This is a genomic window from Avibacterium volantium, assembly GCF_900635775.1.
GTDB classification, from domain to species: domain Bacteria; phylum Pseudomonadota; class Gammaproteobacteria; order Enterobacterales; family Pasteurellaceae; genus Avibacterium; species Avibacterium volantium.
Window position 1 is genome coordinate 692,783 of record NZ_LR134167.1, and the last position, 56,417, is coordinate 749,199.

The 56,417-nt window shown below is 39.8% G+C and carries 61 protein-coding genes and 3 pseudogenes (2 of these 64 running past the window's edge); 33 read left to right on the forward strand and 31 right to left on the reverse strand.

The window, feature by feature from the left end; all coding sequences use genetic code 11:
- The 14 genes from ELZ61_RS03415 to ELZ61_RS03475 form a co-directional block, all read right to left on the reverse strand.
- Positions 1-252: the 5' portion of a hypothetical protein gene (locus ELZ61_RS03415; protein ID WP_126371445.1), read on the reverse strand. Its footprint begins 132 nt before the window's first position; only the first 252 of its 384 coding nucleotides appear in the window; its start codon is at positions 250-252; its stop codon lies beyond the left edge, outside the window.
- Position 253: 1 nt separating this feature from the next.
- A complete protein-coding gene (gene nlpD / locus ELZ61_RS03420) occupies positions 254-1,471 on the reverse strand; it encodes a murein hydrolase activator NlpD (protein ID WP_126371447.1) in 1,218 nt (405 codons plus the stop codon).
- A 13-nt stretch (positions 1,472-1,484) separates the two neighbouring features.
- Positions 1,485-1,673 carry a hypothetical protein gene (locus ELZ61_RS03425; protein ID WP_103854175.1) on the reverse strand — a complete coding sequence of 63 codons (189 nt, stop codon included), beginning with the start codon at positions 1,671-1,673 and terminating at the stop codon, positions 1,485-1,487.
- A gap of 14 nt (positions 1,674-1,687) precedes the next feature.
- A complete protein-coding gene (locus ELZ61_RS03430) occupies positions 1,688-2,263 on the reverse strand; it encodes a YqaA family protein (RefSeq protein ID WP_126371449.1) in 576 nt (191 codons plus the stop codon).
- A gap of 33 nt (positions 2,264-2,296) precedes the next feature.
- Positions 2,297-3,037 carry a 5'/3'-nucleotidase SurE gene (gene surE / locus ELZ61_RS03435; RefSeq protein ID WP_035685409.1) on the reverse strand — a complete coding sequence of 247 codons (741 nt, stop codon included), beginning with the start codon at positions 3,035-3,037 and terminating at the stop codon, positions 2,297-2,299.
- 8 nt (positions 3,038-3,045) lie between these two features.
- Positions 3,046-4,053, reverse strand: a complete 1,008-nt coding sequence (truD, locus tag ELZ61_RS03440; protein ID WP_126371451.1) for a tRNA pseudouridine(13) synthase TruD — start codon at positions 4,051-4,053, stop codon at positions 3,046-3,048.
- Positions 4,054-4,069: 16 nt separating this feature from the next.
- Positions 4,070-4,546, reverse strand: coding sequence for a 2-C-methyl-D-erythritol 2,4-cyclodiphosphate synthase (gene ispF / locus ELZ61_RS03445; RefSeq protein ID WP_126371454.1), 477 nt, complete (start codon positions 4,544-4,546; stop codon positions 4,070-4,072).
- A 287-nt stretch (positions 4,547-4,833) separates the two neighbouring features.
- A complete protein-coding gene (locus ELZ61_RS10835; protein WP_164550714.1) occupies positions 4,834-5,055 on the reverse strand; it encodes a hypothetical protein in 222 nt (73 codons plus the stop codon).
- A 193-nt stretch (positions 5,056-5,248) separates the two neighbouring features.
- Positions 5,249-6,307, reverse strand: coding sequence for an ureidoglycolate dehydrogenase (allD, locus tag ELZ61_RS03450; protein ID WP_126371456.1), 1,059 nt, complete (start codon positions 6,305-6,307; stop codon positions 5,249-5,251).
- Positions 6,308-6,416: 109 nt separating this feature from the next.
- Positions 6,417-7,322, reverse strand: a complete 906-nt coding sequence (locus ELZ61_RS03455) for a carbamate kinase (protein WP_126371458.1) — start codon at positions 7,320-7,322, stop codon at positions 6,417-6,419.
- Complete coding sequence (locus tag ELZ61_RS03460; protein WP_126371460.1) at positions 7,322-8,122, reverse strand: oxamate carbamoyltransferase subunit AllH family protein; 801 nt, start codon at positions 8,120-8,122, stop codon at positions 7,322-7,324. The genes ELZ61_RS03455 and ELZ61_RS03460 overlap by 1 nt, the downstream gene beginning before the upstream one ends.
- A 43-nt stretch (positions 8,123-8,165) precedes the next feature.
- Positions 8,166-9,419, reverse strand: coding sequence for a YlbE family protein (locus tag ELZ61_RS03465; RefSeq protein ID WP_126371462.1), 1,254 nt, complete (start codon positions 9,417-9,419; stop codon positions 8,166-8,168).
- 14 nt (positions 9,420-9,433) lie between these two features.
- Entirely contained in the window at positions 9,434-11,104 is a 1,671-nt protein-coding gene (gene fdrA, locus ELZ61_RS03470) for an acyl-CoA synthetase FdrA (protein ID WP_126371464.1), read from the reverse strand.
- A 10-nt stretch (positions 11,105-11,114) separates the two neighbouring features.
- Positions 11,115-12,341: an MFS transporter gene (locus tag ELZ61_RS03475; protein WP_126371466.1), complete on the reverse strand. Its 1,227-nt coding sequence runs from the start codon at positions 12,339-12,341 to the stop codon at positions 11,115-11,117.
- Between the two features lie 329 nt (positions 12,342-12,670).
- Between ELZ61_RS03475 and ELZ61_RS03480 the strand changes: the two genes are divergently transcribed.
- The 9 genes from ELZ61_RS03480 to ELZ61_RS03520 all read left to right on the forward strand — a co-directional run bounded on the left by ELZ61_RS03480 (position 12,671) and on the right by ELZ61_RS03520 (position 21,499).
- On the forward strand, positions 12,671-13,510 hold the full coding sequence (locus ELZ61_RS03480; protein WP_164550715.1) for a TRAP transporter substrate-binding protein: 840 nt from the start codon (positions 12,671-12,673) through the stop codon (positions 13,508-13,510).
- Between the two features lie 102 nt (positions 13,511-13,612).
- A complete protein-coding gene (locus ELZ61_RS10845) occupies positions 13,613-13,939 on the forward strand; it encodes a TRAP transporter small permease (protein ID WP_164550716.1) in 327 nt (108 codons plus the stop codon).
- Entirely contained in the window at positions 13,940-15,193 is a 1,254-nt protein-coding gene (locus ELZ61_RS03490; protein WP_126371472.1) for a TRAP transporter large permease, read from the forward strand.
- Between the two features lie 174 nt (positions 15,194-15,367).
- Positions 15,368-16,324 (forward strand): LysR family transcriptional regulator, encoded by a 957-nt coding sequence (locus tag ELZ61_RS03495; protein WP_126371474.1) that lies wholly within the window; start codon positions 15,368-15,370, stop codon positions 16,322-16,324.
- A gap of 79 nt (positions 16,325-16,403) precedes the next feature.
- Positions 16,404-17,054: an IS1595 family transposase gene (locus tag ELZ61_RS03500; RefSeq protein ID WP_126371477.1), complete on the forward strand. Its 651-nt coding sequence runs from the start codon at positions 16,404-16,406 to the stop codon at positions 17,052-17,054.
- A gap of 91 nt (positions 17,055-17,145) precedes the next feature.
- Positions 17,146-18,156 carry a YeiH family putative sulfate export transporter gene (locus ELZ61_RS03505; RefSeq protein WP_126371479.1) on the forward strand — a complete coding sequence of 337 codons (1,011 nt, stop codon included), beginning with the start codon at positions 17,146-17,148 and terminating at the stop codon, positions 18,154-18,156.
- Positions 18,157-18,306: 150 nt separating this feature from the next.
- A complete protein-coding gene (mprA, locus tag ELZ61_RS03510) occupies positions 18,307-18,804 on the forward strand; it encodes a transcriptional repressor MprA (RefSeq protein WP_164550717.1) in 498 nt (165 codons plus the stop codon).
- 12 nt (positions 18,805-18,816) lie between these two features.
- On the forward strand, positions 18,817-19,983 hold the full coding sequence (locus tag ELZ61_RS03515) for an EmrA/EmrK family multidrug efflux transporter periplasmic adaptor subunit (RefSeq protein ID WP_126371483.1): 1,167 nt from the start codon (positions 18,817-18,819) through the stop codon (positions 19,981-19,983).
- Position 19,984: 1 nt separating this feature from the next.
- The gene (locus ELZ61_RS03520; protein WP_126371485.1) at positions 19,985-21,499 is read left to right on the forward strand and encodes a DHA2 family efflux MFS transporter permease subunit; all 1,515 of its coding nucleotides are present in this window, start codon (positions 19,985-19,987) and stop codon (positions 21,497-21,499) included.
- A 74-nt stretch (positions 21,500-21,573) separates the two neighbouring features.
- Here the strand turns inward: ELZ61_RS03520 and crp are convergent, their stop codons facing one another.
- From crp to coaBC, 5 genes are read right to left on the reverse strand one after another with little or no spacing between them, the layout of a single operon-like run.
- The gene (gene crp / locus ELZ61_RS03525; protein WP_241969749.1) at positions 21,574-22,185 is read right to left on the reverse strand and encodes a cAMP-activated global transcriptional regulator CRP; all 612 of its coding nucleotides are present in this window, start codon (positions 22,183-22,185) and stop codon (positions 21,574-21,576) included.
- 51 nt (positions 22,186-22,236) lie between these two features.
- A complete protein-coding gene (locus ELZ61_RS03530; RefSeq protein WP_103853888.1) occupies positions 22,237-22,461 on the reverse strand; it encodes a YheU family protein in 225 nt (74 codons plus the stop codon).
- A gap of 21 nt (positions 22,462-22,482) precedes the next feature.
- On the reverse strand, positions 22,483-23,181 hold the full coding sequence (gene slmA, locus ELZ61_RS03535) for a nucleoid occlusion factor SlmA (protein WP_126371487.1): 699 nt from the start codon (positions 23,179-23,181) through the stop codon (positions 22,483-22,485).
- Positions 23,182-23,188: 7 nt separating this feature from the next.
- Complete coding sequence (dut, locus tag ELZ61_RS03540; protein WP_126371489.1) at positions 23,189-23,644, reverse strand: dUTP diphosphatase; 456 nt, start codon at positions 23,642-23,644, stop codon at positions 23,189-23,191.
- A gap of 19 nt (positions 23,645-23,663) precedes the next feature.
- Positions 23,664-24,875 (reverse strand): bifunctional phosphopantothenoylcysteine decarboxylase/phosphopantothenate--cysteine ligase CoaBC, encoded by a 1,212-nt coding sequence (gene coaBC, locus ELZ61_RS03545; RefSeq protein WP_126371491.1) that lies wholly within the window; start codon positions 24,873-24,875, stop codon positions 23,664-23,666.
- Between the two features lie 175 nt (positions 24,876-25,050).
- Between coaBC and radC the strand changes: the two genes are divergently transcribed.
- The 4 genes from radC (at position 25,051) to mutM (ending at position 27,318) form a co-directional block, all read left to right on the forward strand.
- The gene (gene radC / locus ELZ61_RS03550) at positions 25,051-25,707 is read left to right on the forward strand and encodes a RadC family protein (RefSeq protein ID WP_126371493.1); all 657 of its coding nucleotides are present in this window, start codon (positions 25,051-25,053) and stop codon (positions 25,705-25,707) included.
- A 226-nt stretch (positions 25,708-25,933) separates the two neighbouring features.
- Positions 25,934-26,170, forward strand: a complete 237-nt coding sequence (gene rpmB, locus ELZ61_RS03555) for a 50S ribosomal protein L28 (protein ID WP_011608297.1) — start codon at positions 25,934-25,936, stop codon at positions 26,168-26,170.
- A gap of 11 nt (positions 26,171-26,181) precedes the next feature.
- Positions 26,182-26,352 (forward strand): 50S ribosomal protein L33, encoded by a 171-nt coding sequence (gene rpmG / locus ELZ61_RS03560; protein WP_005542835.1) that lies wholly within the window; start codon positions 26,182-26,184, stop codon positions 26,350-26,352.
- Positions 26,353-26,502: 150 nt separating this feature from the next.
- A complete protein-coding gene (gene mutM / locus ELZ61_RS03565) occupies positions 26,503-27,318 on the forward strand; it encodes a bifunctional DNA-formamidopyrimidine glycosylase/DNA-(apurinic or apyrimidinic site) lyase (RefSeq protein WP_126371495.1) in 816 nt (271 codons plus the stop codon).
- 77 nt (positions 27,319-27,395) lie between these two features.
- Here mutM and folA read toward each other — a convergent pair whose 3' ends face one another.
- Genes folA through ELZ61_RS03580 form a run of 3 tightly spaced genes read right to left on the reverse strand, consistent with a single transcriptional unit; the run spans position 27,396 to position 29,175 of the window.
- Complete coding sequence (gene folA / locus ELZ61_RS03570) at positions 27,396-27,893, reverse strand: type 3 dihydrofolate reductase (RefSeq protein ID WP_126371496.1); 498 nt, start codon at positions 27,891-27,893, stop codon at positions 27,396-27,398.
- 32 nt (positions 27,894-27,925) lie between these two features.
- Complete coding sequence (locus ELZ61_RS03575) at positions 27,926-28,390, reverse strand: threonine/serine exporter family protein (protein WP_103853895.1); 465 nt, start codon at positions 28,388-28,390, stop codon at positions 27,926-27,928.
- The gene (locus tag ELZ61_RS03580) at positions 28,387-29,175 is read right to left on the reverse strand and encodes a threonine/serine exporter family protein (RefSeq protein WP_126371498.1); all 789 of its coding nucleotides are present in this window, start codon (positions 29,173-29,175) and stop codon (positions 28,387-28,389) included. The genes ELZ61_RS03575 and ELZ61_RS03580 overlap by 4 nt, the downstream gene beginning before the upstream one ends.
- A 158-nt stretch (positions 29,176-29,333) precedes the next feature.
- Between ELZ61_RS03580 and proB the strand changes: the two genes are divergently transcribed.
- Entirely contained in the window at positions 29,334-30,437 is a 1,104-nt protein-coding gene (gene proB, locus ELZ61_RS03585; RefSeq protein WP_126371500.1) for a glutamate 5-kinase, read from the forward strand.
- 57 nt (positions 30,438-30,494) lie between these two features.
- On the opposite strand, the gene ELZ61_RS03590 is transcribed toward proB, so the two are convergent.
- The 4 genes from ELZ61_RS03590 to galT all read right to left on the reverse strand — a co-directional run bounded on the left by ELZ61_RS03590 (position 30,495) and on the right by galT (position 34,996).
- Positions 30,495-31,541: an Abi family protein gene (locus tag ELZ61_RS03590; RefSeq protein ID WP_126371502.1), complete on the reverse strand. Its 1,047-nt coding sequence runs from the start codon at positions 31,539-31,541 to the stop codon at positions 30,495-30,497.
- A 167-nt stretch (positions 31,542-31,708) separates the two neighbouring features.
- Entirely contained in the window at positions 31,709-32,737 is a 1,029-nt protein-coding gene (gene galM / locus ELZ61_RS03595; RefSeq protein WP_126371504.1) for a galactose-1-epimerase, read from the reverse strand.
- Positions 32,731-33,888: a galactokinase gene (gene galK / locus ELZ61_RS03600; RefSeq protein ID WP_126371505.1), complete on the reverse strand. Its 1,158-nt coding sequence runs from the start codon at positions 33,886-33,888 to the stop codon at positions 32,731-32,733. Before galK ends, galM begins: the two co-directional genes overlap by 7 nt.
- Positions 33,889-33,952: 64 nt before the next feature.
- Positions 33,953-34,996 carry a galactose-1-phosphate uridylyltransferase gene (galT, locus tag ELZ61_RS03605; RefSeq protein WP_126371507.1) on the reverse strand — a complete coding sequence of 348 codons (1,044 nt, stop codon included), beginning with the start codon at positions 34,994-34,996 and terminating at the stop codon, positions 33,953-33,955.
- Positions 34,997-35,216: 220 nt separating this feature from the next.
- Between galT and ELZ61_RS03610 the strand changes: the two are divergent.
- The 4 genes and pseudogenes from ELZ61_RS03610 (at position 35,217) to mglC (ending at position 40,020) form a co-directional block, all read left to right on the forward strand.
- Positions 35,217-36,219 (forward strand): annotated as a pseudogene (locus tag ELZ61_RS03610) (substrate-binding domain-containing protein).
- Between the two features lie 204 nt (positions 36,220-36,423).
- Positions 36,424-37,416, forward strand: coding sequence for a galactose/glucose ABC transporter substrate-binding protein MglB (mglB, locus tag ELZ61_RS03615; RefSeq protein ID WP_126371509.1), 993 nt, complete (start codon positions 36,424-36,426; stop codon positions 37,414-37,416).
- Between the two features lie 49 nt (positions 37,417-37,465).
- Positions 37,466-38,991: pseudogene (mglA, locus tag ELZ61_RS03620) on the forward strand (galactose/methyl galactoside ABC transporter ATP-binding protein MglA).
- 18 nt (positions 38,992-39,009) lie between these two features.
- A complete protein-coding gene (gene mglC, locus ELZ61_RS03625) occupies positions 39,010-40,020 on the forward strand; it encodes a galactose/methyl galactoside ABC transporter permease MglC (protein WP_126371511.1) in 1,011 nt (336 codons plus the stop codon).
- Between the two features lie 148 nt (positions 40,021-40,168).
- On the opposite strand, the gene ELZ61_RS03630 is transcribed toward mglC, so the two are convergent.
- Entirely contained in the window at positions 40,169-40,408 is a 240-nt protein-coding gene (locus ELZ61_RS03630; protein WP_241969721.1) for a hypothetical protein, read from the reverse strand.
- Between the two features lie 334 nt (positions 40,409-40,742).
- Complete coding sequence (locus ELZ61_RS03635; RefSeq protein WP_126371513.1) at positions 40,743-41,396, reverse strand: IS1595 family transposase; 654 nt, start codon at positions 41,394-41,396, stop codon at positions 40,743-40,745.
- Between the two features lie 402 nt (positions 41,397-41,798).
- On the opposite strand from ELZ61_RS03635, the gene ELZ61_RS03640 reads away from it, so the two are divergent.
- The gene (locus tag ELZ61_RS03640) at positions 41,799-43,001 is read left to right on the forward strand and encodes an aspartate aminotransferase family protein (protein WP_126371516.1); all 1,203 of its coding nucleotides are present in this window, start codon (positions 41,799-41,801) and stop codon (positions 42,999-43,001) included.
- Between the two features lie 80 nt (positions 43,002-43,081).
- Here ELZ61_RS03640 and ELZ61_RS03645 read toward each other — a convergent pair whose 3' ends face one another.
- Positions 43,082-43,801: a FadR/GntR family transcriptional regulator gene (locus tag ELZ61_RS03645; RefSeq protein WP_126371518.1), complete on the reverse strand. Its 720-nt coding sequence runs from the start codon at positions 43,799-43,801 to the stop codon at positions 43,082-43,084.
- A 109-nt stretch (positions 43,802-43,910) separates the two neighbouring features.
- Between ELZ61_RS03645 and ELZ61_RS03650 the strand changes: the two genes are divergently transcribed.
- The 6 genes from ELZ61_RS03650 (at position 43,911) to ELZ61_RS03675 (ending at position 49,608) form a co-directional block, all read left to right on the forward strand.
- Entirely contained in the window at positions 43,911-44,855 is a 945-nt protein-coding gene (locus ELZ61_RS03650) for a 2-dehydro-3-deoxygalactonokinase (protein WP_126371520.1), read from the forward strand.
- The gene (locus ELZ61_RS03655) at positions 44,852-45,475 is read left to right on the forward strand and encodes a 2-dehydro-3-deoxy-6-phosphogalactonate aldolase (RefSeq protein ID WP_126371522.1); all 624 of its coding nucleotides are present in this window, start codon (positions 44,852-44,854) and stop codon (positions 45,473-45,475) included. Before ELZ61_RS03650 ends, ELZ61_RS03655 begins: the two co-directional genes overlap by 4 nt.
- A gap of 9 nt (positions 45,476-45,484) precedes the next feature.
- Positions 45,485-46,633 (forward strand): galactonate dehydratase, encoded by a 1,149-nt coding sequence (dgoD, locus tag ELZ61_RS03660; RefSeq protein WP_126371523.1) that lies wholly within the window; start codon positions 45,485-45,487, stop codon positions 46,631-46,633.
- Positions 46,634-46,672: 39 nt separating this feature from the next.
- Complete coding sequence (locus tag ELZ61_RS03665) at positions 46,673-47,680, forward strand: TRAP transporter substrate-binding protein (RefSeq protein WP_126371525.1); 1,008 nt, start codon at positions 46,673-46,675, stop codon at positions 47,678-47,680.
- 63 nt (positions 47,681-47,743) lie between these two features.
- The gene (locus ELZ61_RS03670; protein WP_126371527.1) at positions 47,744-48,271 is read left to right on the forward strand and encodes a TRAP transporter small permease subunit; all 528 of its coding nucleotides are present in this window, start codon (positions 47,744-47,746) and stop codon (positions 48,269-48,271) included.
- An 8-nt stretch (positions 48,272-48,279) separates the two neighbouring features.
- Positions 48,280-49,608, forward strand: coding sequence for a TRAP transporter large permease (locus tag ELZ61_RS03675; protein WP_126371529.1), 1,329 nt, complete (start codon positions 48,280-48,282; stop codon positions 49,606-49,608).
- A 78-nt stretch (positions 49,609-49,686) separates the two neighbouring features.
- Here the strand turns inward: ELZ61_RS03675 and ELZ61_RS03680 are convergent.
- A pseudogene (locus tag ELZ61_RS03680) lies at positions 49,687-50,214 on the reverse strand (IS1595 family transposase).
- A 177-nt stretch (positions 50,215-50,391) separates the two neighbouring features.
- Between ELZ61_RS03680 and sodA the strand changes: the two are divergent.
- Positions 50,392-51,018: a superoxide dismutase [Mn] gene (gene sodA, locus ELZ61_RS03685; RefSeq protein ID WP_103853942.1), complete on the forward strand. Its 627-nt coding sequence runs from the start codon at positions 50,392-50,394 to the stop codon at positions 51,016-51,018.
- Between the two features lie 144 nt (positions 51,019-51,162).
- Here sodA and suhB read toward each other — a convergent pair whose 3' ends face one another.
- A complete protein-coding gene (gene suhB, locus ELZ61_RS03690) occupies positions 51,163-51,969 on the reverse strand; it encodes an inositol-1-monophosphatase (RefSeq protein WP_126371531.1) in 807 nt (268 codons plus the stop codon).
- A gap of 172 nt (positions 51,970-52,141) precedes the next feature.
- Between suhB and trmJ the strand changes: the two genes are divergently transcribed.
- The 7 genes from trmJ to hscA all read left to right on the forward strand — a co-directional run.
- Positions 52,142-52,876, forward strand: coding sequence for a tRNA (cytosine(32)/uridine(32)-2'-O)-methyltransferase TrmJ (gene trmJ, locus ELZ61_RS03695; protein WP_126371533.1), 735 nt, complete (start codon positions 52,142-52,144; stop codon positions 52,874-52,876).
- Positions 52,877-52,934: 58 nt separating this feature from the next.
- Positions 52,935-53,405: a Fe-S cluster assembly transcriptional regulator IscR gene (iscR, locus tag ELZ61_RS03700; protein WP_103853939.1), complete on the forward strand. Its 471-nt coding sequence runs from the start codon at positions 52,935-52,937 to the stop codon at positions 53,403-53,405.
- Positions 53,406-53,524: 119 nt separating this feature from the next.
- On the forward strand, positions 53,525-54,739 hold the full coding sequence (locus ELZ61_RS03705; protein WP_126371535.1) for an IscS subfamily cysteine desulfurase: 1,215 nt from the start codon (positions 53,525-53,527) through the stop codon (positions 54,737-54,739).
- Positions 54,740-54,760: 21 nt separating this feature from the next.
- Entirely contained in the window at positions 54,761-55,144 is a 384-nt protein-coding gene (gene iscU, locus ELZ61_RS03710) for a Fe-S cluster assembly scaffold IscU (protein ID WP_035686196.1), read from the forward strand.
- 62 nt (positions 55,145-55,206) lie between these two features.
- Complete coding sequence (gene iscA, locus ELZ61_RS03715; protein ID WP_035686194.1) at positions 55,207-55,530, forward strand: iron-sulfur cluster assembly protein IscA; 324 nt, start codon at positions 55,207-55,209, stop codon at positions 55,528-55,530.
- Between the two features lie 11 nt (positions 55,531-55,541).
- Positions 55,542-56,060, forward strand: coding sequence for a Fe-S protein assembly co-chaperone HscB (gene hscB, locus ELZ61_RS03720; RefSeq protein WP_126371537.1), 519 nt, complete (start codon positions 55,542-55,544; stop codon positions 56,058-56,060).
- Positions 56,061-56,071: 11 nt separating this feature from the next.
- Positions 56,072-56,417 carry the start of a Fe-S protein assembly chaperone HscA gene (hscA, locus tag ELZ61_RS03725; protein ID WP_126371539.1) on the forward strand. 1,520 nt of this gene lie beyond the right edge of the window, so only the first 346 of its 1,866 coding nucleotides appear in the window; the start codon lies at positions 56,072-56,074; the stop codon falls past the right edge of the window.

Sequence of the window (56,417 nt, forward strand, 5' to 3'; positions counted from 1 at the left end):
TTCGGCTTTGCCTTGTTCTTGGGCAAGAATGACATATACCGCAAGGGTTGGGTTTTCAGGATCGGTTAAACGAATATCGGCAATAGAAAAAGGTTGTACGCATTGCTGTTTGAGTTCTGACCAAGTGTAGCCCGCAGAAGGAATGCAGCCTTTTTCATCGCTGTCTGCGCCCACTAAAGGCATCGGCGAAGGGGAAGTACAGCCCATTATCAGGGCTGTACTAAGTAAAGATAATGTTATACGTTTTTTCATCTTAGCGTCTTGGTAAATAGTTTACAGGATCAACGGATTTACCTTTGTAACGAATTTCAAAGTGAAGTTTTACGCTATTTGTGCCAGAGCTGCCCATTTTTGCAATTTGCTGACCTGCGCGTACTTCTTGCTGATCTTTCACTAAAATGCTTTCGTTATGCGCATAGGCACTGAGGAAATCATCATTATGTTTGATGATGATAAGATTCCCATAACCGCGCAACGCGTTTCCAGCATAAACGACACGCCCCGCAGCGGCGGCATTAACCGCTTGCCCACGCGAACCGCTGATGTCGATCCCTTTGTTGCCACCATCTGAAGTGGAGAAACCTTGCACGATTTTACCGCTAGTTGGCCATTGCCACGCCACATTTGATACAGCTGGCGCTTGAGTTTGCACGGGTTTTGCCACAACTGGTGCAGTTCGGGTTACCGCTACAGGTGCTTGCGCAGTGGCTTGTGCTGGTGTGCCAGTATTTGATTTGACTGGGCCAATAATTGAGCCATCAGAGCCATATTGTGTGCCGTTAGGGCCTGGTGTATAGGTTACCGCAGGCTCAACAGGTTTAGCTGGTTTTTCAGCAGGTTTTGCTGTGCTAGTGGTATTCACTGGTGTTGGCGCTGGTGCGGTTTCGTTAGACACTTTCAAAGTTTGCCCTACGCTTAAGGTATAAGGCTCAGACATATTATTCATTGCTGCAAGCTCTTTGACATCAATGCCACAAATATAAGCGATTAAGAACATCGTATCGCCTTTGCGTACTTTATAGGTATTCCCTTTATAAAAGCCTTTGTCGATTTTGCTGTAATCTGGCGCATTGGTTTCAGGATTACGCGGAATCTCAAAATTTTGCGAAACCTGCTGTGCTTTGGCTTGTGTGTTAGTCACAGTTTTTTTAGTTTGTTGAACCACTTGGTTTGCTTGTTGTTGCACCTGAGTTGTTTGTCGTTGCACTTGGGCAACCTGCGGTGCTTGCACTTGTGGCGTTTGTACCTGCGGCGCTTGATAAGCCGGTTGTGTTGCTGGTGCAGTCATTGTCGCTGGCATACTTTGTTGCTGAATTTGTGGTTCCCAAGTATTGCCTGCGTTGCTATCTACGGGCTGCATTGTGCCTGGTGGTAATGCGCCATCAGCACTTTCTACAGGCGCTGGTGCGCTTGATGAACAAGCGGATAGCACTGCCACGCTAATAGGTAAAAGTAAAAATGATTTTTTCATTGTAGTTCCTCTATTAATTCATTGATTCTGGCATAGGTTGTTTTTCAATAATCGGTTGCCATTGGGCATCTTCCGTTGCTCCAGTGCCAAGCACAGGCTGCATCATTCCCGGTGGAAGGGCATTTTCATCTTGCTGTTGTGGTTCTGATGAACAAGCCCCTAACAGAGAAAAGCAAGCAAATAAGATTAAAAATTTCTGCATTTTTGACCGCACTTTTATTTAAAAATGAAATAAATGATCACAGCAAGAAGCACCACAGCCCAGCCAATCCACTCAATGGATTGACGTAGCCGATGGGCAAATTTCTGCCCGCCCCAAGCGGATAATTTCGCCACCAAGATAAACCTTGCCAGCCGTGAAACGAGGGAAATGAGCAAAAAAGGCACAAATGCCATATGCATTACACCCGCACAGATAGTAAAAAGTTTATAGGGCAACGGCGTAAAGCCCGCAAGAAACATCACCATAACGCCCCAACGTTGAAACCAACTGAGCAGGGTGTCAAATTGTGCTTGATAACCAAGGCTAACGAGATAATGCTGAATACTATCAAAGGCATAATAGCCCAGTGCGTAGCCCACAATCCCGCCAATTGGGGAAGCGACGCCAGCATAAACGCCAAAACGCACAGCACGTTTGGGCTGAGAAATCGCCATTGGGATCAGCATTACATCGGTCGGAACGGGGAAAAAAATGGATTCAATAAAGCTAGTAAAAATCAGCCAACCCGTTGCATAGCGGTGGGTTGACCATTGCATCACTTTATCGTACAGCGTACCAAAAATTTTCAATCGACTATCCTCAAGCTGTTGTAAAACATTGCATTATTCACTTTTTAACCAATCTTGTAAAGATTGAAGTGAGTGATAAGCGGTCATATCTGCTTGGATTGGCGTAATGGAAACATAGCCATTTTTCACCGCGTGAAAATCCGTGCCTTCTTGCTCATATTCCGCCAAGCCTGCAGGGCCAATCCAATAGATTGTGTCGCCACGAGGATCTTGTTGTTTAATCACTTCCGCAGCCGCAGCACGATAGCCTAAATGGCAAACTTTGATGCCTTTAATTTCTTCATAAGGCAAATCTGGCACGTTAATATTAATGATTTCGCGGCTTTTCAGTAACTGATTATGCAATTTCGGCACAAGTTCACACACAATGCGTGCAGCGGTTTCATAATGCTGACGCCCATCAAGGGATACCGCAATGGCAGGCAAGCCAAGATGACGGCCTTCAAAGGCGGCGGCAACCGTTCCTGAATAAAGCACATCATCGCCTAAATTTACCCCAGCGTTAATGCCAGATACCACTAAATCAATTTGCCCTGAAAGAAAACCATTTAACGCCAAATGCACGCAATCTGCAGGCGTACCATTAATGCAGTAATCTCCATTGTCTAATTTCATTGGGCGTAACGGCTCGACTAAGGTGAGCGAGCTGGACGCTGCGCTGCGATTACGATCGGGCGCGACCACGGTAACTTGGGCAATTTTACGCAATTCTTTGGCAAGCGCTTTAATGCCTTCGGCGTGAATGCCATCATCATTAGAGAGTAAAATATTCATTGCATTTCCTATTCAATAATCTGTACTAATTCGCGAACGAGCGCTGTGGCATAACTGCCAGCAGGCAGATAAAACGCCAGTTTTAGCCCTTCGGGTAAAAATTCCCAGTGCAAATGCTGTGCTTGCATTAAGAGCGGGCGGCGGCTTGGTTTCATTCGTTCTTTTTGCATTAAATTTAAAATATCTTGATGTTGCTGCACGATCGCCATTTCACGCGGATTGGCAGACTGAATGCTTTCCCCAACTAAAGGTGCGGTGAGCAAAATATCTTGATTTTCTAACCGCTCTTTTAAGGCATTTAAATCTTCATTTTCATCAATTTGAAACCAACTGTGCGAACCGTTGAGCTGCACAATGTCGCCCAGTAAAATTTGCTGTGTAAGCTCTGTTTGAATGCGATCAGACACCACCAAATTAAATATTTCACTGCGCGCGGCGGAAAGATAAAAACTGCGCTTTTTGCGATCTTTCACCTTAATTTCGCCTTGCGCCCAACGCATCGCTTGAGTGAGATTATGCCCATCACGGCCAAAACGTTGCTCAGTAAAATAATTAGGAAAACCGAAATTTTTCAGATTTTCCAACCGCACTTTGAGATCCTCTGTTTCTTTGGCATCACGCAATAAAATCTCAAAATGATTGCCGTCTAGGCTGCCTGTACGAATTTTGCGGTTATGCCGTGTTACATTGAGGATTTCCACGCCCTCTAGCTGAAACTGGCTGAAATCAGGGGTGGGCTGGCCTGCCATATGTAAGCAGAACCACTGTTCAGTAACCGCCTTGCGATCTTTTAATCCAGCATAACTCATATTACGCGCTGGAACGCCCGCAAACTCCGCTAATTTTTCGCCGACAAATAGCGTGTTAGCATCGGTTTTTCGCACATAAAGGGCAACAAATTCCCCGTCGCCCACCATTTCATAGCCTAATTCTTCTTTGACAATAAAATCCGAGCATTCTGCTTTTAAACGTGCTTGCTGTATGGGGTGGGATTGTAAAAAAGCTAATTCTTGCATTATGTTTTCTTGCATTTTAGGCCTTCACCAAAAGCGCTACCGCTTCACAAGCGATCCCTTCGCCGCGCCCAGTAAAACCCAGCTTTTCGCTCGTGGTGGCTTTCACGTTCACTTGATCCACATCACAAGCTAAAACCTGAGCAATGGCAGCCCGCATCGCATCAATGTGCGGACGCATTTTCGGTGCTTGGGCAATGATCGTAATGTCCACGTTACCAACGTTGTATCCTTTTTGCTGCACTTGGCGATAAGCCTCTTGCAGCAAGCCCTTGCTGTCCGCCCCTTTATATTGCTGATCGGTGTCTGGGAATAATTTACCAATATCCCCCAACGCCACCGCACCTAACAAGGCATCAGTTAGCGCGTGCAACGCCACATCGCCATCACTGTGCGCTAGCAAACCTTTCTCATAAGGCACTGCCACCCCGCCAATCACAATCGGCCCTTCACCGCCAAAGGCGTGTACATCAAACCCATGCCCAATTCGTATCATATTCTTTCCTATTATTAATAAAATGTTATTAATGAAATGGTCGAAAATTATAGCACCAATGCGGGTATTCAAAAATGAATAATTAAAGTGATCCGCCCCCCAAATCCTAGACACCTAGGAAGTTAAACTCTGAATCGCTTTGAGCACACTCTTTTCATCCACGAACATTTCACGCCACGCTGCTAATTGATAAAGGCAGCCTTGGTCACTATGAATAAATGGAGTAGCACCCGAAACGCGCTTTGACAACGCTTTCTTCAGTAATAAGGAAAGGGGAAACTGCGTTCTTAATTCTCGGACGGTGGCACATTTTTCCGCTTGAGTTTGAGCCTCCTGAGCTCCAAAGGCTTTTTTAAATAGGCATTCTCCGCACGAAGATACTCAAGCTCTTGTAATAAAAGGCTTTTTTCATCGGTTTTGATAGGGAGTTTGGGTGTTTTCATCGTATTTTTCTTCCGATTTGGCTGACGAACGAGTCCATTAATACCGTATTTTTTAAAACGTTGCAACCAACTCACAATTTGGCTATGGTTGGGTATGCCTCAATATTCCGCGGCTTGACGCACGCTCATTCCTTGCTCAGAGACAAAGGAAATAGCTTGTAGCTTGAATTCTGTTGAGTAATGTTTTCCCATAAAAATCTGCTCCTTAATTTGTGGATGATGTCCAACTTTTGGGGAGCAGATCAATTTTTGTTTATTTTTATTTTGCAAAATTTGTTTTATGATCATAGCGATCAAAATGAATTGCCTCACTTTGTAAATAATCAATAATGTCTTTCGGAATTTGAATACCTTTTTCCTGACTTTGTTTACGTTTAATAACGGAAAGCTCACCGGGATATAGCACTTTATCTGTTTTACTATTAGGCTTTATTGAATGAAGCTCATTGAGCATTATGCTGATGCTTTGTTTAAATCGCTCAAGCCCAATAAATTTATTTGGATCGATGACAATAAATGCCATACCTAAATCTCGACCTTGTGAGAGATCTGTGTACATTGAAGAAACGTGTTTACCAAATGGTAAACCAAGTAATACGCCAGATAGAACATCGACTAACATCATAAGACCATAACCTTTGGGGCCAGCAATAGGTAATAAACCACTGACTTTATAAGGATCTGTTGTAGGATTACCATCGCTATCAACTGCCCAACTATCTGGAATTGAAATATTTTTACTTCTGGCATCAAGAATTTTTCCCCAAGCTTGGACGGTTGTTGCCATATCGAAAACCACGGTATCATCATTGTAAGGTAAACCAAATCCAATAGGGTTCGTTCCAAAATAGTTTTCTGTACCACCGAATGGGATAACCATTGGATCTGATTGACACATCGCAATTCCTATCAATCCAGCTTTTGCAATTTTCTCTAAATAATATCCCATTGTCCCAACATGGCTCGTTTTTGAGATGCCTACCATTGCGATACCTGCACTTTTACCCATATGAATGATATCTGGTATAGCTTGATTTACAACGAAGTGACCGAAACCATTGTCACCATGAATAATGGCTGTACTCGGGCTTGTTTTTTCTATATGAATTTTGGGGAGAAGCGTTACTCCTTTTTTCGTTATCCTTTCTGCGTAATATTCAACTCTCATTACTCCATGAGAATGGATGCCAGACTCATCAGAATAAAGTAGATGATTTGCTGTTTCTATCGCTTGTTCTTTCGGCAATCCGGCAGCGGTAAGTTTTTTCCAAATTAAATCATGGAGTTGATTACTTGATAAAGTAATTAATTGAGTCATAAGCCCCTCCTTATGTCATTAAATTGTGATATCGTTTTATATGGTGATGTTATATTTATTCTAAATAAGAATAACAATCATCCCTGAATTTTTAAGAAAATTACGTTTCTTAATTGGTAATTCGCGTACCTGCTTTACCAGACAGTGCTTCAGAGGCTAGTTGTAAATCTGCAATGAGACCAATTCGTCCTTTTTCCGAGTTAACGAACTCAATCACAGCATCTACCTTAGGCTGCATAGAGCCTTTCGCGAAGGTATATGTTGCTAATTTATTTGTATCTATCTCATCTAATTTTATTTGCTCTGGTGTTCCCCAATTAAGATATATACCATCTCCATCAGTTAAAATGACTAAATAACTAGCTTGAATTTGAGTTGCTAACAGTGCTGCTGTTGCATCTTTATCAATAACACAATCAATATTACTAAATGTACCCTCAATTTGTGTGACTGGGATTCCGCCTCCACCTCCACAAATAACAATATTGCCATTATCAAGTGCGGTCTTAATTGCGGCACTTTCTCTTACTTTGATTGGTTTTGGTGAAGCAACGACACGACGAAAATGTTGACCATCAGGTTTTATCGACCAGCCATATTTTTCCGCAAAGATTTTTGCTTCAGATTCTGAATATATCGCACCAATAAATTTAGTAGGATCGCTAAAAGCAGGATCATTAGCATCAACTTCAACATGTGTAAGTATAGAGACAATAGGTTTATTCGTCACTTTACGTAACTCTTGTACCAGCATCGTTGCGATCATCCCTTGAGTCTCAGAAACAAGGCAGCTTAAAGGATAAGCTGGAACTTCTTTATAATTATCATTCTGTTGAGCAAGTAAACCAACTTGTGGACCATTACCATGTACAATCGCAATTTGGTATTTTTCAGTTAGTTTACTTATTGCGTTAGCTGCAATTTGGATATTTTCTAATTGATTCTCATAAGACATTAATTGTCCACGTTTCAATAAAGCATTACCACCAAGGGCGATGACGATAGTCGATTTCATTATATTTTCTCCTGTTGTAATGTAAGAAGGGTCGTTTTCATACCTAATAAAGTATCAAACCCAGAGCTATGACCATAATTCAGAAAGTTTGCTAAGGCGAAAGGAAAATTTGTTCTTGGCATAGTCAATTTATATAAAAAACGGTAAAAAGGATAAGAGATAGCCCCTTGTAAAGCAGATAGAATAAAATTCGCACTAAGATATGTTGTGTTCTGTAATAAAAATTGAGGTTTTAAATAAGAATCTAGTATAGGAAAATAGCGTTCTTTTTGCCCTTTCAAATATAAGATTGCTAACATCCCAATGAGAGAATCATCGAAACTAGGAGTGAGTCCACGCCCAAAGCCAATTGAATTGATAAGTTCGAGTGTTGTAGCTTTATTTGGTTTTATCAAAAAATTGGTAATGAGTCCAAGTCTTTTTTTCTGTTCCAATGGATAATCAGAAAAATTTCGATCAAAATTTTGTAGATAAAATTGATGATTACTTGGAATATTACGAACATGAAGTGTTGTATTAAGTATTCTACCTGAGAATACTAGATGGACATCATTATTTAAAATTAATTGATTTTTTTTGCATAGAATAGTCTGTGTAGGTATTAATGTTTTATATAGATACTGAAAATCAGTATGTGATACAACAATTCCAAAAGGCGTTATATAGCGTACAGAAGGATGAATAGAAAATAATTGTCCTTGTGCGTTCACAAAATTAATCGCTTTACGATGAAGACTCAATACTGAGTAATCACCGAAAGCTGAAAAATGATGCGCATAAAAACGAGAGATTATTTTCATTTTATTAAAAGGGCGGAGAGATATCCGCCCCTCTCCTTGCTATTTATTCTATTTCTTCGGCTAATGCTTCTAATGCGGCTTCAAAACAAGCTAGAGGCGCACGAACGGTACCGGCTCCAACCTGTCCAATGCCCGGATCTTTATGTGCTATTCCTGTATTAATTAGAGGGGTAATGCCCGTTTCTACGACTCGACGGATATCTAACCCAACACAAGCCCCTTTAAAATCCCAAGTTGGAATAAGCAGCATTTCATTATTATCTAAATAAATTTCGCTCATTTCTTCTGAAACATCGAGAGCAGCATCAAAACCTCCGGCTCCAACAAAGCGTGTTACACCCGGTGCTGCGATCATTGCTGCACCACCAATCCCAAAGGTTTCAGTAATTGCACTATCTCCAATATCTGGATTAGCATCATTTTGCGTAAATCCGGTGAAGAACAAACCTTGGGGCGTATTAACTGGTGCGGTGAACCAACGATTGCCTAATCCACTGACACGTATTCCAAAATCTTTACCATTACGAGTAAGAGCAGTAACAACAGAACCTTTACCTACGGTCGCAGCGGCATCCATTACCGCTTTACAATATGCCATTGCAAGATTAAGAAAGAATTGATCCGTTGCACTTAAAAATTCCATCACTTTGGTTAATTCAGATACATCGCGTTTTTGTTTAAAAATAAGTGGTGCAAGTGTTTTTGAAAGTAATGCTGAGGCGGCAATATTACGTTGATGAAATTCATCACCCATTGTAATCGCCTGTGCCATTAATGCAGTGAGATCTAAGCCTTCGGGTAAACTTTGTAAAGCCTCATTAAGCACTGGGGCTAAATGATCTCTCATCCACTGTAAACGCGTTTGAACATCAAGACCATAAGCCCCAAAACGCATCACTTTCCCTATTCCTTCATTCAAATTACAGTAAGAATAATTTCCATGGGTTTTATTTTTTAGCACTGATACTGGCATATTCGCAGAAGTGATTCCTCCCATTGGACCAACTGCATTAACATTATGACAAGGCATAAAGCGTACTTGTCCTGAAGCCAATAATTCTCTGGCTTGCTCTTCTGTTTCTGCCCATTTTTCATAGAATGCAGCACCAATACAAGCACCTTGCATTGGCCCTGTCATTTCATCCCAAGTTATTGGAGGCCCCGCATGTAATAAGAGTTTTCCTTCATTAAATTCTGGAATAACCTCTTTTGCTAGCTTTACCCCTAACCAAAATGGTCTAGCAGATTTAATTTTAGTGATAACTTCTTGATTTGCTTGATTAATATCGTATTTCATAGTGATTTTCCTCTTTAGGACAATTTATTAAGTAACTGGATCATTTTTGCATTGCCACCCGCAATAGGCGCCCAACGATAATGGATCGCTGTCGCTTGGCAATGTAGTAAATCTTCCGCAAAATTCGTTAATCCAATATTAATAACTTTTGGTTCTGCTAAGAGATTGTTTTGCGAAAAGCCTTGGTGTGTAGTTAATGAAAGCTGTCCTGCAATCAAAGCCATATCTACCGCCTCTTGTACACTATTGGCAACAATAATGTCTTCTGCCTCTAATGCTTGAATTTGTGCTTGACGATTTTGTGGATCTTGATCAGTACCAGTAACTGTTGCTATGACGACAAATGGCTCTGTTTTTTGTTGGCGTAAGGATGTAACAGCTTCAATCACCGCTTTAGCTGGGTCAGCACAGCTACCATAACCAAGCACCACATCAACAAGTAATATGCCAAATGAGTCATCTTTTAAGGCTAAAATTTGATCTGTGCGTGTAGAAGGATCAATCATTGGGTGAGGACGTCCTACGGTGTAGAAATCATCACCTAAGTCAATAATTGTGTGATTTTGCGCATTAAACATTAGCCCTTTATCGTGGGATGTTTCCAGTTTTTCATCTAATGCGTCAGCAAGTAGCATCGCTGCTTCTGCTGCCAATGTTCCTCCTGTATAAAGCCCACGGATAGAGGTAAATGTTAATGCTTTGCCTGATTGTTTAAATAAGGAAAAAACTTTTTGAAAATGCACCGCACTTTTTGCTGCTTCATCAAGGGTATAAGCTAAGTGAACTCCTCCACTTAAACGTTTCTGTTCAGGCTTATCTCCTAAGAAAATAGCAACAACAGGTTTTGTAAGAGATTGCATTTTTTCTATTATACGCAGACGTACATTTGGTGCAGGTGGTTTAGAGACGAAAGTAATGACTTGTGTATTTTCATCATTTTCTAATAAATCTAACGCCATTTCTGCACTAATACCTCCGACTTTTTCAGACAAATCTCGTCCTCCTAACCCAATAGCGTGTGTAATACCAGAACCAGCTAGTGCAATTTGAGAGCATAATTCTTGGATACCTGTACCTGAAGCACCAACGATACCAATATTGCCTTTTGGCATTTTATTGGCAAATGCAAGAGGAATTCCGGCAATATAAGAGGTTCCACAATCTGGCCCCATAACAATCAGATTTTTACGTTTAGCTTTCTGTTTCAATGCAATTTCGTCTTCAATAGACACATTGTCAGAAAACATCATGACATTCAAACCTTTATCAAGCGCTTGATTTGCTACTCCTGAAGCGTATTCTCCAGCAATAGAAATAAGAGCAATATTAGCATCAGGTAATGCTTTTTCTGCACGCGCCCAACTACGCACAGTGGGTAATTTTTTACCACGTGAAGCATTTGCTATATTGGCAAGCTCATTGTCTAAAGCATCTGAAACTTCAGCTAATATCACCTCAGAATTTGCGGTATTCTCCGTTTCAATAGCAATACAAATATCATTTGGTGTTGCTTCATTAAATAGGTCGTGCCATAGACCTGTTGTTTTAAACAAATCTTTATTTGCTGGTGTTCCCATCATTACGGAAACTTGTTTTACTGATTCCATTGCAGATAATGTTTTTGAAATAATCATCAAACTTACAGAATCTTGGAAACAATTTGATTTAATTGCTGCTGTAATCATATGGTTATCCTCAATTTTTAGTAGAATGCTTTTCTTTGATAGAAATAAAAGCTATCAAGCCAATAGTAAGTAAGACGGCAGATAGATAGAAACTAGAAGCTAAGCTACCTGTACTATCACTAATAGTGCCTGCTAAAGTAGGGGCAACAACGGATGAACTCATACCAACGAAGTTGTACACACCAAAAGCAGATGAATATTGTTCTGGCTTAACATTGTCTGCGACAGCGGCTACGAGAATGGGATCTAAGGCTAATTTACCAACCAAACCATAGAGACAAATAGCGGCAATCACCATATTCGTTGTAGGCAAATAAGCAATGCAAGAAATACTAATAATTGCAGCAATGAGAAGGGGGGCCGCAATAATTTTACGCTTACCTAAATGATCGGAGAGTTTTGCCCAGAGTAATGCCCCGGGAATAGATACCCAAGCGACAAGTGATGAAATGGAACCAATTTCACTGCCATCAATACCACGTTCAGCTTGTAAATAATAAGGTAGCCAAGTAAGAATGACGAAGAAACCAAAGAGCGAGCAGAACACTGTGACATAAATTTTAAGTAAATCTTTATTATGAATAAGCTCTTTAATGCTTGCTTTTGGTGCTTCAATATTTTCAGCTTCTTTCTTTTCTTTAACCTTTTCTTTTACAAAAAAGAGAATCAATAATCCTACGATGACGGTAGGCACTGCCATAACATAAAATGGCATACGCCAGTTGTAACCGAGATCATAGACCAACCAGCTTGCGATGATAAAACCAGCAGCAGTACCTACAGCCATACCAGAATTGATAATTGCGGCACCAAATGAGCGTCTTTCCTCTGGAATTTGTTCGCTAGATAAACCAAACTGTGGACCATAATATGTACCTTGACCGGCTCCTGTTATTCCACGGGCAAATAGCATCATTGTTAAATTTTTTGCCCAACCACTGACTGCGGTAAAGATACCGAATAAAATGAAGCCCGGTACCAATACTTTTTTCTTACCTATTTTATCTCCCAAGATACCAGATGGTACTTGAAAAGCCGCATAGACAAAAAAGAATGCTGAGCTGATTAATCCTAACTGCGTATTTGAGAGAGAAAATTCTTTTTGAATATCACCCATTACAGGATTAAGGATGGTGCGATCAGCATACATAAAGATCCAGCCTAACCAGAACATAAATACAGTAATCCACCAAGCGGGAATGTGGAATTTATTATTTTTAGGGATATGATTATTCATAGATAACTCCTATATAAAAGAAAAATTTCATACGGCTTAATTTAAAGAAATTACAATCTGACTTTCTATATGAAAAAAATGTTTTTAGTCTATTTTTTAAAAAAATTAAACAATCAAATATTGATCTTTAAATCTATTTAATTTATTTATTTAAATTAATTATAAAAATCTTGCGCTAGATAAAAAGTGATATATTAGTGCTACGTTTTTTCTCTTTTGGCAATGGTGATAGTATGAGAATTATAGTTAGGTGTTTCTTATTCTTCTTATTATCTATAGTAGGCGTATCTCATACATATGCAGCAATGCGTATTAGATTTCATCATGATATGAGTTCAACTAGCCCTGTTCATTATGGTGTAGAAAAATTTAAAGAGAAACTTGATGAACTGAGTAATCATAAAATTCAAGTTAATATTTATCCGAATAATGTCTTAGGTGATGACATTTATTCCACAGAGTTATTACAATTGGGTGTTATTCACGCGGCAGTTATTCCAACTTCAAAATTAGCAAATTTTCATCCTCCATTAAAAAAACTCGATTATCCATTTATTTTTAAAGATAAACTGGATGCATACCAAAAACTAGATGGCGAAATGGGGAATAAACTTATTCAGGATTTGAATAAGAAAGGTATGATTGGTTTAGGCTTTTGGGAAGCTGGCTTTAAGCAAATTACTTGCAATAATGTATTTCAACGTCTGACACCAGATAATCCTTATCCTTTAAATGGTATTTCAGTTAGAATAATGTCTAGTCCAATTCTTTTTAGTCAATATAAAGCAGCTAAAGCCCTCCCTTTAGTGATACCGTTTAGTGAACTATATGTTGCACTTGAACACGGTATCGTAAAATGCCAAGAAAACCCTATAACGACTATTGCAACAACGAAAATTTATGAAGTACAAAATGAGCTTTTACTCAGTAATCATGCTTATCTAGGCTATGTATTTATTGTATCTAAATCTTGGTATGATACGCTTTCTTTAGAAGATAAGTTGCAATTAAGAAAAGCTGAACAATACGCTCGTAATTTACAAAGACAGCAAGTTAGCAACTTAGAAGAGAGTTATTTAAAGGAAATTTTAACAAATAAACATATTAGAGTTGTTTCTCCTGATTACATTTCTACATTAAGAAAAAACTTTTTATTATCAACTTATTGAATGTAAGGGGTGGCTATGTTTGTGAGGTATATTGAAAGAATTTGTATAGGGCTACTGATAGTATTGTTTCTGTTGTTATTATTAGAAATAATCTTAAGATCAATGTTTAGTCTCTCAATTAAGTGGTCCTATGAAGTGGCTAGAGTAATAATGATTTGGGATGTTTTTTTAGGTGCTTTATTACTAAATATTAAAAATGATCACATTTCCATTTTATTATTTGATAATAAAAAGTTTGCTTTTGTAAAGCTTATAGTAGAACGTATTGTTTATCTTTTTATATCCGTGTTCTCTATTTATTTTCTCTTAATCATTATCCCTTTCAACCAAGTTTCTCCTACAACAGGATTACCACAATGGATAAATTATCTTATAATTCCATTGGTATTTATAATATCTTTGTTGATTAGATATAAGGAGGGTGAATAAATGAGTTTTTTACTGCTTTTTTTATGTCTTTTTTTATTAATTTTATTAGGTATTCCTCTTTATATAAGTATTTTATTCTCTTGTATAGGTTATATTCTATTGCGTGGTGATATTGCTGTGGGGCTCATTATACAGCAATTATATAGTGGTATTGATAAATATTCTTTATTAGCCATCCCACTTTATATTTTGGCTGGGAATTTAATTTGTTGTTCAAAAATTGGTGAACGCATTGTTTCATTTTTGAAAGTGTTATTATCACCATTTTATGGTGGAGCAGGCATCGTTACTGTTCTAAGCGCTTTATTCTTTTCTCTTATTAGTGGTTCTGCGCCAGCAACTGTATTAACAGTAGGAAAGTTAATGCGCGAATCTATGTATTCATCGGGCTACTCAAAAAACTTTACATTAGGACTGATAATTAGTACTGGCTCTCTAGGTATTGTTATTCCACCTAGCATTTTTCTTATTGTTTATGGGGTGGTAACCAATACCTCTATCAAAGAGCTTTTTATTTATGGAGCTTATACGGGATTTATTTTTGGATCAGTATTCCTTATTAGTACTATTTTTTATGCGTGGTTCAATAATATAAAAAGTGACAGAGAAATTTCAGCAAATAAGTTTTATAAAGAGCTAAAAAATGGCTTTCTTGCATTATTACTGCCATTTATTGTCATTTTAGGCATTTCTACAGGTATTACTAGTCCAACGGAAGCAGGTATTGCAATCCTTGTTTATGGGCTATTCTTAGGTTTTTTTGTATATAAAGATCTTACTATAAAACGACTATCTAAAATAGTATTGGATTCAGTAAAAACGACAAGTCAAATAATGATTATTATGACGTCTGCTAGTTTACTGGGTTGGCTATTAGCGGAAAGTAATTATCTTGATGTTGTGCATGAGTTCTTTCTGGGATTTGAAAGTAATGTGATACCGCTCATTTTAATTAATATTTTATTCCTATCACTTGGTATGATTATTGACATTACTTCCCTTGCTGTAATTTTAAGTAGTGTTATTATGGTGATTAGTGTCGCAACAAATATTCCTCTTATTGCAATTGGTGCGATAATGGCAATTAATGGGGCAATTGGGATGTACACGCCACCATTTGGTTTAAGTTTATTTGTGGCGAAAGAAATTGGCGCCTTGAACTATGAACAAACAGTTAAACTCTTATTCCCTTTTTACGCAATATCTTTATTTGCATTGATTTTAGTCAATATTTTAGTCATCAATATGGTATAACTTTATTTGTAGATATTGCTACTTGGTAGTGATATTGAGTGAAAGGTAATTTAAAAAATTTTACATACTCAAGTGACAACTAACTGTATGATGTATTGTATTAATTCTTTATTGCTAGAATGGATACTCTAATCATCAATTAAGTATCAATATCTTAGATAACAAGGAGTAGTTATGTCAAAATTTGATATTAATGCCATTGAGACTTTTCTCACTTTAGCTGAAAATGGATCTTTCAGTGTTACTGCAAAAAAGTTACATAAAACAACCGCCACAATAACTTATCGTGTAAAAACCTTAGAGTCTCACTTGAACGTTGCATTATTTCATCGTAATACAAGGCAGGTTAGGCTCACGAAAGAGGGAGAACACCTAAAGCAACGTTTAGAAATGATGCTAGATGATATGAATAACTTAAAAACCGAATTAGTACAAATTCATCAAAATATTGAGTTATCATTTGACATTTCTATCAATAATCTAATGTATGATAAATATACGGTATCCGCTTTGCTTGGTTTTTTATCTAAAAATTACCCCAAAACGCATTTTAGAGTTCGGAGAGAAGTTTATAATGGTGTATGGAGTAGATTACTTTCTGAAAAATCTGATTTCGCAATTGGTGCCCCCGGTTGGACGCCTATTAGCAATCGCTTAGATCATTATCCAATGGGAGAACTTATTTGGGTCTTTGTTGCTTCGCCTAAACATCCAATCCGCCACTATCACGGACTTTTATCCAATGATATCTTAAGGCAGTTCACTGCAATTAATGTCGCAGATACGAGTATCCATATCAGAAAACGAAAAGGTTGGTTATTGAAAGGGCAACATGAAATTGTTGTCCCTAACCTTGCAACAAAACTAGCTATGCATATTGATGGTATTGGTGTTGGCTTTCTCCCTTATTTTCTTGCTAAACCTTATCTAGATTCGGGACAGCTTATCGCACGACAAGTTGTTCACCCAAGAGCGAATTCTCCTTTTTGTTTTAGTTGGTTGAGAAAGGAAAAAGGGCATATTACTCAAACGCTGGCGACAATGATCAAAGAGAAACATCCTATTATGTGGAACTTCACCCATCATCTGGATTTATCTAAAGTGAGCAATTATGATAAGCCTCCTAGCTAACTTATTGAAATATGAAGTTTCTTTGAATAGAAAAATATTTGGGGCTGTAGTAGATTAGCAACAATGCTATACTACAAAAATGAAGATAACGTATTGTAAATTAAAGAAATCTATACAGAAAAAACTGCTTGAGTTTTTTGTCGCAGAAGTTACTGCAAGAACAGCAGCAAATTTGCTAGATATTCAACCGAATACAGCCGCTTTGTTCTACCATAAAATCAGGCTTGTGATTGGCTATCATTTATCCCTTGAAGTTAACGAGATTTTTGAGGGGGAAATTGAACTAGACGAAAGCTATTTTGGTGGTCATCGAAAGGGAAAACGAGGACGAGGAGCGGCTGGAAAAGTTGCTGTTTTTGGGTTACTAAAACGACAAGGAAAGGTATTTACTGTTGTGGTTGAAAACACCAAGAGTGAAACATTACTCCCTGTTAAAAGAAAAATCAAGCCTGATAGCTGGGTTTATACGGACACTTATCGCAGTTATGATGCTCTTGATGTGAGTGAATTTCACCACGAACGAATCAATCATTCCGAGCTATTTGCGGTGAAACAAAATCATATTAATGGCATTGAAAATTTTTGGAATCAGGCGAAGCGGATACTGCGAAAATATAATGGAATTAACCGAAAAAACTTTCCTTTATTCTTGAAGGAATGTGAATTTCGGTTTAACTTTGGGACACCAAAAGAGCAGTTAAAAATATTGCGAAAATGGTGTGAAATTTAGGGCTAATCTACTACAGCCCCAAATTAAAAGTTTTATTTCTTTTAAAAATTGGTTATGGTATAGCCACTTTGTTCTAACATTGTCAGAGATTATGAAACACCTCCCCCTTATCCCCGGTTTATTATTAACTGTTTTAATTAGTGTGCTGGCGAGCTGGGTTGCGCAAACTCAGTTGGCGGTGCAGTGGCATATTAGCGCCTTGACCTTAGCCATTGTGTTGGGGATTTTGGGTGGTAATACCTTTTATCCTTATATTGAGCCACAAATGAAAGCTGGCGTGTTGTTTGCGAAAGGAATTTTACTGCGTTGCGGTATTGTGTTGTTTGGCTTTCGTTTAACCTTTCAGGATATTAGCCAAGTGGGATTAAGTGCGCTGTTTGCCGATGCCACCGTGCTGATTTTAACCTTTTTGCTTACTTGTTGGGTAGGGATTAAGTGGCTGAAGATCGATCGTCAAATCGTACAGCTCACTGCAGCAGGTTGTAGCATTTGTGGGGCGGCGGCGATTATGGCGACAGAGCCGATCGTAAAAGCACCATCTTATAAAGTTTCTGTAGCAGTGGCGTTGATCGTGATTTTTGGCACGCTGAGTATGTTTCTTTACCCTGTGTTGTACCCTTATTTGCAAGCCTATTTGCCTGATCAGGCGTTTGGTATTTATATTGGATCGACAATTCACGAAGTAGCGCAAGTATATGCAGCTGGCGCGAATATAGGTTCACAAGTGGCGGATACAGCGGTGATTTCTAAAATGTTGCGTGTGATGATGCTCGCGCCACTTTTGCTTGCGTTGTCCTATTTTTTACGCAAAGAAAGCGGGGAGCAACAAGGCAAAATTGTGATTCCTTATTTTGCGTTATTATTTATTGGCGTAGCAATTTTTAATTCTTTCAATGTATTACCGCAAGCGGTGGTGAGTTTTTTGGTTCAGCTTGATAGCGTTTTATTAATGATGGTAATGGCGGCATTAGGACTTACCACCAATATTAACTCTCTCAAACAAGCTGGAACAAAACCGCTATTATTAGGCGCAATTATTTGGATTTGGTTAATTGTAGGGGGATTAGGGATTAATCTCGTTTTCACTTATCTTTTAGGATAAATTCAGGTTGAACTAAGCAAGCCAAAAACATTGAGAAAAAGCACCGCACTTTATTTATGTAAGAAAAATAAGTGCGGTATTTTTTTGACTTAAATAGTAACTCAAGTTACTATTACGCAGTTTATTTTCTACTTAGTTATTATTATGTCTATGCCGATTTCGTTTTCAGAACAAGAAAAGTTAATTCGTCAATCAGCACAAAATAATCCCACAATGCCTGTGGAGCAAATTTTGCTGGCACGTTTGTTGCTACACAACAGCAGCCATTATGTGGAAAGACGCAATCAGTTATTAAAAAAATATCAACTCAACGACACCCTATTTATGGCGTTGGCCGTGCTGTATTGCCAGCCTAATCATTCTTTGCAGCCGAGCAAATTAAGTGAGATTTTTGGTTATTCTAAAACCAATGCCACACGCATTGCCGATGAATTGGTGAAGCGGGAATGGTTAGAACGAACGGAAGTAGCGGGCGATCGCCGTGCTTTTTCCTTAAAACTCACGGCGCAAGGTGTACAGTTTTTGGAGCAACTGTTGCCAAATCAATGGCAACAAGTCGATGACATTTTTTCCGTGTTAGACAAGCAAGAACAACAGCAGTTAAAGCAATTATTACTCAAACTGCTCAGCAATTTAGAAAATCTTTAATGGGTAAATAAAATGACCGAACAAACAGAATACAAAAAACCAGCTTCGCCAAAAGCCAAACGTAAAAAAGCCCTTGGCTATTTCATTACGATTTTGTTGCTGATCGCGATTATCACGGGCGTGTATTGGTTTTTCTTTGTGCGAAATTATGAAGAAACGGAAGATGCCTATGTAGCAGGCAACCAAGTGATGATTTCTGCCCAAGTGAGTGGCAATGTGAGCAAAATAAATGTGGACGATATGGATTTTGTCCACGCAGGCGATGTGTTATTGCAACTTGATGATACGGATCTCAAACTGCATTTCCAGCAGGCGCAAGATAATCTCGCCAGCAGCGTGCGTCAAATTGAACAGTTAGGTTTTACGGTGAAGCAATTACAGTCGGTTTTGAACGCAAAAAGCACCGCACTTAATAAAGCCAAAGGTGATTTGCAACGCCGTGAGCAATTAGCCAAAACGGGATCTATTGATAAAGAAACCTTACAGCACGCCAGAGAAGCAGTGAATATGGCGCAAGCGGATCTGCAAGCCACACAAAATCAATTAGCAGCTAATCAAGCCTTATTAAAAGATTTGCCGTTACGGGAGCAGCCTGCGGTGAAAAATGCGGTGAGTGCTTTAACCCTTGCTTGGTTGAACTTACAACGCAGTCAAATTGTCAGCCCTGTTGATGGTTATGTGGCGCGCCGTAATGTGCAAGTGGGGCAAAAAGTCGCGGTGGGCAGCCCATTAATGGCGGTGGTGTCCAATCAACAAATGTGGGTGGACGCGAACTTTAAAGAAACCCAGCTCGGCAAAATGCGTATTGGTCAGCCTGTGAAATTAGTCTTTGATTTATACGGTGATGATGTGAAGTTTGACGGTAAAATCAGCGGCATTTCAATGGGAACGGGCAGTGCATTCTCTCTTTTACCTGCACAAAACGCCACAGGGAACTGGATCAAAGTGGTGCAACGTGTGCCAGTACGCATTGATCTCGATCCTGAACAAGTGGAAAAATATCCGTTACGCATAGGGCTTTCTGCCACGGTGGAAGTGAATGTGGCAGACACGCAAGGCAAGGTGCTGCGTGAATCTCGTCCAAACCAAGTGCTATATGAAACCAAGGTGCTAGATTACGATTTAAGCCCTGTGCATCAATTAGCCGAACAAATTATTCAAGCCAATGCAGGTGAATAAAATGCAAAAACCGATTCAGGGCGCAGCCCTTGCGGTGATGACCATTGCCCTATCCTTAGCAACCTTTATGCAAGTGCTGGATTCCACCATTGCTAATGTGGCAATTCCCACCATCGCAGGGGATTTGGGCGCATCGTTCAGTCAAGGCACTTGGGTGATTACCTCATTCGGCGTGGCAAATGCGGTATCTATTCCCATTACAGGCTGGCTAGCCAAACGCTTTGGCGAAGTGCGCTTGTTTTTAATCGCCACAGGATTATTTGTGCTGGCTTCTTGGCTATGTGGCGTTTCTCATAGCCTAGGAATGTTGATTTTATGCCGCATCTTCCAAGGGCTAGCAGCAGGGCCGATTATTCCCCTTTCACAAAGTTTATTGCTTAATAATTATCCCCCTGCAAAACGCAGTATGGCGCTGGCGTTTTGGTCTATGACTGTGGTAGTTGCGCCAATTTTTGGCCCGATTCTTGGCGGTTGGATCAGTGATAACCTGCACTGGGGCTGGATTTTCTTCATTAATGTGCCGATTGGGCTATGTGTGATTTTTCTCAGTTGGAAAATCTTAGGCAAGCGAGAAACCAAAACTTTCCAACAACCTATTGATATGATGGGCTTAATTCTGCTTGTGGTAGGCGTGGGCTGTTTGCAATTAATGCTCGATCAAGGGCGCGAGCAGGATTGGTTTAATTCCACTGAAATCGTGGTGCTAACTATCGTTTCCGCTATCGCCTTAATTGCGTTGATTATTTGGGAATTGACGGACGAGAACCCTGTGGTGGATATTTCCCTGTTCAAATCACGCAATTTTAGTGTTGGTTGCCTGTGTACCAGCCTTGCGTTTTTAATCTATCTCGGTTCAGTGGTGCTGATTCCGTTATTGTTACAACAAGTGTACGGCTACACCGCCACTTGGGCAGGGCTTGCTGCTGCGCCTGTGGGCCTATTCCCGATTTTGCTTTCGCCAATAATCGGACGTTTTGGCTACAAAATTGATATGCGCATTTTGGTTACAATCAGTTTTATGGTGTATGCGCTAACTTTCCATTGGCGTGCCGTAACCTTTGAACCTGCGATGACCTTTGCTGATGTCGCCTTGCCGCAGCTGATTCAAGGGATTGCCGTAGCGTGCTTTTTTATGCCTCTCACCACCATTACGCTATCAGGTTTACCGCCAGAAAAAATGGCGTCTGCATCAAGTTTATTTAATTTTCTGCGCACCCTTGCAGGTTCAATTGGTACATCGCTGACTACCTTTTTGTGGTACAACCGTGAAGCAGTGCATCACACCCAATTCACCGAGGCGATTAATCCTTATAACCCCAATGCGCAAGCCTATTACGACACAATGGCGCAAGTGGGTTTGAATGATACGCAAACATCAATGTCCTTAGCACAAAGTATTACCGCGCAAGGATTTATCATCGGCGCCAATGAAATTTTCTGGTTGTCCGCCATAATGTTTATGTTGCTTTTCGTTGTAGTGTGGTTCGCCAAACCGCCTTTTGGTAATAAGCACTAGTGGTGAAAGTGAAAAAAGAAAGAGCGGTGCAAAATTTCTAAATTTTCCACCGCTCTTTTCGTTAATAGATATTTTTATCTTGAATGATAAACCACAATAGTTTTACCATGAGCAGAAATAAGATGTTGATCTTCCAACATTTTCAAAATTCGCCCTACGGTTTCACGAGAACAGCCGACCATTTGACCAATCTCTTGTCGTGTAATTTTGATCTGCATTCCTTCAGGGTGGGTCATTGCATCAGGCATTTTTGCCAGATTTAGCAAAGTTTGTGCTATGCGACCAGCAACATCAAGGAAAGCAAGGTTGCGCACTTGTCTTGATGTATTTTGTAAACGACGTGCAAGCTGCCCTGATAAATACATTAAAATTTCGGGATTCACTTGAATAAGCTGGCGGAATTTTTTGTACGAAATTTCTGCCACTTCACAGGTCGTCTTCGTTTTCACCCAAGCGGAACGTTCCTGACCTTCTTCAAATAATCCCGCTTCGCCGAAAAAATCCCCTTGATTTAGGTAAGTTAGGATCATTTCTTTGCCGTCTTCATCTTTCACCAAAATTGCTACAGAACCTTTGATGAGATAGTAAAGGGTTTCCGCTTTTTCACCTGCGTGAATAATTGAGCTTTTGGTTGGGTATTTATGGATATGGCAATGGGATAAAAACCATTCTAAGGTTGGATCCATTGGTGGAGTGTGTTGCCCTTGTTGTTCTTGCACGGTGTCCTCCTACATTTATCATCTATGATTAAGAAATTCCATTTTATCTTTAATATCAATGGACTCGTGTAATTCCGACCAAACAATTACAGCCTTTCCTTGACGTATGTTGGTCAGCAAGTTTTGAGTTTTCTGTTGCAGAGAAAGCTCCTGTTCACCGTAATCCGTCCCTTCACGCAGAATGAAACTTTCTGCAATATTAATGAGCGTTTCTTCTTCTAAATCTTGCCAAGGAATAATCATCATCTTACCTAAAAATTACTATTATGCAAAGTGTACTGCAATAAGTTTCCACTGTTGTTCAAAGTTTTGGTTTGAATTATGGCGAAAATTCGACCGCACATAACGCATAAACTGCCCTTCGCAGAGATTGACTAAATAACTGGCGATAATACGCTCATCAATGCTAAAGGCGCGCCCTTCACGCAGTTTGCGCATTTGTAAAATATTCACAAATTGAAATTCTAAGCGATCGAAAAATTGCGCCACGCGTGCTTGTAATTTTGGATCTTCAAACATTAAGGCGTGGCCTGTTAGCACACGAGTTAGCCCCGGATTTTTGCGTGCGAAATCTAAGATCATTTGCAAAATATCACGCACGCGGTTCATTGTGTTAGTTTCGTTTTTGATCGAATGGTTAATGCGACTGAATAAATTGCTTTCTAAATTATCAATGAGAGCCTCAAACATTTTGGTTTTGCTTGGGAAATAACGATATAACGCAGCTTCGGACACGCCGATTTCTTCAGCTAAGCGTGCGGTGGTCATTCGTTCCATTCCACGTTCAGAATGAAGCATATGAGTGAGCACAGTTAGCACTTGCTGACGGCGTTCTTTTACGCTGCGTTTGTCGCTTTTCGGTGCTTTTTCTGTATTTTTTTCGCTGAGCTTAGTTGGGTTATTTGGCTTAGTTTGCTCAGGCGCAGGCTCAATGCCTGCAATTTCCAGTTGTTCTTCGACCATAGTTCCTCTATTGTTTGCCTGAATGGCCAAATCCGCCTTCACCACGTTCTGTTTGTTCAAAATCACTCACAATATTAAATTCTGCTTGCACCACTGGTACGAAAACTAGCTGTGCAATGCGATCGCCTACTTCCACTTTAAAAGGCTGCGAGCCACGGTTCCACATTGATACCATTAACGGCCCTTGGTAGTCGGAATCAATCAAGCCCACCAAATTGCCCAATACAATCCCATTTTTATGCCCAAGCCCTGAACGAGGCAAAATCACTGCCGCAAGGTTAGGATCGGCGATATAAATAGAAAGCCCAGTTGGGATTAATTTGGTTTCTCCTGGTTGAATTTCAAAACTTTCTTCTACCAACGCGCGCAGATCTAAACCTGCAGAACCGCTTGTGGCATAAGCTGGCAAGGGAAATTCCGTGCCAATTCGGCTATCTAAAATTTTTACGTCAATCTTTTTCATTTTTTGTTTATTCCTTCGTTCAAACTTGAGCTTGAAAGCGTTCTACAATCTGTTGCGCAAGTTGTACCGCCAGATCTTTTTTGTGACTACGCGGTAATTGCACGTTGCCATCATGCCAGAACAGCTGAAGCTGGTTATCATCACCATTAAAGCCTTGTCCGTTAGACACATCATTGGCACAGATCAGATCTAAATTTTTACGCACTAATTTATCTTGTGCATATTGTGCAACATTTTGCGTTTCTGCAGCAAACCCCACCACAAATGGACGGTGTTCAGTCAGCGCCGCCACCGCCGCAATAATATCAGGGTTTTTCACCAATTCTAAGGTGAGCGTATCGCGATCGGCAGTTTTCTTCATTTTTTGCTCGGCGATTTGCGCAACACGGTAATCCGCCACTGCAGCGCAACCAATAAAAATATCCACTTGTGGCGCAAGGGAAAGAGAGGCGTTCGCCATTTCTTGTGCGGAAATCACCTCAATTCGTTCCACCTGAGCTGGCGTAGGCAAATTCACAGGCCCTGCAATTAATTTGACTTTCGCTCCCCGTTTAGCAAAGGCCTCAGCGATAGCAAAGCCCATTTTGCCCGAACTATGATTGCTAATATAACGCACAGGATCAATGGCTTCGCGAGTTGGGCCAGCGGTGATCGCAATCGTTAAGTGGCTAAGATCTTGTGGCGGTAACAAAATTTCGCAAAGTGCGGTGTAAATTTCTTGCGGTTCTGACATTCTTCCAAAGCCCATATCCCCACAAGCCTGTTCACCACTGTTAGGCCCAATGGTGGCAATGCCACGGGCTTTTAAACTGGCCAAATTTTGTTGGGTAATGGGTTGGCGGAACATTTGTTGGTTCATCGCGGGCGCAAGCAAAATCGGCGCAGCGGTGGCAAGACAAATAGTCGTGAGCAGATCATTGGCCATTCCTGCATTTAAGCGTGCCATAAAATCTGCGCTGGCAGGGGCGATCACAATGAGATCTGCCCATTTTGCCAGTTCAATATGTCCCATTGCTAGTTCCGCTTGGGGATCAAGCAATGACTGCGCCACCGCATTACCTGAAATGGCTTGCAACGTGAGTGGCGTAACAAATTCTGCCGCAGCAGGGGTGAGAACCACGCGCACTTCCGCTTGGCTTTTGCGTAATAAGCGAATCAGCTCAATGCTTTTATAAGCAGCAATCCCACCTGTTATACCAACAACAATACGTTTTCCTTGAAGATCTTGCATTATTTCCAATCAATCCAAATTAAAAGTGCGGTTAATTTTACTGTAATTTTCCCTAATAAAAAATTCAATTTTTCGATCAGGATCGCAAAAGTCGTAGGGAAGCCTGTCAGAGCGCTGTTATCTATGTTAAAAAGATCCGCAATTTGATACTAAAAAGCCGAAACAAACACTGCAAATGACCACCTTAATGCCACGGGAAAAACTGCTAAAATTTGGTGCAGAAGCCCTTGATGATAGCGAATTATTAGCCATTTTTTTACGCACGGGAATCAAGAACTGTTCGGTAATGGAATTATCTCGTGTGGTTCTTGATCATTTTGGATCATTGCGACAATTAATCAGTGCGGATCAAAAAGCCTTTTGCAACGTTAAAGGCTTGGGCATTACACAATTTATCCAGCTGCAAGCCAGCACGGAAATGACAAAGCGTTATTTATTGCAAGAATTGGAAATGGCACAGGCATTTACTCGCCCAGAGTTGGTGAGAATATATTTGCAAACGGAGCTAGAACATAAAGAGCGGGAAGTTTTTCTGGTACTTTTTTTAGATAATCAGCATCGCCTGATTAAAAAAGAAGAAATGTTTTTAGGTACGATCAACACAGCCGCTGTGTATCCCAGAGAAATTGTTAAAAGCGCACTTTTTTGTAATGCGGCGGCGATTATTTTGGCACATAATCACCCATCAGGCATTGCGGAGCCGAGCAATTCCGATCGGATCATCACAGAAAAGATCCAAAAAGTGGCAGAATTAGTGGAAATTCGCGTGCTGGATCATTTTGTGATCGGCAAAGGCTGTTATGTTTCTTTTAGTGAAAAAGGGTGGTTATAATAGCCATTTAGCAAGAATGATGCGGTGGAATTGCTGATTTTTTTGTCATTTATTGCGTTAATTAAGTGATTTAGGCTTGAGTATAGCAAATAAAGTGAGTATAATTTGCCACCTTTAATATAGTATGCGGGTCGGTTACAGCGACCTGACGAGGTGGCTTGCAAACCTAGTTTGCAGTAATCCGAACCCTAAGCTCGAGCTTATATTTGATTTATTGGAGATTAATATGTCTAGAGTCTGTCAAGTAACAGGCAAGCGTCCAGCTGTTGGTAACAACCGCTCACACGCAATGAACGCGACTCGTCGTCGTTTTCTTCCTAACTTACATACTCACCGTTTCTGGGTTGAGTCTGAAAAACGTTTCGTAACTTTACGCTTAACAGCGAAAGGTATGCGTATTATTGATAAAAAAGGCATTGATGCAGTGTTAGCTGAAATCCGTGCTCGTGGCGAGAAAATCTAAGGAGCTAAAAAATGGCAGCTAAAGGTGCTCGTGAAAAAATCCGTTTAGTTTCAACAGCTGAAACCGGTCATTTCTACACAACAACAAAAAATAAACGTAATATGCCAGAAAAAATGGAGATCAAAAAATTTGATCCTGTTGTGCGTAAACACGTTATTTACAAAGAGGCTAAAATCAAATAATTTGGCTTTGATGAATTAGAAAAACCCGACTTGTTCGGGTTTTTTTATGTCTTTTATAGGCGCTTTTCTTGGATTTTTATTGATTGCCCCTATTTATAGCGTAACGCAGAGAGATTTTCACTAGAACTATATCATTTACACGGAGAAAAAATGCCTGAATTACCTGAAGTTGAAACCACTAAAAATGGGATTTCCCCTTATTTAACAGGATTTACCATTGAAAAAATCGTAGTGCGTAATCCTAAATTACGCTGGGAAATCAGCCCGCAATTAAGTGAGTTTAAGCAGGTTAAAGTGAGTCATCTTTCCCGCCGTGCCAAATATCTGATCATTCATACGGAAAAAGGTGCGATCATTGGGCATTTAGGTATGTCGGGATCTTTGCGTGTCGTGCCACAGGATAGCCCCATTGATAAACACGATCATTTAGATATTGTGATGAATAATGGCAAGGTGCTGCGTTATAACGATCCTCGCCGTTTTGGTGCGTGGCTTTGGACGGATAATCTGGCAGATTTTCATCTTTTTGCCAAACTTGGCCCAGAACCCCTTTCAGCAGAATTTACTGGGGAATATTTGTTCAAAAAATCTCGTAAAAAACAGACCGCACTTAAAACCTTTTTAATGGATAATGCTGTGGTGGTGGGCGTGGGCAATATTTATGCCAATGAAACGCTCTTCTTATGCGGTTTACATCCGCTAAAATTAGCCAAAAACTTAACTAAAGCTCAATGCGAATTGCTGGTGCAAACCATTAAACAAGTGCTTGCCACTGCCATTGCGCAAGGTGGTACAACGTTGAAAGACTTCTTGCAACCTGACGGCCGCCCCGGTTATTTTGCCCAAGAATTAAGGGTTTACGGCAATAAAGATAAACCTTGTCCAACGTGTGGGACCAAAATTGAAAGTTTAGTCATCGGGCAACGTAATAGCTTTTTCTGCCCAAAATGTCAGAAAAAAGCATAAAAATAGCTAAAAAAGCACCGCACTTGTATAAAGCTAATCAATTAAGGAAGGTAAGCCAAATCGACCTTCCTTTTTTGTTATGGATGCGTTCTATTAATTCGTTGCAAAATTAAAAACCGACAATCATAAGGATTATTTTCATCAGCGGGGTGATATTGTTCAAATTCAATTTGCCATTCTGTCCAATCAATTTGTGGAAAAAACGTATCGCCGTCAATTTCTGCTTGAATTTCAGTCAAATAGAGTTTATCTGCAATGGGAAGATATTGTTTAAATAACTCACCGCCGCCGATAAGCATTATTTCGGGAAAATCTTTGACAAAATCCACCGCACTTGCAAAATCACTTTTCCAAATCACGCCTTCGTGCTGAAAAGGAGAACGGGAAAGCACAATATTGGTGCGTTTTGGCAACGGACGACCAATGCTCTCAAAGGTTTTTCGCCCCATAATCACGGGCTTGCCTTGCGTATTTTGGCGAAACCACGCAAGATCCGCAGGCAAGTGCCACGGCATTTGATTATCTTTCCCGATCACATTATTTTTCGTCATTGCCACAATTAAACTGAGCGTCATTTGCTTTCCTTTTATTTACCTTGCTTTGCCTATTATATTACAGGTTTTTGTCGATAGAACAATAAGCCCGGTAGCGCCAAGCCAAAAACCAATGCGCCTAGAATAAAGCCAGTTTTAATAAAATAATCAATCATTTGGGCAAATAACACATCGGAAAAGCCATAATGGTGAATTTGCACAATGGCGATCATCGCTTTATAAGCATAAACGCCTGGGATCATCGGAATAATCGCCGCGACGGTAAACACTTTTGGGTGGGCAAGATAACGATGGGATAAATGCACGCCGATAAAACCAATTAAACTTGCGCCAGCAAAGGTAGCAAACACTAACGGTACATCAAAATGCACTAACAAGGTTCGCAATCCGTGTCCTAATGCGCCTAAAATGGCACAATATTTCAAGGCCTTAGGCGGAACATTAAAAACTAAAGCAAAGCCCACCGCAGGAATGGCGGCGAATAGCATATCATCGAATAAATTCAGCAATAGGGTCATTTTAATTCTCCCCAATAGGGAATATTCAACAGCACAAGGGCAAAAACAATGCCCAAACACGCGCCAAAGGTGAGAATGGTGGCAATCGTCCAACGCCCTAAGCCCATACCAACGTGGCCTTTGAGAATATCCGCCAGCGAATTAATCAATGGAAAGCCCGGCACGAGCAAAAGCACGCTAGAAGCAAGGGCGATTTGCGGATCATTGCCTAACTGATATTTCAGCGCCATTCCTGAAATAATCGATGCAATAAAGGCGGTAATGGAAAACACAATAATCGGATTGTAATGTCGATGGGCAAGAGCTTGGCGAATAAACATCGCAACGGCAGCGGCAACAAAGGTGATGACTGAAATCCGAATATCGCCGCCAGACAAATGGGCAAAACAGGCGCAGGATAAACCAATCATCAGCACCACGAGATAGCGGTTATATTTAAACGGCTTAATTTGCTCAAGGCGTTTACGCACTTGATGAATATCATAAATACGGCGCTCGGCAGTAATCACCACCCGCTGCACTTCTGTAACAATATGCATATTTATGCCCTGATCCACATTTTTGCGTGCGGTGGTAATGCAATGATTATGATATAGCGTGGTGATAATCACAGCGTTGGGCGTTAATGCACATTCCACACTATCCATTCCCAAAGCGCGCCCTAATCTATGCGACATTTGTACCACCACAGCACTTTCTGCCCCGTGTTGAAGTAGCATTAATGCGACTTTTATACATAACCTTGTTACTTCACGTTGGCGTTCAATACGACTTTGCTCTGACATTTTGGCTAAGATGAGTTGATTAAAAAATGTCGATATTATAACTCTTTTTAGGTAATAAAGATTGTTTTAAATCATAGAAAGTGTGGTGAAAATTTAATGAAATTTTTCTCATTTAATGATAGGGTTTCGGGCATTCAACATTAACAGGAAAATTTCGTATGGAACAAAAGAAAACCATCGTGGTGAAGTTTGGCACAAGCACCTTAACCCAAGGCACAACCAAGCTTCATCGTCCACATATGATGGAAATTGTGCGACAAATCACCCAACTGCATCAAGCAGGCTTTCGCATTATTATTGTTACTTCTGGCGCTATGGCGGCAGGGCACGATTATCTCAACCACCCACAACTTCCGCCTACTATTGCATCAAAGCAATTATTAGCCGCCGTGGGGCAAAGCCAGCTTATTCAAACTTGGGAACAGCTGTTTTCCATTTATGATATTCATATCGGGCAAATTTTGCTCAGCCGTGCTGATATTGAAGATCGCGAGCGTTTTCTTAATGCGCGAGATACCCTTAACGCCTTGTTAGATAACGGCATTATTCCGGTAATTAATGAGAATGATGCCGTTGCTACCGCAGAAATTAAAGTGGGCGATAACGATAATTTATCCGCCCTAGTCGCAATTTTGGCACAAGCGGAGCAACTTTATTTGCTCACCGATCAACAAGGCTTGTTCGATAGCGATCCAAGAAAAAATCCGCAAGCCAAATTGCTTTCCGTGGTGGAAAAAATCACTGATGACATTCGCCAAATTGCCGGCGGAAGTGGCACAACCCTTGGCACGGGCGGAATGTCCACCAAAGTGATCGCCGCGGATGTTGCCACCCGTTCAGGCGTAGAAACCATTATCGCCCCCGGCAATCGCCAAAATGTGATTGTGGATCTGGCTTATGGGGAAAATATCGGAACAAAATTTATTGTGCAAAGGGATCGCCTTGAAAGCCGTAAACAATGGCTTTTTGCTGCGCCATCTGCAGGCACGATCATCATTGACGAAGGGGCAACAAGTGCGGTGTTAATTCAGCATAAATCCTTGCTTTCAGCAGGCATTGCACAAATCGAAGGGCGCTTCTCACGCGGTGAAGTGGTGAAAATCCAGCAGCCTAACGGTAAAGTTATCGCCCTTGGCATTCCGCGCTACAACAGCGATGCGTTGAATTTAATCAAAGGCAAAAAATCGCAAGATATTCCGCAAATTTTGGGCTATGAATACGGCTCTGTTGCAGTGCATCGTGATGATATGGTGGTGTTGTAGATAAATTATGGAAAAAACTACCACACTTAGAAAAGAGCGGTAGTTTTTTCATTGTTTTTATTTTAAGGCATTTTTCCAAAAGCTATCTTGATGCCAATTCTCAGGGATTCCCATATTAAACAAAGAGAGTTGGGGATATTTCTCTATTAGTGCTTTTAATCGTTTTGCCCAGCTTGATTTGGGACTTACGGTATAAAGTATTGTTTGTAGTGCTACCAATATAGAATAAATCCGGCGCTCAAATTGGATATTATTAAGCTGGTTTCGTTGTGGAATAGTAGATAGCCAGCGGATTTTAGTAGAATGAGGTATTTTAATTGCAATTCCTAACTCACGATTCCAAAGGCGGCTATGGTGTGCACAAATATTGCGAATCGTATTAAACGCTTTTAGCCAAGATTCTAATATTTCAGCAGTTACGCCTAAATTAGTAGCAATTTGTTTTCTTAAATTTGATGAACGTAAATGTGCGTATAAATTGCTTAACTCACCCCAAGTAAGCATTTCAACCATCATCCAGCAAGGGGGAAGTTTGGGATTGTCATATTGAGATACATAATGGCGTACAAAGTTTTCTTTTTGGGCTTTTTCTATTAGGGTTTCTTTCTGCTCTCTAGAAAGATGTTCCCTTTTTTCAATCTTTTTAATATCACGCTCTAGTTTATTCTTTTCATCTAGAAGATGTTTTTCTAGCTTTGACAAAAACTGAAAATGAGCGAATTTATGCAGAAAATGTTTCCCTTCTAAATACCAAAAAGCGCCTAAAGAATCTTCATTGTCATCTTTTTGTAAAGAAAGTACGTTACAAATCTGCGTACGTATCGCAACTTCGATACGTTCTATCGCGTCCATAACTAATAACCGAAGCTCTCTATCAAAGATATACAAATTTAAAATATCATCAAATGTAGTATTTGGCTTAAACTGATGAGGTTGTGTAGAAGATGGAGCTTGAAAAGGAATCGTATAGGCTGAAAGTCGATAATAACTAATGAATTCTAAATAACGTTCCGCACGTTGTTCATCAGGAATGGTTAATCCTCTTTTCTTCCATTCTTTAATCAACTCAGTATTACTTTTTTCGGGTTTCTTAAAAGTAAGCATTTTATTATTGACATTCCTCATATATAAAAAAACTCGCCGATTTGTGCAATATCATTGTATATACAATGATAAGAGGCCTGGCGAGTGTGTTGCTGAAGATTTTACTCAAGATAGTGGTTCTTTACAAGAACTATTAATGTGTAATGCTATACTCCAATCAAAACCATTTAATTGTTTACCCCAAACTGATACTCAATCCATTGTTTATAAGGCCGATTTTTCTTACCAATGCCGCCGTATTTTTGCCATTCTGGGTGATTTGGGGTGTCAGGCAGGCATTCTGGTTCAAGGGCGATGCCTTGATAATCTTGGTAAGTATGGCCTAGGCGATTTGGCGTACCAGCCAGATAATTCCCTGTGTAAATTTGCAATGTTGGTTGTGAGGTGGAAAGGGCAAGGGAAAGCTGGCGATTGCTAGAAGTCAGTACCGCGCAAGGTTGTGTGCCATTGAGTAAAAAGGCGTGATCATAGCCTTTGGTGAGCTGCTGTTCTTGTTGTAAGAAATCTTGTGCGAGCGTTTTTTCTTGGCGGAAATCAAAACTTGAGCCTTGCACCGCTTTGAGTGGAGCATTCGGAATGCCTTGTTCGTTCACTGGTAAAAAATAGTCCGCATTCAGTTGCAGAAAATGCCCGCGAACGTCCGTGCCTTGGCTTGCATTATCTAAATTAAAATAGGCGTGATTGGTGAGATTAAGCGGTGTGTCTTCATCGGTTAGGGCTTCAAATTCAATGCGAACGCTATTTTGCTCCGTTAAGCGATAAGTGGTTTTTACTTGCACATTGCCGACAAAACCTTGATCGCCATTTGGCGAGAATAGGGAAAATTGGACAAAATTATCACCGCACTTTTCCACTTGCCAACGGCGTTTATCAAAGCCTTCGCCGCCGTGAAGTTGGTGTTTGCCTTGATTGGCGTTAAGGTAAACCGTTCTGCCATTTAAACGAAAACGGCTGTTGGCAATACGGTTGGCATAACGCCCCACGGTTACACCTAAATAGGCTTGTTGTTTTAGGTAATCAGGCACTTGCGCGCCCAATAGCACTTCTTGTAAGCCGCCATCGACAGGCACTTGGCAAGAAAGCCAAGTTGCGCCCCAATCCATTAATTGAATGCGCATTCCTTGTTGATTGGTTAGGGTAAATAGGTTGAAGGGCTTGCCGTCTGGCGCAAGCCCTGTGTGAGATTGTCTTAACATACGGCGACCCCTTGTGAGGCGGTGCAAACATAGAAATCTTCTTTTAATCCTGTTTGTTTTTCATAGTTTTCTGCGATGATGTTACGCACGGCGTCCACCTTATCCAACGGCGCAACCACCACGATACAACCACCAAAGCCGCCGCCTGTCATTCTTGCGCCGCCCGTGTTACCCACGGCAAGTTGGGCTAATTCCACCAAGTAATCAATTTGTGGCACGGTGATCTCGAAATCATCGCGCATTGAATCGTGGGATTGTGCCATTAATTGCCCAAGTTTTGTGAGATCGCCTTGTTTTAAGGCTTCCACCGCGGCAAGCACGCGAGCGTTTTCGCTAACAACGTGTCTGGCGCGTTTGGCCACGATAGGATCAAGTGCGGTGAGTTTTTCCTCCATTTTTTCGAATTGTTCTACGGACACATCACGCAAGGCGTTCACGCCAAAAAATTCTGCGGCTTGTTCACATTGCGCGCGGCGTGTGTTGTATTCACCAGCCACTAAATCGTGTTTAACGTGCGAATTGACAATCATCACTGCCACATCATTAGGAACAGGGGTTGGCTGAGTTTCAAGGCTGCGGCAATCGATCATCAATAAATGATCTTTTTGTCCAAGGGCGGAAATAAGCTGATCCATATTACCGCAATTCGCGCCCACAAATTTGTTTTCTGCTTGCTGCCCGATTAACGCCAGCTGGGTATCGCTGAGTGGAAGTTGTGCGAGCTGTTGGCAAAATTTCCCCACCGCCACTTCAAGCGAAGCAGAAGAACTTAACCCCGCAGAAAGTGGGACGTTACCACTAATCACTAAATCCGCGCCTTGTTTGAAGTCAGGGCATTGCGCTTGAATAAATTTCACCACGCCACGTACATAGCCCGTCCATTTGTGGGTGGGATTAGGCTCAATGGGTTTAGCAAGATCAAATTCGTCAAATTCATCAAGATCGGCGGCATAAACACGGAAAAGGCTATCATCACGCTTTGCGCCACATACTGCTGTACCGTAATTAATCGCGCAAGGCATTACAAAGCCGTCATTGTAATCCGTATGCTCGCCGATAATATTGACACGCCCAGGAGCATAAACACGCAGATCAAAAGTGCGGTGGAATTTTTCGGAAAATAATTGTTCTGCTCGTTGTTGTGGGTTCATCAGTTGTCTCCTTCGATTTAGTGGCTGTCGATAATTCATTGTGCATTTGAGTTATCAACAGATCCTAGCGTAGTTTGTAATGAATATCGCTTAAGGCACGCAATCGTTCTGCCGCTTGTTCTGCGGTGAGATCGCGCTGGCTTTCGCCTAGCATTTCATAGCCCACCATAAATTTTCGCACCGTGGCGGAGCGTAATAATGGGGGATAAAAATGCGCGTGTAGCTGCCAATGATCATTTTCTTTGCCATTAAATGGGGCAAAATGAAAGCCCATTGAATAGGGGAAAGAGGTTTCAAACAGGTTGTCATATTTGGTGGTGAGCAACTTCAAGGCAAGCGCCAAATCTTGCTGTTGTTCAGGGCTGAGCTGGGCGAAATTTTTAATATGAACTTTTGGCAGTAATAAGGTTTCAAAAGGCCATACAGCCCAATAAGGTACAAGGGCAACCCAGTGTTTGGTTTCCACCACAATGCGTTCTTTCCGCGCTAATTCACGTTGCACATAATCCACCAATAGCACTGAACCGTGTTTTTCAAAGTAACGTTGTTGGGCTAAATCCTCTTGCGCTACTTCATTCGGCAGAAAACTGTTTGCCCAGATTTGTCCGTGCGGGTGCGGATTGGAACAGCCCATTGCCGCACCTTTATTTTCAAAGATTTGTACCCAAGGATAACGCTGCCCTAGCTCGTTAAGCTGAGCTTGCCATACGTCAATCACATCAACAATTTCTTCCACCGTGAGTAATGGTAAGGTTTTGCTGTGATCCGGTGAAAAGCAAATCACGCGGCTTTCCCCTTCAGCAGCGGCAGTTTGGAAAAGGGGATCATCACTCGGCGCGGGGGCTGGCGTTTGTTCTAACAAGGCGGAAAAATCATTTTTAAACACAAAGGGTTTGCGGTAATCTGGGTTTTGTTCGCCTGTAATGCGCTTATTGTTTGGGCAAAGGTAACAGCTTGGATCATAGCTCGGTTTTTGCTTTTCTTCATTTTTTTCTTGCTGACCTTGCCATGGACGTTTTGCTCGATGGGGAGAAACCAATACCCAGCGATCGATAAGCGGATTATAGCGGCGGTGTGGATGATCTGCCGCAACAAATTGTTCAGACATAATGTTCTCCTTAAGTGAAAATATGAAAGCGGTTACAAAAATAAACTGCTATAAAATAGCAGATTGCCAAAAATAAACTATTAACTAGATCACAAATTAAGAAAAAAAGTGTGATTTTTTTGTGATGTAGTTTTCATTTTTTAAAGTAAGCGTTTTCAATCACAGAAAATTCTTTATATGATAAGTGCGGTGTAAATTTGCAGAGTTTTTAGGGGAGAAGATGATTACCATTCGTGATGTAGCAAAACAAGCGGGCGTTTCCGTGGCAACAGTTTCGCGCGTGTTGAATAATCATTCTTCCGCCAGTGAAAAGGCACGCCTTGCAGTGCAAAAAGCGGTGCAGGAATTGGGCTATCACCCGAATGCTAATGCGCAAGCCCTTGCCTTGCAAAACACTGACACCATTGGCGTGGTGGTCACGGACGTTACCGATCCTTTCTTTGCGATTTTAGTGAAAGCAGTGGATAAAGTGGCGGAACAGCACAACAAAAGCATTTTGATCGGCATTGGTTATCATAATGCGGAAAAGGAACGTAATGCCATTGAAACCTTGCTACGCAAGCGTTGTAGCTGTTTGGTGGTTCACACCAAAGCCTTGAGTGATGAAGAACTTAGCCAATATTTAAGCCGCATTGCGGGAATGGTGGTGATTAATCGCGTGGTACAAGGCTATGAAAATCGTTGCGTAAGCCTAGATAACACCAAAGGGACGTTTATTGCTACGGAAAATTTAATCCGCCTTGGGCATAAGCAAATTGGCTATATAGGCTCAAATCACCAAATCAGTGATGAGGCGGAACGCATTCAAGGCTATTTGAATGCTCTTGCGCAGCACAATTTGCCAATGGCGGAACATCGTATTGCGCACAGTTTCGCCTGATTTTGAAGGGGGCGAGCAGGCGATGATCCATTTGTTGAGCTACAATTCTGATTTGACCGCCGTGGTGGCTTATAACGACACAATGGCGGCAGGCGCAATTTCGGTGCTGAATGAAAACAATATCAACGTGCCGAAACAATTTTCCATTATCGGCTTTGATGATATGCCCATTGCTCGTTATCTGATTCCGAAGCTCACCACCATTCGCTATCCCATTGATTTAATGGCAACTTATGCGGCAAATTTAGCGTTAAGTTTGGTGGATAACCGCATTAATACGCCGATTCACACCCAATTTAACCCCACCCTAGTCAGACGATTTTCCACAGAACCCTGCGATTAATTTATGATCATCGTCACATTTTTAAATATTTTTTTGTAATCGTTTCCATTAATGTGAGAGGGATCACAGTCTTATAGGCTGTTTTTCGTTATGCTCTGTGCCGTTATTGAATTTATTTCACAACAAATCCTTGTGCTGTATGAAATAAATTTAGCAGTATGTACAACATCTTCGTGATCGTTTAATCCATTTAAGGAGCTATCTATGAAAAAAACTGTATTAAAAACCACCGCACTTGCTGTGGGCTTAGGTCTTGCTGCAACAACAGCACAAGCGGTGAACCGCATTGGTGTAACTATTTACAAATATGACGATAATTTTATGTCTTTAATGCGTCAAGAAATTGATAAAGAAGCGAAAACACTTAAAGATGTCGAATTATTAATGAACGACTCACAAAACGCCCAATCGGTACAAAATGACCAAGTTGATGTGTTGATCTCTAAAGGGGTGAAAGCGCTTGCTATTAACCTTGTAGATCCCGCGGCAGCGCCAACCATTATTGGCAAAGCAAAATCTGAAGATATTCCTGTGGTGTTCTTTAATAAAGATCCCGGTGCAAAAGCGATTAATAGTTATGAACAAGCTTATTATGTGGGAACTGACCCGAAAGAATCTGGCGTGATCCAAGGGCAGCTTATCACCAAGCACTGGAAAGCCAATCCAGCTTTTGACTTAAACAAAGACGGTAAGATCCAATATGTTTTATTAAAAGGTGAGCCGGGACACCCAGATGCGGAAGCGCGTACTAAATATGTGATTGAAGAATTAAATAAAAACGGCATTGAAACGGAACAACTCTTTATCGACACCGGAATGTGGGACGCAGCATTAGCCAAAGATAAAATGGACGCGTGGTTATCCAGCTCTAAAGCGAACAACATTGAAGTGATTATTTCTAACAATGACGGAATGGCAATGGGGGCATTGGAAGCCACGAAAGCACACGGTAAAAAACTGCCTATCTTTGGTGTGGACGCCTTGCCTGAAGTGTTACAGCTTATCAAGAAAGGCGAAATCACAGGGACTGTGTTAAATGACGGTGTAAACCAAGGTAAAGCCGTGGTGCAATTAGCTAATAATCTGGCGAATGAAAAACCAGCCACAGAAGGCACACAATGGAAATTAGAAAGCAAAGTTGTGCGTATTCCTTATGTTGGTGTGGACGCGGATAACTTAAATGAATTCTTAAAATAATTGTGCTATTGCTAGGGGAGCATTGCTCCCCTTTTGTATGAGGTTGGATATGACAGTACAAACACAAACGCCAAACCACCAAGAAGTGCTGCTTACAATGACGAACGTAAGCAAAACTTTCCCCGGTGTTAAAGCCCTAGATCGGGCAAATCTCACCGTTCGTTCTCATTCTGTTCACGCGTTAATGGGAGAAAACGGTGCGGGCAAATCCACCTTACTGAAATGCTTATTCGGCATTTACGCCAAAGATGAAGGGGAAATTCTCTTTTTAAATCAACCTGTTAATTTTAAAACCTCAAAAGAAGCGCTCGAAAATGGCATTTCAATGGTTCACCAAGAACTCAATTTGGTACGTCAGCGTAATGTAATGGATAACCTTTGGCTTGGACGCTATCCACTGAAAGGGATTTTTGTCGATCACGGCAAAATGTATCGTGATACCAAAGCCATTTTTGATGAATTGGATATTGATGTTGATCCTAAAGAAAAAGTGGCAAATCTCTCTGTTTCACAAATGCAAATGATTGAAATTGCAAAGGCTTTTTCTTATAACGCAAAAATTGTGATTATGGACGAACCCACTTCATCGCTATCTGAAAAAGAAGTGGAGCATTTATTTAAGATCATCGAAAAGCTCAAAGAACGCGGTTGTGGAATTATTTATATTTCGCACAAAATGGACGAAATTTTCAAAATTTGCGATGAAATTACCATTTTACGCGATGGCAAATGGATCAACACCGTGCCAGTCAAAGGCAGCACGATGGACGAAATTGTGGCAATGATGGTAGGGCGTGAACTTACGCAACGTTTCCCTGAAAAAACCAACACACCACAAGAAGTCATTTTAGAAGTGGAACACCTAACGGCACTGAACCAACCTTCTATTCAAGATGTCAGCTTCCAGCTTCGTAAAGGGGAAATTCTCGGCATCGCAGGGCTTGTTGGAGCAAAACGCACGGACATTGTGGAAACCATTTTTGGCGTGCGTGAACGTAAAACGGGCGAAATTAAATTGCACGGAAAAACAATGAAAAATCGCACCGCACTTGAAGCCATTAATAACGGTTTTGCCTTGGTCACGGAAGAACGCCGTTCCACAGGGATTTATGCTAACCTAAATATTGAATTTAACTCATTGATTTCAAATATTAAATCTTATTTAGGGCGGCTAGGTTTGCTAAGTGGTGAGAAGATGAAAAGCGACACCCAGTGGGTGATCGATGCAATGAATGTGAAAACGCCATCGCACAAAACCACCATCGGATCGCTTTCGGGCGGAAACCAGCAAAAAGTGGTTATCGGGCGCTGGTTGCTCACTCAGCCTGAAATATTAATGCTTGATGAACCAACACGCGGCATTGATATTGGGGCGAAATTTGAAATTTACCAACTAATTATGGAACTCGCCAACAAAGGGGGAAAGGCATTATTATGATTTCTTCTGAAATGCCAGAACTGTTAGGCGTAACTGACCGAATTTTAGTAATGAGTAACGGAAAAGTGGCGGGCATTGTTGAAACCGCAAAAACTTCGCAAGAAGAAATTCTGCAACTTGCAGCGAAATATCTCTAATTTAGAAGGAAATGAATTATGTCAGCTTTAAAACAAAATAAATCGCTAGATTTCCTCAAACAAAACGCTATTTACTTTGTGCTGTTGGTGCTTCTTGGCATTATCATTATGCAAGATTCCAGCTTTTTAAGTTTAAGAAATTTTAGTAATATTCTTACCCAATCTTCCGTGCGTTTAATCATCGCCCTTGGCGTGGCAGGCTTGCTGGTAACCCAAGGCACGGATTTATCCGCAGGGCGTCAAGTGGGGCTTGCCGCGGTAATTTCTGCGACACTTTTGCAAGCAATGGATAATATGAACCGTGTGTTCCCTGATCTTGCCGAAATCCCAATTCCTGTGGTTATTCTTATTGTTTGTGCCATTGGCGCAGTAATTGGATTAGTCAACGGCGTAGTGATTGCCTACCTTAATGTAACGCCATTTATTGCCACAATGGGAACGATGATTATCGTGTACGGAATTAACTCCCTTTACTATGACGCCGTGGGATCATCACCAATTGCAGGCTTTAACGAACAATTCTCCACCTTTGCGCAAGGCTTTTTCCGCTTAGGTAGCTTTAAACTTTCCTACATCACCATTTATGCCGCAATTTGCTCGCTATTTGTATGGATCTTATGGAATAAAACCCGCTTCGGCAAAAACATCTTTGCCATTGGTGGCAACCCAGAAGCGGCGCGTGTTTCAGGGGTAAACGTAACTCGCAACCTTGTTGTTATCTATATGATTGCAGGGGTATTTTACGCTTTCGGCGGTATGCTCGAAGCAGGACGCATCGGCAGTGCCACCAACAACCTTGGTTTTATGTACGAACTTGATGCCATTGCCGCTTGCGTGGTAGGGGGCGTTTCCTTCGCAGGCGGTGTGGGAACAGTGATCGGCGTTATCACAGGGGTGCTTATCTTCACCGTGATCAATTACGGCTTAACCTACATCGGCGTAAACCCTTACTGGCAATACATCATCAAAGGTAGCATTATCATCTTCGCTGTTGCCATTGACTCGCTCAAATACGCGAAGAAAAAATAAGTGCGGTGAAAAATTCGCAAAAAAATTACCGCACTTAATATTTCCTACCTTAACTAAGATAACGCTATATCAAACGGGCTGACACATAGGTCAGCCCGTTCACCATTTCCAACAATAATCATAAAGAAATAATCCTTCCCTTATGTTATTAGCCATTCACTAACCAACTTACAGCGATAACAATCGTAAAAATAGCGAGCCAGATTAAATGTAACCTATTGCTTTTTCTATTGATTTCTTGGTTTTGCAAATAACGGTTGTGCCATTGTTGGCGGAATTGGGCTAAATGATTTTTATCTAAGGAAAACCCACAGTTAGGGCAAGCTAACATTGTCGTTGTGATCGCCTTTCGGCATTTCGGGCAATGTTGCATTAATGCGCTGTTCATCGTACAAATCCTTAATTAATGCTACGTTACAATTTCACTCTATTTGAGTGCTTAGCGTAGGCAATGATTTATCTTGCTATATTTGCGAGTGAAAAATTTTCTATTTATCTCAATGTGTTCTTGGATAAGAATGGCTGTTTCGGTGAATTTAATTGTTTATTGTTATAAACAAATTGTCAAAAAGAGCAATAGGTTATAAGAATCATTTTTCCAATAGTTAGGGAGTGTTTACTTTACATAAAATTTACAACTAATTACGCGAAATTGCCTAGTAATGTCGCGGTTTTGTGCTATTATTCGCAACCTAAATTTAAGGGGCTGTAGTAGATTAGCCCTAAATTTCACACCATTTTCGCAATATTTTTAACTGCTCTTTTGGTGTCCCAAAGTTAAACCGAAATTCACATTCCTTCAAGAATAAAGGAAAGTTTTTTCGGTTAATTCCATTATATTTTCGCAGTATCCGCTTCGCCTGATTCCAAAAATTTTCAATGCCATTAATATGATTTTGTTTCACCGCAAATAGCTCGGAATGATTGATTCGTTCGTGGTGAAATTCACTCACATCAAGCGCATCATAACTGCGATAAGTGTCCGTATAAACCCAGCTATCAGGCTTGATTTTTCTTTTAATAACAGGGAGTAATGTTTCACTCTTGGTGTTTTCAACCACAACAGTAAATACCTTTCCTTGTCGTTTTAGTAACCCAAAAACAGCAACTTTTCCAGCCGCTCCTCGTCCTCGTTTTCCCTTTCGATGACCACCAAAATAGCTTTCGTCTAGTTCAATTTCCCCCTCAAAAATCTCGTTAACTTCAAGGGATAAATGATAGTCAATCACAAGCCTGATTTTATGGTAGAACAAAGCGGCTGTATTAGGTTGAATATCTAGCAAATTTGCTGCCGTTCTTGCAGTAACTTCTGCGATAAAAAACTCCAGCAGTTTTTTCTGTATAGATTTCTTTAATTTACAATATGTTATCTTCATTTTTGTAGTATAGCATTGTTGCTAATCTACTACAGCCCCAAAATTTTTAGCTCGACACAACCTGACGTAAGTCTTACTTAAAACTTATTTACAATAGCTTTCAATCAATAACCAAACCGATTTTTAAGTTATGACAAAAAGTAGTAGAACCAATCAGTTAGCTCAACGTATCAGTGCTTTGCTTGTTGATCTCAATATGGGAAGAGTTTGTTAGTTTAAATATTGAAGTTTGTGAAATATTGAAGAAAGGATAAAGTCTTTCTTTTATTATTTGTAGCATTCTTGATTGTTAAGTGAGATAGTTCTGAATTAATGGCTTTATTGATTTTATATTCAAAATAATTGATTAATTATTCATTTTAAACTATGCTATCTTCACTTTTGGAAATTTAAGGATCGCAAATGAGTGCTTATAACAGACAAACCTTTGATGAAGTGATGATACAAAATTATGCGCCCGCAGAGTTTATTCCTGTGAAAGGGAAGGGGAGCAGAGTTTGGGATCAGCAAGGGCGAGAATATATTGATTTCACAAGCGGTATTGCGGTGAATGCGTTGGGGCATTGCCCTGATGAGATTGTGGCGGTGCTGAAAGAGCAAGGGGAAACGCTGTGGCATTCTAGCAACTGGTTTACCAGTGAGCCAACCTTGCAATTAGCCACAAAATTGGTGCAGAAAACCTTTGCGGATCGGGTGATGTTTGTTAATTCTGGCGCGGAAGCTAACGAGGCTGCGTTGAAATTGGCTAGGCGTTATGCAGTAGATCATTTTGGCACGCAGAAAAGCAAAATTATTGCCTTTAAGCAAAGTTTTCACGGGCGTACATTATTCACGGTGAGCGTAGGTGGGCAAGCGAAATATTCTGATGGCTTTGGGCCGAAACCTGCGGATATTATCCACGTTCCTTTTAACGATCTTGAAGCGGTAAAAGCCGTGATTGATGACCATACCTGCGCAGTGATTGTTGAGCCGATTCAAGGCGAAAGTGGTGTAAAACCTGCTGATCCGGCATTCTTACAGGGTTTACGTCAGCTTTGTGATGAAAACAATGCTTCGTTGATTTTTGATGAAGTGCAAACAGGCTTGTCGCGTACGGGTTATCTTTATGCTTATATGAAATATGGCGTTGTGCCTGATATTCTGACTTCTGCCAAAGCCTTGGGCAACGGCTTTCCAATTGGCGCAATGCTCACTACCAATGAGATTGCGAAAAGTTTTTCTGTTGGCGTACACGGTACAACTTTTGGCGGCAATCCCCTTGCTTGTGCTGTGGCCTCAAAGGTGGTGGACGTGCTTTCTGATGAAAAATTCTTGGAAAAAATCCACCGCACTTCTGAATTATTTATGCAGAAATTGGCTGAGCTAAATCAAGCGTTGAATTTATTTAGCGAAATTCGTGGTGAAGGCTTGTTGATTGGCGCAGAGCTAAATGCGAATTATCAAGGAAAAGCCAGCGAATTTGTGAAAAGTGCGGCTAAAAATGGACTAATGATTTTAGTTGCAGGCCCTGATGTTTTGCGCTTTGCCCCCGCGTTGAATATTAGCGATGAAGAATTGCAAGAAGGGTTTCTGCGCTTGGAAAAAACTTTAAGAGAAATGGTTTAGGTAAAAAATAGGCTCTGGGATAAGAGCCTTACTGGAACAATGAATAGATTAGAGATCAAGTTTATTCTTGTACATATTAGTTAAAATATATTATTTGCTAATTTATCAACGTCTTGAGAAGGAAGAACTTTTTTTATCGCATGAATTATAATTGTTCTTGATATATTGTGTGCTGTATAACTTTCTCTTTTCCTTATACTTTCTAATAACTTTCCATGTAACTCAATAGCTTGTTCAGATTCTTTCAGGTTGATTTCTAATGTGTTTTCATATGATATTGACATTGCTGTTGATAGTAACGAGTCTAACGATGATAAAAATGGGTTTCTACAAGATTGCATAATTGATTGATGGAACAAATTATCCCCCTTGATAAAAAGCGCTCTATCGTTTTCTATAATGCTATTTTTCATTAATAAATAAGCGTTTTCTATTTTTGCAAGATCTTCTGCTGTGGATGTTAAGGCTGACATAGAACAAATACTAGGTTCAAAAATTAATCTTGTACTTAGCAAATGTAGCAATAGATTTTTACTGATTTCATTCTGGGAAAAGAAAGCTAGAATTTCCTCATCTAACCAATTCCATTGATTTATATTATTGATAATACTGCCCTTTTTAGGGAGAATAGAGATAACTTTTTTATTCGCAATTGTCTGAAGTGCAGCTCTGATTGATGTTCTTGATGAATTAAATTGCTGTGATAGCTCTATTTCTCCGGGAAGTAACTCTCCTTCTGAATATTTTCCCTCAAGAATTTCGGACATAATATGATGCATTATAATATCTGATTTTTTCATTTTTCTTGTCTTACTAGCTTATCTTTTCTCTTATTCTACAAGCTTTAAAAACTAAAAAACATGCCTTTTTACTAAAATTTTTTCTTGAATTGTGACTTGTATCACGGAAATGACTATTTTTATCTATTATTATCTTGTCACACAAGATTTTGGAGGGGGTATGATTGCTATTGATTGGGGTACAACAAATTTTAGAGCTTACCATGTTAATCATAATCAGGTTACATTGTTAGAAAACAGTAATTGTGGTATCGCATCTTTTGATTCTTCTGGTTTTGAGAAAAAAGTTGAACAGCTTTTTGAGAGTAATCGTTTCTTATTGCAAGATAAAAATTTTATTGCTATGTCTGGTATGGTTGGTTCGAATAAGGGATGGCATGAAGTTCCTTATGCTGAATCACCAGTTTTTTTAGATAATTTGCCTAATTTTATATATAAGTTTTCTCTATTCTCAGGAACTCCAGCTTTTATTGTACCAGGATTATCTATCACTAATAAGTTTTCTTTATATGATGTTATGAGAGGAGAAGAAACTCAGTTGCTTGGGCTTTGTAATTTGATTAATGATGATGAGTTTTCAGTTATTTTACCAGGAACTCATAGTAAACATGTCTATATTAAAGATAGAAAGGTTATTGACTTTTATACGATGATGAGTGGCGAATTATTTTCTATTTTAGGTGAGTATAGCATCTTAGCAAAAGATATATCTAATAGAATAGATTGCGATGATAGCTTTATAAAAGGTGTTGAAATTTCTTTTTCATCTAGGCCACTATCTAACTGCTTATTTTCTGCTAGAACAAGTGTTTTAAATTCAAGTTTAAAAAGAGAACAGATTAAAAGTTATTTATCTGGAATAATCATAGGTAATGAGATTAGAGAGATGAGTAGAATAAAGAATATTTATGTTGTGGGTGGAGAAAATATTTCTAAGTATTATTGTAAAGCATTATCTCATTTGGGTTATAAAAATTATTTTATAGATGGAGAGGCTTGTTTTCTTAATGGTATTAGGTTCATTTCTGAACGGGTTATGGGGGATTTATCATGACTACTCTGAAACATTGTCCGTTAGTTGCGATCTTGAGGGGAATTAGTACGCATGATGCGGAAAAATTTGTACAATATTTAATAGACGTTGGTTTTTATTATATAGAAGTTCCTTTAAATAGTCCAAATGCATTTGAAACAATCGAACTGTTATATAAAAAATTTGACGGTAAATGCTGCATAGGAGCAGGAACAGTAACAAATGTAGAACAATTAAATAAAGTTATAAAATTAGGTGTTAGGTTTATTGTTACACCTAATGTGAATCCAGAAGTAATTAAATTAGCAAATAAATTTGATTGTTTAATTTTTGTAGGTGTTATGACTCCTTCAGAAGCCTTCTTAGCAATTAATTCTGGAGCTAAGCTGCTAAAAATATTTCCTGCAGAATTACTAGGAGAAAATGGATTTAAAGCTCTTTTAAGTGTATTGCCTAAAGAGATTGAATGTTTTCCTGTCGGAGGAATTAAAGCGAATAAAGAGCAGATGAGTAGATATATATCTATTGGGGCTAAAGGATTTGGACTTGGGAATTCTTTGTATTCTGAAGGTATGTTATTTGATTCTTTTAAAGAAAATGCGAGCAGATTCCAAGAGATTTGGCAAGAAATTAGAGAATAAGGAAAATATATGAAAATTATTGGTTATCAGACATATATTGTGCCACCACGTTGGGGATTCTTAAAAATAGTTACTGATGAAGGTATTGTTGGGTGGGGAGAACCCTGTTTAGAAGGTCGAACCCATACAGTTCATGCTTGTATTGATGAATTGATGGAATATTTACTTGGAAAGGATCCTAGAGATATAGAAGATCATTGGAATGTTCTTTATCGTTCTTCATTCTATCGCGGTGGACCGATCATGATGAGCGCTTTAGCAGGGATAGATCAAGCTCTTTGGGATATTAAAGGAAAAGATTTAGGTGTTCCAGTTTACCAATTATTAGGAGGGAAGTGCCGAGACCGAGTGAGAATGTATTCCTGGATTGGTGGAGATAGACCTGATGATGTTGCACGAATGGCTAAAGAACGGAGAGACGCTGGTTTTACAGCTATTAAGATGAATGGTACTGAAGAGCTTCATTTTATTGATGATTATTCGAAAGTTGATGCTGTTTTAGAGCGAGTACAAGCAATCAGAGATGCGGTAGGAAAAGATTTCGGTATAGGGATTGATTTTCATGGTCGAGTGCATAAAGCAATGGCAAAAATATTGTTAAAAGAGCTTGCTGTTTTCAATCCGATGTTTGTTGAAGAGCCTGTATTAGCCGAACATTTTGAAGTGATTCATGAAATAGCTAGATATGGCGCAATTCCTATTGCAACTGGGGAAAGAATGTTTTCTAGATGGGAATTTAAACATTTATTACAAAGAGGTGGGATTGATATTTTACAACCAGATGTTTCTCATTGCGGTGGTATTTCCGAATTAAGAAAAATAGCAACGATGGCTGAGGCTTACGATGTAGCTATTGCTCCTCATTGCCCTTTAGGGCCTATCGCATTATCAGCATCACTACAAATTGATAGTGTATGTCTAAATGCTGTTATTCAGGAACAAAGTATTGGGATTCATTATAACCAAGATAATGATGTTTTAGATTATATGACAAATAAGGAGGTTTTTGAATTTAAAGAGGGCTATTGTGAGTTATTAAAAGGTGATGGGCTAGGCATAAATATTGATGAGTCTTTTATGCAAGAACAGAATAGTAAAGATGTTCGTTGGCGCAATCCTATTTGGAGAAATAAGGATGGTTCTTTTGCTGAGTGGTAATAAAGGATCGATAAGGAGTTTAATAAGAGGAATTATAAAATGAAATTATTCAAGAAAACGTTAGCTTTATCATTATTCGCATTATCTTCCAGTATTTTTGCTGCAGAATATAATTGGAATTTTCAATCCTCAGATCAACCAGGAGATGATGCTTTCAAATATCAACAACAATGGGCAAAAGATGTTGAAAAATTATCAGATGGCCGTATTCACATTAATGTACTTGGAGCAGGCTCAGTAGTTGAGCATAACCAAACATTAGATTCTATAAGCATGAATATCCTTCAAGGTGATTTTACAGATCCATCTTATTTTTCTGGTAAAGATCCTGCGTTCGCTTTATATGGCAATTTAATTGGCGCTTGGAATAATCCTAAAGATCTTATTGATTTTATGTATAACGGTGGAGGATTTGAAGTTGCTAATGAATTGCTAAATAAATATGGGGTTCAACTGTTAGCTGTAAGTACAGTTGGGGGAGAGTCTCTAGTATCTAAAAAGCCAATTCATAATATACAAGAATTGAAAGGTGTTAAAGTTCGCGCTCCTGAGGGGCTTGTGCAAGCATTATTTAAGAATTTGGGAGCGTCTCCAGTAAATTTACCTGGTTCAGAAGTATATACATCTCTTGAAAAAGGCGTTATTGATGCATCAGATTATTCAATTTTTGCGAGAAATCAAGATAGTGGAATGAATGATATCGCGAAGTATCCAATTCATCCAGGCTGGCACTCTATGCCTGTTAATCAAGTGACTCTTAATAAACAAATTTATGACAAATTACCTCAAGATCTGAAAGATGTATTATCTAAGGCAAGTCAGCAATATGCTACAGGTTTTTTAGCTATGCATCAAAAACTGGATGAAGATGCAATAAAAAATAAAAAAGCAGATATTACTATTATTACTTGGTCACCAGATGAAGTTGCTAAAGTAAGAAATGTAGCAACACAAATGTGGCCAGACTGGGCAAAGAAATCATCTATGTCTGAAAAATATTATAATGTAGTAATGAAATATTTGAAAGATAAAGGTATGGTTGAATAACTTTTAGAAAAGTCAGGCTATACAGCTATAGCCTGACTTTAGAGAAATATTAGGAGTAATAATATGAATAAAAATAGTACTCAGATTACAGAAGTTTCCTTTATTGATTCTATCATAGAGAAAATAGGAAAAAAACTATCTTGGGGATATTTATTGATAGTATTAATTTCTTTTTATGAAATTGTAGCTAGATATATATTTAATTCTCCAACATCCTGGGTTCATGAAGCAAGCATTGCTATAGCAGGATTTTTAATGGTTTATGCTGGATTATTTTCTTATGGTAGAAATAAACATATTAGAGTTCCTATTTTATTAGATCGTGTTTCTATTAAAGCTCGTAAATATTTAGAACTATTTAGTAATCTTATAACGTTATTGTTCTTAGGTTTATTAGTATATTCAAGTTATTTTATTGCAAAAAGTTCTGTAGTTTCCCCAGGGGGAGAGATTATATTAGAGCGCTCAGGGTCTGCTTGGAATCCTCCTATTCCTTCATTATTAAAGGTTTCAATTTTTATTTTATCAGTTATTTTCTTTATTCAGGTTTTCGTAAGAATAAAATCATCTATCATAATTTCTAAAAAATAGGAGGAGCTATGTTTGGATTTAGTGGACTAGGAATTGATATTGTCACATTAATTATATTTTTAGCAATGTGTTTTTTATTGGTCACGGGTGTTCCTCTTGCATTTTTGACTGGTCTTATTGCTACTCTGCTTGCAGTAGGTTGGTTTTCACCAGATGTATTACCAATTGTAGTAAATAGAGTATATGGTTTTATGACTAGCTATTCGTTATTGGCAGTCCCAATGTTTGTATTAATGGCATCATTATTGGATAAAACGGGAATAGCAAAAGATCTGTATAACGCAATGTGGCTTACAACAAGAAAATTTAGAACTGGGGTAGCATTACAAACAGTATTGATAGGTGTTTTCTTAGCGACAATGTCAGGAATCATTGGAGGCGAAACTGTTTTATTGGGCTTACTAGCATTACCACAAATGTTAAGACTAGGGTATGACAAGAAGCTTGCGATTGGAACTGTAGTAGCTTCCGGAGCCCTAGGAACAATGGTTCCCCCTAGTATTGTTCTAATTATTTATGGATTAGTTGCTTCAGTTTCTATCGGTGATCTTTTTACGGCTAGTTTTATTCCTGCATTTTTACTTGCTACTATGTATATAGTCTATATTGTAATTCGAGGAAAATTAAATCCAGGACTGTTACCTGATATTCCTGAAGATGAAAGAAATGCTCCTATATCACCAGAAGAAAGAAAAAGAGCTAGAATTAATATTGCTCTGCCAGCAATGATTGCATTACTTGTTTTAGGAAGTATTTATGGAGGAATAGCCTCCGTAACAGAAGCGGCAGCAGTTGGGGTTATTGCTGTACTATGTGTGGCATTCTATCGAAAAGAGCTTAACTTTAATGTAGTAAAAGAGGCTTCTTATACAACAATGCAAACTTGCGGTATGATTATGTGGATTGGTATTGGTGCCTATATTCTTGTGGGGATTTACAATTTAGTTGGAGGGAATCGATTTGTTGAATCAATGTTAATTAGTTCTGGATTACCACCTTTGGGAATTATTTTAATTATGATGGCAATCCTTTTCATTTTAGGTTTATTTCTGGATTGGATTGGTATTGCAATGTTAACAATGCCTATTTTTGTACCTATTGTGCAAAATCTTGGTTATGATCCAATATGGTTTGGGGTTTTATTCTGTGTTAATATGCAAGTATCTTTTTTATCCCCTCCATTTGGCCCAGCCGCTTTCTATTTGCATAGTGTAGCCCCAAAAGGTGTTGAATTAGTTGATATTTTTAAATCAGTTTTACCTTTTATTGCAATTCAGCTTGTATTACTCGCTTTACTAATTTTATTTCCTGATATTACGCTCTTTTTGATTCGTTAATATATAAATTAGCCTACTACTCTTAGAATAATAGCGAAATAATATATCTCGCTTTATTTTAGGAGTAGCCCTGGATAACTAGACCGTTCTCTCTTTAACTAATTGTTTTTAAATGTAAATTTCAGTTTCATGTTATTGTGATTAAAGCGTTATTCACATTCCTTTAAATAAAGTTCAATGGGGATACAATCAAATTTGCGTAAATGGCGTTTTGCTTGGCTCCAAAGAGGCGAAAATAACTAAATTTACTCGTATCAAGCACATCATAACTACGATAAGTATCCATATAAACAATACTACTAGGCTTTACTAATTCCTGAATAATTGGTAATAAGGTGGTAGATTGAGTATTTGGAATCGCAACGGTGTAAATCTTGCCATTACGCTTAAGAAGCCTACCCCCCAATTTTAGCCACATTTACCTCTGCTGCCTCCACCAAAATAACTTTTATCAGCTTCAATTTCAGCTTTAAATATATCTAAATAAAGGCTGCTTTGATAGATAAGCAGATGTAAACGATGAAAGTAATATGCCGCAGTTATTTTGTTTATATTGCTCAATTCTGCAGGAGCCTTTACAGTAATACCTGCAACAAATAATTCAATGAGTTTATTTTGTTTGCGCTAACTTAGACAACTTTTTCTCATTGGCTCATTCTAAGCTAAATAGAATTTTTAGTCATTATCTAGGATAGCTCTTAAACTTTTAATGATCTTAATCAAGTTTTTTGCTAGAATCACACAGAATTTTAACTCCAACATTTTATTCAGAAGGAAAAAATTATGGCTTATACATTACCAGAATTAGGTTACGCTTATGATGCGTTAGAACCGCATTTTGATGCGCAAACAATGGAAATTCACTACAGCAAGCATCACCAAGCTTATGTGAACAACGCTAACGCCATTTTAGAAACGTTACCGCAATTTGCTGAGCTTTGCCCGGGTGAGTTAATCACCAAATTAGCAGAAGTGCCAGCAGATAAACGCACAGGTTTACGCAACAATGCCGGCGGCCACGTTAATCATAGCTTGTTCTGGAAAAGCTTGAAAAAAGGCACTACCTTACAAGGCGCGTTAAAAGACGCCATTATCCGTGATTTCGGTTCTGTGGAAGCATTCCAAGCAGAATTTGAAAAAGCTGCGGCAACCCGTTTCGGTTCTGGCTGGGCGTGGTTAGTGTTAAACAACGGTAAATTAGAAGTAGTTTCCACTGCAAACCAAGACAGCCCATTAATGGGTAAAGAAATCGCAGGTTGCGAAGGCTACCCTATTTTCGGTTTAGATGTTTGGGAACACGCATACTACTTAAAATTCCAAAACCGCCGTCCAGACTACATTAAAGAATTCTGGAACGTAGTAAACTGGGATTACGCAGCAGAGCGTTTTGAGAAAAAAGTGAACATCTAATTCATCATTCAAAATGAATTTCATCTTATCCCCTCTTTGATGAGGGGATTTTTTTATCTTTCTTCTAAAAAAAATAGGCAAGTTATTCACTCGCCTATTTTCCGATTTAGCTAATTTAAGAGGTTTAGATTAAAAATGCGTTGTTTAGCGAGCAACGCTTAAACAAGGCTGAATTTGGTTTAAGATTTCTTTTACTAAACGTGCAGGGGCGGCGACCACGTTGCCTGATGTTAAATAGCTGTGTCCGCCTTCAAAATCTGTGACTAAACAACCAGCTTCGCGGGCGATAAGATCACCTGCTGCAATGTCCCAAGCTTTCACGCCCATTTCAAAATAGCCATCAACACGGTTAGCGGCTACATAGCACATATCTAACGCAGCTGAGCCAGTACGACGGAAGTCAGCCACTTTTCCTTCATTGACAAGATTGCTCATCATTGCAAATTGCGTTGGCATTGCCGACATTTTTTTGAATGGGAAACCGGTAGCTAAGATTGCGCCTTGCAATTCACGTTTGGTGTTTTCTGCACGCAGACGTAGTTCGTTGATTTTTGCGCCTTGTCCACGCACAGCGGTGAAGAGTTCATTACGGATAGGATCATAAACCACGCCAACTTCGGTTCTGCCTTTCACGCGAACCGCGATAGAAACCGAAAAGTGCGGTAATCCTTTGATGAAATTTGTCGTGCCATCTAGTGGATCAATCACCCATTGCACATCGCTTTCTTTACCTTCTAACGCGCCACTCTCTTCAGTAATAATGGTATGGTCAGGATAGGCTTTTTGGATCACATCAATAATAGCTGCCTCAGACGCTTTATCAATATTGGTAACAAAATCATTCGCGCTTTTTGCCACCGCTTGAATATCATCACGGCGTTCATAACCTTTAGCAATAATATTGCCCGCTTTTCGTGCCGCACGAATAGCGATATTTAACATTGGATTCATATTTCCACCAAATTTTAAAGAACATCATTTAGGGGTAAGGATTATAGTGATTTTTTAAGCAAAAAGCGAGAAAAACCCTGTTGGGCGTGAAAAATTTTCCTATTTCTGACCGCACTTTGTGGGTATTGTGCTAGAATGACCACAATTTGTAGTCAGATAATGCAGAATCAAAATGTTAGAAAATATTCGCATTGTGCTTGTAGAAACCTCTCATAGCGGCAATATTGGATCAGCGGCGCGTGCAATGAAAACAATGGGATTAAGCCAGCTTTATCTCGTTGCGCCAAAACAAGCTGTTGATGAGCAAGCCATTGCGTTAGCGGCGGGGGCTGATGATGTGGTGAAGAACGCGGTTATCGTGCCAACCTTTGATCAAGCTGTGGCAAATTGTGAATTTGTTATTGGCACAAGCGCTCGCCTGCGTCATTTGCAAAACACCTTACTTGAACCTCGAGCTTGTGCGGAAAAAGCGGTCGTCTTTGCAAAGCACCATAAAGTTGCCATCGTGTTCGGGCGCGAACGTATTGGGCTAACCAATGAAGAATTGCTGAAATGTCGTTATCATTTAACCATTCCTGCCAATCCTGATTATTCTTCGCTGAATTTAGCAATGGCAGTGCAATTAATATGCTATGAATTACGAATGGCGTGGTTGGAAGAAAATAAACAAGATGTGGATTTATCACTTTCATCAATAGAAAGCACCTATCCAACGGCGCAGGAATTAGAATACTTTTTTGCCCATACGGAACGCCTTTATCAACAGCTAGGTTTTATTCAAAATCAAGGGGTTATGCAAAAATTAAGACGTTTATATCTGCGTGCTGAAGTGGAAAAAAATGAATTAAATATCCTACGCGGAATGTTAAGTGCGGTGGAAAAAAGCGGAAATTTCAATAGGGAATAGTTGACTAATTTAGAAGGTTATGTAAGATAGCCGCCTAATTGCTAGAAGGAAGTAGAAGATGAAATTAACGTCAAAAGGTCGTTATGCTGTAACTGCGATTTTAGATATTGCATTAAATACTGAAAATGGCCCTGTTAGCTTGGCTGATATTTCAGAAAGACAGCATATTTCCCTTTCTTATTTAGAACAATTATTCGCAAAATTACGCCGCCACGGTTTGGTGAAAAGTGTGCGTGGCCCCGGTGGGGGGTATCAGCTTGGGCAGCCAAGCGATAAAATTTCCATTGGAATGATCATCGCTGCGGTGAATGAAAATATCACCGTAACCCGTTGCTTAGGACAAGGGGATTGCAAAGGCGGGCAGCAATGTTTAACCCATTCGTTATGGGACGAACTCAGCCAGCGAATTGAAAATTTTTTAAATGAAATTACTTTGGCGGAACTGGTGGAAAAACATCATCAGGAAAAGCCTCAGCACCGTCATCATAAAGATTTTGACAATTTAGTGATGCTAAACGAAAGCGCTTAGTGTTTTATCATCAAAATCTTTTACCTTAAAAATAAAGCTCTTAGCTTTAATAAAGTGAAGCCCTTAGCTTTAATAAATAAAGTGCGGTGCAAAATAATAGATTTTTTTAGGAGTGTAGAATGAAATTACCTATTTATTTAGATTATGCGGCAACTTGCCCTGTGGACGAACGTGTTGCCAAAAAAATGATGGAGTTTTTAACCATCGAAGGCACGTTCGGGAACCCTGCTTCCCGTTCTCATAAATTCGGCTGGCAAGCAGAAGAAGCCGTTGATGTGGCGCGTAATCACATTGCCGATTTAATCGGTGCGGATAGCCGTGAAATCGTGTTTACGTCAGGCGCAACAGAAGCGGACAACCTTGCCATTAAAGGGGCTGCCCATTTTTATCAAACCAAAGGCAAGCACATCATCACTTGCAAAACCGAACATAAAGCGGTGTTGGATACTTGCCGTCAATTAGAACGTGAAGGCTTTGAAGTTACCTACTTAACACCGAAATCAGACGGTTTAATCGACTTAGAAGAATTAAAAAATGCAATGCGTGATGACACCATTTTAGTGTCGATTATGCACGTTAATAACGAAATTGGTGTGATCCAAGATATTAAAGCCATTGGCGATCTATGCCGTGAACGCAAAATTATTTTCCACACCGATGCCACCCAAAGCGTAGGTAAATTACCGATCAATTTAGCGGAACTGAACGTGGATTTAATGTCTATGTCAAGCCACAAACTTTACGGGCCAAAAGGGATTGGTGCGCTATATGTACGCCGTAAACCTCGCGTTCGTTTAGAAGCGATCATTCACGGCGGCGGCCACGAACGTGGTATGCGTTCAGGTACATTGCCTGTTCACCAAATCGTGGGTATGGGCGAGGCTTATCGCATTTGTAAAGAAGAAATGGCAACCGAAATGCCACGCTTAAAAGCATTACGTGATCGTTTGTACAACGGCTTAAAAGACATTGAAGAAACCTATGTAAATGGTTCAATGGAACACCGTGTGGACAACAACCTAAACATCAGCTTCAACTATGTAGAAGGTGAAAGCTTAATGATGGCATTGCGTGATATTGCCGTTTCATCAGGTTCAGCTTGTACTTCAGCCAGCCTTGAGCCGTCTTATGTGTTGCGTGCTTTAGGACTAAACGATGAGCTTGCACACAGCTCAATCCGCTTTACTGTGGGACGTTACACCACCGAAGAAGAGATTGACTACACCATCAATCTGGTGAAAGGTGCGGTGGAAAAATTAAGAGAATTATCCCCATTATGGGATATGTTCAAAGAAGGCATTGATCTTAACTCAATTGAGTGGACTCACCATTAATTTAGCAAAAGGAACAGAAAAATGGCATATAGCGACAAAGTAATCGATCATTATGAGAACCCGCGTAACGTAGGTTCATTCGACAAAAAAGATCCCACCGTGGGAAGCGGAATGGTGGGTGCGCCTGCTTGTGGCGATGTAATGCAGTTACAAATCAAAGTGAATGATGACGGCATTATTGAAGATGCAAAATTCAAAACCTACGGCTGCGGTTCAGCCATTGCTTCAAGCTCATTGATCACTGAGTGGGTGAAAGGCAAATCTCTTGATGAAGCTCAAGCCATCAAAAATAGCCAAATTGCGGAAGAATTAGAACTTCCACCAGTAAAAGTGCATTGCTCCATTTTGGCAGAAGACGCCATTAAAGCAGCTATCGCTGATTACAAAGCAAAACGCGGCGAATAATTTAAGCAAATAAAAGTGCGGTGAAATTTAACCCCACTTTTCATCATTTTGTGGAGAACCTTATGAGCGTAACATTAACCGAAAGTGCAGCAAATCGCGTCAAAACCTTCCTTGCTAACCGTGGCAAAGGCATTGGGTTACGCTTAGGCATTAAAACCTCAGGCTGTTCAGGCTTGGCTTATGTGCTTGAATTTGTGGATACCTTAAACGAAGACGATCAAGTTTTTGAAGATCACGGTGTGAAAGTAATCGTGGATACCAAAAGCTTGGTGTATCTCAACGGCACACAACTGGATTTTGTCAAAGAAGGCTTAAACGAAGGGTTCAAATTCACCAATCCTAACGTGAAAGATGAATGTGGCTGCGGCGAAAGTTTTAACGTTTAATAGGAACACCAATGAACAATCCTTTTGCATTGTTTGATTTGCCAGTGGCATTTTCACTTGATCTTGATCTCTTGAATAACCGTTATTTGGCATTGCAAAAATCCCTGCATCCCGATAATTTTGCACATCGTTCAACGCAAGAACAGCGTTTAGCAATGCAAAAATCGGCAGAAGTGAATGATGCCTTGCAAATATTAAAAGATCCCATTGCCCGTGCTGATAGCATTATTGCCTTGCATTTAGGCAGCCAAAATGTGGAAGAAAAAACCAGCCAAGATATGGCATTTTTAATGCAACAAATGCAATGGCGCGAAGAGCTTGAAGACATTGAACAGCAGAAAGACAGCGATGTGCTAATGCAGTTTTCTGAGCAAATCAGCGCACAACGGCAGGAAATTTTAAGCCAATTAAACACCACACTTTCTGCGCAAGATTGGGCAACGGCACAAATGCTGACGGATCGTTTACGTTTCATCAAAAAACTGTTACTTGAAGTTGAACGCATTGAAGACAACTTAATGGATTTTTAAAGAGAATAACAATGGCTTTATTACAAATTGCGGAACCAGGACAAACCAGCGCGCCGCACCAACACAAATTAGCGGTGGGCATTGATCTTGGCACAACCAATTCCCTTGTTGCCACCGTGCGCAGTGGAATGGCAGAAATTTTATTGGACGAAAAAGAGCGTGCATTAACGCCTTCAATTGTTAATTTTTCTGCCAATCAGCCCGTGCTTGTGGGGTATGAAGCTGGGGAATTAGCCAGTCTTGATCCGCAAAATACCATTATTTCTGTTAAGCGTTTAATCGGCCGTTCCTTGGCAGACGTGCAACATCGCTACCCGAATTTGCCTTACCGTTTTCAACAAAGTGAAAATGGTTTGC

Coding starts and splice junctions, on each gene's coding strand:
- hscB (WP_126371537.1), top strand. CDS start 55,542: ATGAACAATCCTTTTGCATTGTTTGATTTGCCAGTGGCATTTTCACTT.
- dut (WP_126371489.1), bottom strand. CDS start 23,644: ATGAAAAAGATTGACGTAAAAATTTTAGATAGCCGAATTGGCACGGAA.
- ELZ61_RS03640 (WP_126371516.1), top strand. CDS start 41,799: ATGAGTGCTTATAACAGACAAACCTTTGATGAAGTGATGATACAAAAT.
- surE (WP_035685409.1), bottom strand. CDS start 3,037: ATGAATATTTTACTCTCTAATGATGATGGCATTCACGCCGAAGGCATT.
- iscU (WP_035686196.1), top strand. CDS start 54,761: ATGGCATATAGCGACAAAGTAATCGATCATTATGAGAACCCGCGTAAC.
- suhB (WP_126371531.1), bottom strand. CDS start 51,969: ATGAATCCAATGTTAAATATCGCTATTCGTGCGGCACGAAAAGCGGGC.
- ispF (WP_126371454.1), bottom strand. CDS start 4,546: ATGATACGAATTGGGCATGGGTTTGATGTACACGCCTTTGGCGGTGAA.
- ELZ61_RS03490 (WP_126371472.1), top strand. CDS start 13,940: ATGAGTTTTTTACTGCTTTTTTTATGTCTTTTTTTATTAATTTTATTA.
- ELZ61_RS03480 (WP_164550715.1), top strand. CDS start 12,671: ATGAGTTCAACTAGCCCTGTTCATTATGGTGTAGAAAAATTTAAAGAG.
- ELZ61_RS03655 (WP_126371522.1), top strand. CDS start 44,852: ATGACTACTCTGAAACATTGTCCGTTAGTTGCGATCTTGAGGGGAATT.
- ELZ61_RS03530 (WP_103853888.1), bottom strand. CDS start 22,461: ATGATTATTCCTTGGCAAGATTTAGAAGAAGAAACGCTCATTAATATT.
- crp (WP_241969749.1), bottom strand. CDS start 22,185: ATGGATCCAACCTTAGAATGGTTTTTATCCCATTGCCATATCCATAAA.
- mglC (WP_126371511.1), top strand. CDS start 39,010: ATGTCAGCTTTAAAACAAAATAAATCGCTAGATTTCCTCAAACAAAAC.
- ELZ61_RS03460 (WP_126371460.1), bottom strand. CDS start 8,122: ATGAAAATAATCTCTCGTTTTTATGCGCATCATTTTTCAGCTTTCGGT.
- mprA (WP_164550717.1), top strand. CDS start 18,307: ATGCCGATTTCGTTTTCAGAACAAGAAAAGTTAATTCGTCAATCAGCA.
- folA (WP_126371496.1), bottom strand. CDS start 27,893: ATGACGCTCAGTTTAATTGTGGCAATGACGAAAAATAATGTGATCGGG.
- ELZ61_RS03505 (WP_126371479.1), top strand. CDS start 17,146: ATGAAACACCTCCCCCTTATCCCCGGTTTATTATTAACTGTTTTAATT.
- nlpD (WP_126371447.1), bottom strand. CDS start 1,471: ATGAAAAAATCATTTTTACTTTTACCTATTAGCGTGGCAGTGCTATCC.
- ELZ61_RS10845 (WP_164550716.1), top strand. CDS start 13,613: ATGTTTAGTCTCTCAATTAAGTGGTCCTATGAAGTGGCTAGAGTAATA.
- dgoD (WP_126371523.1), top strand. CDS start 45,485: ATGAAAATTATTGGTTATCAGACATATATTGTGCCACCACGTTGGGGA.
- slmA (WP_126371487.1), bottom strand. CDS start 23,181: ATGGTCGAAGAACAACTGGAAATTGCAGGCATTGAGCCTGCGCCTGAG.
- proB (WP_126371500.1), top strand. CDS start 29,334: ATGGAACAAAAGAAAACCATCGTGGTGAAGTTTGGCACAAGCACCTTA.
- ELZ61_RS03705 (WP_126371535.1), top strand. CDS start 53,525: ATGAAATTACCTATTTATTTAGATTATGCGGCAACTTGCCCTGTGGAC.
- ELZ61_RS03455 (WP_126371458.1), bottom strand. CDS start 7,322: ATGAAATCGACTATCGTCATCGCCCTTGGTGGTAATGCTTTATTGAAA.
- ELZ61_RS03635 (WP_126371513.1), bottom strand. CDS start 41,396: ATGAAGATAACATATTGTAAATTAAAGAAATCTATACAGAAAAAACTG.
- galK (WP_126371505.1), bottom strand. CDS start 33,888: ATGAACCCACAACAACGAGCAGAACAATTATTTTCCGAAAAATTCCAC.
- rpmB (WP_011608297.1), top strand. CDS start 25,934: ATGTCTAGAGTCTGTCAAGTAACAGGCAAGCGTCCAGCTGTTGGTAAC.
- ELZ61_RS03650 (WP_126371520.1), top strand. CDS start 43,911: ATGACTATTTTTATCTATTATTATCTTGTCACACAAGATTTTGGAGGG.
- galT (WP_126371507.1), bottom strand. CDS start 34,996: ATGTCTGAACAATTTGTTGCGGCAGATCATCCACACCGCCGCTATAAT.
- iscR (WP_103853939.1), top strand. CDS start 52,935: ATGAAATTAACGTCAAAAGGTCGTTATGCTGTAACTGCGATTTTAGAT.
- fdrA (WP_126371464.1), bottom strand. CDS start 11,104: ATGATTACAGCAGCAATTAAATCAAATTGTTTCCAAGATTCTGTAAGT.
- ELZ61_RS03670 (WP_126371527.1), top strand. CDS start 47,744: ATGAATAAAAATAGTACTCAGATTACAGAAGTTTCCTTTATTGATTCT.
- ELZ61_RS03500 (WP_126371477.1), top strand. CDS start 16,404: ATGAAGATAACGTATTGTAAATTAAAGAAATCTATACAGAAAAAACTG.
- truD (WP_126371451.1), bottom strand. CDS start 4,053: ATGCAAGAATTAGCTTTTTTACAATCCCACCCCATACAGCAAGCACGT.
- sodA (WP_103853942.1), top strand. CDS start 50,392: ATGGCTTATACATTACCAGAATTAGGTTACGCTTATGATGCGTTAGAA.
- trmJ (WP_126371533.1), top strand. CDS start 52,142: ATGTTAGAAAATATTCGCATTGTGCTTGTAGAAACCTCTCATAGCGGC.
- ELZ61_RS03590 (WP_126371502.1), bottom strand. CDS start 31,541: ATGCTTACTTTTAAGAAACCCGAAAAAAGTAATACTGAGTTGATTAAA.
- mutM (WP_126371495.1), top strand. CDS start 26,503: ATGCCTGAATTACCTGAAGTTGAAACCACTAAAAATGGGATTTCCCCT.
- mglB (WP_126371509.1), top strand. CDS start 36,424: ATGAAAAAAACTGTATTAAAAACCACCGCACTTGCTGTGGGCTTAGGT.
- galM (WP_126371504.1), bottom strand. CDS start 32,737: ATGTTAAGACAATCTCACACAGGGCTTGCGCCAGACGGCAAGCCCTTC.
- ELZ61_RS03425 (WP_103854175.1), bottom strand. CDS start 1,673: ATGCAGAAATTTTTAATCTTATTTGCTTGCTTTTCTCTGTTAGGGGCT.
- rpmG (WP_005542835.1), top strand. CDS start 26,182: ATGGCAGCTAAAGGTGCTCGTGAAAAAATCCGTTTAGTTTCAACAGCT.
- radC (WP_126371493.1), top strand. CDS start 25,051: ATGACCACCTTAATGCCACGGGAAAAACTGCTAAAATTTGGTGCAGAA.
- coaBC (WP_126371491.1), bottom strand. CDS start 24,875: ATGCAAGATCTTCAAGGAAAACGTATTGTTGTTGGTATAACAGGTGGG.
- ELZ61_RS03645 (WP_126371518.1), bottom strand. CDS start 43,801: ATGAAAAAATCAGATATTATAATGCATCATATTATGTCCGAAATTCTT.
- ELZ61_RS03465 (WP_126371462.1), bottom strand. CDS start 9,419: ATGAAATACGATATTAATCAAGCAAATCAAGAAGTTATCACTAAAATT.
- ELZ61_RS03515 (WP_126371483.1), top strand. CDS start 18,817: ATGACCGAACAAACAGAATACAAAAAACCAGCTTCGCCAAAAGCCAAA.
- ELZ61_RS03575 (WP_103853895.1), bottom strand. CDS start 28,390: ATGACCCTATTGCTGAATTTATTCGATGATATGCTATTCGCCGCCATT.
- ELZ61_RS03520 (WP_126371485.1), top strand. CDS start 19,985: ATGCAAAAACCGATTCAGGGCGCAGCCCTTGCGGTGATGACCATTGCC.
- ELZ61_RS03495 (WP_126371474.1), top strand. CDS start 15,368: ATGTCAAAATTTGATATTAATGCCATTGAGACTTTTCTCACTTTAGCT.
- iscA (WP_035686194.1), top strand. CDS start 55,207: ATGAGCGTAACATTAACCGAAAGTGCAGCAAATCGCGTCAAAACCTTC.
- ELZ61_RS03665 (WP_126371525.1), top strand. CDS start 46,673: ATGAAATTATTCAAGAAAACGTTAGCTTTATCATTATTCGCATTATCT.
- ELZ61_RS03475 (WP_126371466.1), bottom strand. CDS start 12,341: ATGAATAATCATATCCCTAAAAATAATAAATTCCACATTCCCGCTTGG.
- ELZ61_RS03580 (WP_126371498.1), bottom strand. CDS start 29,175: ATGTCAGAGCAAAGTCGTATTGAACGCCAACGTGAAGTAACAAGGTTA.
- allD (WP_126371456.1), bottom strand. CDS start 6,307: ATGACTCAATTAATTACTTTATCAAGTAATCAACTCCATGATTTAATT.
- ELZ61_RS03675 (WP_126371529.1), top strand. CDS start 48,280: ATGTTTGGATTTAGTGGACTAGGAATTGATATTGTCACATTAATTATA.
- ELZ61_RS03630 (WP_241969721.1), bottom strand. CDS start 40,408: ATGAACAGCGCATTAATGCAACATTGCCCGAAATGCCGAAAGGCGATC.